Origin of the sequence: Sphingobium cupriresistens LL01 (assembly GCF_001046645.1) — a bacterium.
Classification (GTDB): Bacteria; Pseudomonadota; Alphaproteobacteria; order Sphingomonadales; family Sphingomonadaceae; genus Sphingobium; species Sphingobium cupriresistens.
The window spans coordinates 116,434-174,104 of record NZ_KQ130436.1; the positions used below are offsets into that span (position 1 = coordinate 116,434).

The following is a 57,671-nucleotide window of genomic DNA, read 5'->3' on the forward strand; positions in this document are numbered from 1 at the left end:
GCCTCTCCGTCTTTTTTGAATGGTGCAGCCTAACTGGCTGGCGGGTGCACGCCACCGGGGGCTGTGCCGTCGATGGGCCAGATCATGTCGCATATGGGCCATGGTCCTACCTACCCGAAGATAGAGGCCGAGCAGCGATGATCGGCTAGTGAAGGGGAAAGACAGAATAGAAACGGACGGAGGAAACCATGTTTCGACCGGAGAGCGACTGGACCGACCAGCAAAGGTTCGGCGTCAACAACTTCTATATCGAGGCGATGGCGACGATGGGTGACGCACGGGTGGACGTGCGCCACTTCAACTGGGTCTTGCCGTGCACCGGCGTGTTCAGCCCGGAAAAACATTATCTCGACTATTCGCTCGACAGCCAGCCGCGCCGCAGCATCGTCAGCATGGGCGGGCCGAACCGGCGCGCGGCGGCGGGCGACATCCTCTATATGCCGCCGCACCGCCAATATGTCGGCGAACCCGCCTTGCAGGAACGACATCTGGTCTGCGTCGCGCTGGGCGACATGTTTCTGGAGGAATTGTTCGAGGGCCGGCGCCCGCTTCAGGGGCTGGACCCGTGCGCGGATGTGCAGAATATCGCGATGCGCCGGATGTTCGAGGGGCTGGCGGCGGAACTGCGTTCGCCCGGCTTTGCCAGCCAGACGCTGATCGAATCCATGATGATGGGTCTGGCGGTCGAACTGGTGCGGCATATGGGACCGCAGGATCTGGGCGGCGGCGCGTCGCGGTGCGGGCGGCAGGTGCGCCATATCGTCGATTATGTGATGGACAATCTGTCCGGTCCGCTGGGCGTGGCCGACATCGCGCGCGGATGCAATATGAGCGTGCGCCATGTCGCGCGCGTGTTCAAGGACGGCACCGGCGTCAGCCTGGGCGAATTCGTCGCGCGCAGCCGCATCGCGCTGGCCAAGGAATTGCTGCGCGGCGACAGCAGCCGGATCAAGGAAGTCAGCTGGCGCTGCGGTTTCAGCAGCACGTCCGCCTTTTCCGCCGCATTTCGCGCGGCGACCGGCCAGACGCCCAAAGATTATCGCTGCCAGCCCACGCAGGTGCACTGACAGGCAAAATATCGGACGGCGGCCAAAATCTGTCGCCGCACAGTCAATCAGGATGCGGTCCCTGTCAGGCCAAACCGCACCCCGTTAAACCGCTGCTCGCAACACCAGACTGCACAAGCATCGCTCGACAAAAAATAATCAGGGAGGATTTATGAAGAAATCTGTCACTTTGGGAACCGTCGCCACCGGCGCGCTGATCGCCGCACTGGCGCAGCCCGCGCTGGCGCAGGCGCCGCAGACCGGCGCCGTCAGCGGCATCCAGGACATCGTCGTCACCGCGCGCCGGACCGAGGAAAGCCTTCAGACCACGCCGATCGCGGTCACGGCGCTCAACCCCGAAGCGCTGACCACCGCAAAAGTCGAGACGGTCGTCGATCTTCAGCGCACCGCGCCGGGCCTGGTTATCGGGCGCGGTTCTGCAGGCGGCGACGGCATCGTGTTCGTCGCCATTCGCGGTCAGGGCAATCTCCAGCCGATTTTGGCCAATGATCCGGCAGTCGCCACCTATATCGACGGCATCTATATTCCCCGTCCGTCGACTGGCATGACCGATCTTCAGGATATTCAGCGACTGGAAGTGCTGCGCGGGCCGCAGGGCACATTGTTCGGCCGCAACACGACCGGCGGCGCGATCAACATCATCACCAGCGATCCCGACGATCAGCTGAGCGGCATGTTCAAGGCCGAATATGGCAATTACAACAATCTGGGCGTGTCGGCGAGCGTCAACGTGCCCTTGGCGCAGGATCTGGCGATCCGCGTGAGCGGCGCGATCAACGACCGCGAAGGCTATGGCACCAACCCGCTCAACAACCGCGATTTTTCGGACAACAAATCGAAATTCCTGCGCGGCAAGCTGAAATATGACGGCAATGGCTGGGATGTGACGCTGTCGGCCGACTGGAATCGCCAGACCAACCAGGGTCAGCAGACGGCGCTGTGGACTTTCAACCCCGCGATCGTTCCGGCGCCGTTCCAGCCCGGCCTGACCGCCGGGCTGCTCAAGAAGGCGAACTGGTGGGACAATACCGCGACCGGCACGTCGATCGCGGCGGGGATCGGCGCGCTGACCCCCGAAGCGCAGGCGCTTTACGGAGTGCAGCCGTTCAACACGCTGGAAGTCTATGGCTTTTCCGGGACGATCAATGTCGAACTGGGTGGGCTGAACCTCAAATCCATCACCGGCTATCGCCATTCGATGAATTATGGCCTGAGCGATACCGACGGCACGGCCGTGCCGCTGCTGGGCACCTTCGCCGGTTCGGGTTCCTATTATGTGTCGCAGGAATTGCAGATTTCCGGCAATATCACCGACAGCCTTAGCTTCATCACCGGCGCCTATGCGGGCAAGGAAAGCGGCTATGAGTTCAGCCGGTCGCAGATTTTCGGCGGTCTGATCCGCGATTCCAACGCGGACGTCACCAACAAGACGTTCGGCCTGTTCGCCCAGGCCTATTATGAGCTGACACCGACGCTGCGTGCGGTCGGCGGTTTCCGTTATACCTGGGACACGCGCGACAGCGTGCTGCACAATGCGCAGGTTCTGGGTCGCCCCTATGATGTCCCGGTCGCGGGCACGCCCACCGGCATCAATTGCACCGTGACGCCGTCTGAGCCAGTGACCGCCACGACCTGTAACCAGGTGCAGAACGCCAAGTTCAACTATCCCGCCTGGAATCTGGGCATCGACTGGCAGGCGGCGGACAATATCTTCCTCTATGCCGCCACCCGTGGTGCGGCCAAGGCGGGCGGATGGAATTTGCGCGCCGGCGGTCTGCCCGCCTTCGCCCCGGAAAAGGTCAAGGACGTGGAAGCCGGTTTGAAAATCGACCTGTTTGACCGGCGGGTGCGGTTCAATACCGCCATCTTCCATACGTGGAAGGACGACAATCAGGCGATCGTCAACAGTTTCGTCCCTGGCATCGGCGTGACCCAATATATCCAGAATAACGGCAAGGTCCGAATCTGGGGCATCGAAAACGAACTGACCGTCGTGCCATGGGAAGGCATGACGCTGAGCGTCAATGGCAGCTTGCAGGACGGCAAATATGTCAAGGGGACATTCAGCGAGACTCAGGTCATTGCGGGCAGCGGCTGCACCAATCCCGAAGGCGTGGTCAATGGCTGCGTCGTCGATCTGAGCGGCCTGCCGTTGCTCCAGACGCCCAAGAAGCAGCTGAACATCAGCGCGACGCAGAAAATCCCGCTGGGCGGCGGCACGCTGGCCGTGACGGGTGCCTATGCCTATATCGGCGCACAGCATTTCGACGCGGTGAAGGCGGCGGATCAGGCTTCGGCGGCGACCAAGGCGGCCTATGATGTCGAAAACCGGTTGGGTCGGGTGCCAGGCTACGGCATCTTCAATGGCCGTATCGCCTTCCAGCTGGAAAATCCCAATGTCGAAATCGCGGTTTATGGCCGCAATATCGGCGACAAGAAATATCTGCTGCGCCGCTTCCCCGATCTCTATCGGACGCTGGGCATCGCGGCCGCCTATGTCGGGCAGCCGGGCACCTATGGCGTGGAAACGACGTTCAGATTCTGATCGGCCACGGCTGATCGGATAAAAGGGGGCTATGGGAGAAGGCTTTGACGCAATCGCCTTCTCCCGGACGCTCGCACACGGAGATTGTCGGTATATGAAGCGGTTGGAAAACAGGGTCGCGATCGTAACGGGCGGGGGCGGCGGCATCGGCGCGGCGGTGGCCATGCGGATGGTCGCGGAAGGCGCGCGCGTGGTGATCGCCGACCTGTTCGAGGATGCCGCTACCCGCGCCGCGCAGCCGCTGGGCGACAAGGCGCTGGCGGTGCAGTTCGACGCCGCCGACCCGGCGTCGGTCAAGGCGATGGTGGACCGTTGCGTCGATCATTTCGGGCGGCTGGACATATTGCACAATAATGCGGCGATGACCGACCCGGCCAAAAGCCCGCAGGACACCACCGCCGTCGACATTCCCATCGGCATCTGGCGCGAAATATTGGACGTCAACCTGACCGGCTATCTGCTGGGGTGCAAATATGCGATTCCCCATATGGTTGCGGGCGGTGGCGGATCGATCATCAACACCGCGTCCAATTCGGGCACGGCGGGCGACCTGGCGCGCATCGCCTATGGATCGTCCAAGGCCGCGATCATCGGCCTGACCAAATATGTCGCCACCCAGCATGGACGGCAGAATATCCGGTGCAACAGCATTGCGCCGGGCGTGGTGTTGACCCCGGCGCTGGAAAAGACGGTGCCGGGCCTGAAGGACATCATCAAGCGGCACATATTGACGCCCGAATTCGGCACGCCGGAAGATATAGCCGCGCTGGTCGCTTTCCTGGCGTCGGACGAAGCGCGCTACATCACGGGAGAGAATATCTCGATTTCCGGCGGCGGGCTGGTGCATCAGCCCCATTATGCCGACCTGCTGGCTTTCATGCAGGCGGCGGACTGACCATGGCCGCCGCCTGCCGATCCCTAATGCGCGGTCCGGTGGAAATAGCGGATGGTCAGCCGCCCGCCATCGACCTTGTAGGTTTCCAGGCTCGGCAGGGTGACGATGCCGTCCGGCGTCTGGAGCCGGTTGAGCACATAGGCCGCGCCTTCCGACCCGTTGACGATCACCTCGACCGGATCGGTCGTGCACTGGCCGCCATATTGCGTCCACATATCGGTCATGGCGGCCGGTCCGTCCACCGCGGGGGCGCCGACATATTCTATGGTGAAGCCATCCGGTCCGAGCGCTGCGAACAGCCGGTCCAGTTCGTCCCGCTTGCCCTCGTTCCACAATCGGTAATTGTCGCGGATCGCCTGTTCCAGATCCAGCGTCGCTGCCTCGTTCATGTCCATCGCCTCCTGTCGTCGCGGTCCATCCGCGTCGCGGCTAGATTGGGGCAGGCGGCATGTGCCGCACCTGTCTTTGGCAAGGACATTTTTCATCCCGTTCCCGTTCGGAGATTTATATGACCGCACTCGCACAAAAGCCCCTGCCGGACCATGTGCCCGCGCATCTGGCGATGGCCCTGCCGCTGTTCGCGCGCAAGGTGACCTACGACAATCCGCAGGACGTGCTGATCCCGCAAATGCACGCGGAATTGCCGCCGATCACCTATGTCACCAATATCTTCCCCGGCGATCAGCCCGGATGGCTGCTGAAAAATGCCGACGACGTGCAGGCGATGCTGCGCGACGCGGATAATTTCACCAAGAACGGCATGGGCAAATGGGCGCAGAATATCGGTGAAAACTGGCTGGTGATCCCGACCGAGGCCGATCCGCCGGTCCATACCGGCTATCGCAAGGCGCTCAATAGCCATTTCGCTCCGCAAAAGATGTTCGCCATGAAGGAACAGGTGCGTGAACGCGCCCGCGCCTTGATCGAGGAATTCAAGGACAAGGGCGAATGCGATTTCATCGCCGATTTTTCCGAGAAATTCCCGATCTTCATCGTGCTGGACCTGCTGGGCCTGCCGCAGGAGCGGATGGCAGAATTCCTGAAATGGGAAAAGGAACTGCTCCACAGCAATGACTGGGAAGTGCGCGGCAATGCGGTGCGCAGCGTCAAAAATTACCTGATGGAGGAAATCGAGGCGCGCCGGGTCGCGCCGCGCGACGATTATATCAGCAAGATCTTGACGTTCGAGGTGGACGGCCGCCTGTGGAACGACGACGAGGTGCTGGGCCATTGCTTCAACCTCTATATCGGCGGGCTGGACACGGTCACGTCGCTGCTGGGCAATATCTTCAACTATCTGGCCGCAAACCCCGACAAGCAGGATGAATTGCGCGCCAACCCGTCGCTGATCGTGCTGGCTGTGGAGGAGTTTCTGCGCGCCTTCGCGCCGGTCACGGCGTTCCGCATCGCCACCAAGGTGATCGAAATTCACGGGCAGACGATCATGCCGGGCGATTATGTCGCCTTCTGTTCGCCGGTCATCGGCCGCGACCCGGCCTATTATGAAGATCCGCAGGCGATCCGGTTCGACCGCAAGGCGCCGCATATGTCATTGGGCAGCGGCATTCACAAATGCCTGGGGATGCATCTGGCGCGACTGGAATTGCAGATCGCGGTAGAGGAATTTGTCGGCATGTTGCCGCAATTCCGGGTCAAGGACGGGTTCAAAGTGCCCTATTTCGTCGGCAACATCCTGCACGTCCCCGACCTGCACCTGCAATGGGGGTGAGTCCCGTCATCGTCGAGGTTGACGAAGAGGCCGTGGCGTCGCACGAGAAGGCGTGACGCCGAAGGATAGCCGCGCATGATAGAAATCACCCCCTTGACGGGGATTGGAGAGGTTCGTCCGGGCGATGATCTGGCGGCTTTGCTGTTGGCCGCGATGCAGCGGTGCGGCATGGAGTGCCATCATGACGATGTGCTGGTCGTCACGCAGAAGATCGTTTCGAAGGCGCAGGGGCGTTTCGTCGTTCTGGATGACGTCGTGCCGGGGCAAGAGGCGCAGCGACTGGCGGCGATCACCCGCAAGGATGCGCGACTGGTCCAGCTGGTGCTGGACGAATCCACGGCTATCTTGCGGGCCGTGCCACATGTTCTGATCGCCCGCCACCGGTTGGGCCATGTCATGGCGAACGCAGGCATCGACCGGTCCAATATCGGCGCAGGGAACGGCGATCGCGCGCTGCTCCTGCCGGTCGACCCGGATGGAACGGCGGCCCTGTTGCACCGGCAACTGGACATGCCGGTGGTCATATCGGACAGTTTTGGCCGACCATGGCGCATGGGTGTGGTCGCGGTCGCCATCGGCGCGGCGGGACTGCCCGCGCTCGACGACCGCCGGGGTGAAATGGATCGCGACGGTCGCACGCTGGAAGTCACCCAGATCGCGCTGGGCGATATTATCGCGACCGCCGCTTGCCTGGCGACGGGCGAGGGGGCGGAGGGTATTCCCGCTGCGGTGATCCGGGGCTATCCGCTGCGGGGCATGGCCCGACCTGCCGCCGATCTGGTCCGCCCGGTGCACGAGGATCTGTTTGCATGACACAGATCGTGGTTCTGACGGGCGGGGTAGGCGGAGCCAAGCTGGCCCTGGGCCTGTCCCATATCCTGCCCGACGGCGCCTTGACCGCGATCGTCAATACAGGCGATGATTTTCGTCATCTGGGCCTCCATGTGTCGCCCGACGTTGATACTTTGCTCTACACGCTGGCGGGCAAGGCCAATGCGGCGCAGGGTTGGGGGCGGGAAGGGGAAAGCTGGGCTTTCATGGCGGCCGTTCGGGAATTGGACGGGCCGGACTGGTTCGCGCTGGGCGACGGCGACATGGCGTTGCATGTGTTGCGCACGCATAGGATGGCGCAGGGCGAATCCCTGTCCCAGGTCACGGCCAGCTTCGCCGCCCGATGGAATATTGCGAGCCGCATCATGCCGATGAGCGACGATCCCGTTGCGACGATGCTGGCCACCGATGACGGCCTGATGGAATTTCAGCGCTACTTTGTCGAACAGCGGTGCGCGCCGGTCGTCCGCGCCATCCTGTTCGAGGGCGCTGAAAAGGCGAGGCCCGCTCCCGGCGTCGTGGACGCGATCCTGTCCGCCGACGCGGTGCTCATCGCGCCCTCCAATCCTTTTTTGAGCGTTGACCCCTTGCTGGCGGTGCCGGGCGTGCGTTCGGCGTTGGCGCGGACGTCTGCGCCGGTCGTCGCCGTCTCCCCGCTGATCAATGGTAAAGCGGTGAAGGGGCCGACGGCGAAACTGATGGGCGAACTGCACATGCCTGTCGATAATGACAGCATTGCGCAGCATTATGCCGGATTGATCGACGCCATGCTGATCGACAGCGGCGATCCGTGCGATGGGACGGACATCGCCATTGCGCGGTGCGCCACATTGATGACGACGCTTGCCGATAAAATGCGGGTGGCGCAGGCGGCGTTGGACCTGGCGACCCGGCTGCGCGCCTGATGCAATGGAATGTGATCATCCCCTGGAAGCAAGGGCCCGACACCAAGTCGCGGTTGGGCGGTGTGCTAGATGCGCGACAGAGGATGATGTTGGCGGCGGATATGGCCCGGCGCGTGGTTGATTGCGTGGCGGAAGTCGAAGCGGTGGGGATGGTGCGCCTTCTGGCGCCGGCCGCTCCCCTTGACTGGCCATGCGCCTGGGTGCGGGATGAAGGAAGGGGATTGAACCGCGAACTGACTGCGGCGCGCCTTCGGTTCGGGACATCTCGTTTCGTCGTGGTTCATGCCGACCTGCCCAAATTGGTCGCTGGCGACATCGCGCGTCTTTTGGCGGCCGCGGAAGATGCCGGCGCGGCTTTCGCGCCGGATCGCCATGGCCAGGGGACCAATGCTGTAGCTTTGGCCGATGTCGATCCGTTTGCGTTCGCCTTTGGTCCGAACAGTCTTGCCCGTCATCGGAGCCAGCGATTGCAGGCGGCGATCGTTGAGACTGAGGGCCTTGGTTTCGACATTGATGTGCCCGAAGACCTCAGGGGCATATCTGCGGGGCGAATTTTGTCATAGTGGGGACGAAGCCGACTGTCGGCTCCCCTCTCAATCAACATAAACTTCGGTGCCTCCCCCGCAGGATTCGGGCGGTGGAGGGCGGACGGGGCCACTGAACGACCGTTGAATTTAAGAGGGTGTGGCCGGGTCGATTGCGTTTCATCGCCAAGATAGATTATGGCGGCAGACCATGAACCAAAGAGGGAAATAATGGCTGCGTCAATTTCCGAGGATGAACAACGTGAGCATTTCGCTTATTGCGTTCAACTATTTGGTGGCGTCACCGCTTTTTCGCGGCGCCTTGGGATAGACGAGAGGGCCATTCGCCGCTTCATAAATGGCGAGCGACCTATTGGCGCCGGTCTTCTGGACGACACGGCAAAGGCCTTGCGCCTGCTCGTCGCTGAAGCAACCGCGGCCGAAGAACAGATCGCGGCCATGTTGAATATTCGGGCCTTATAATCGAATTATTGACGATTGAGCCGTGGAAAAAGCCAGCGTGCGGTAACCGGATATGACATAATGCCCGGACCTTCGACTATGTCGGTGCGCTGGCGGCGTGTCCTGACCCGCCTGTTCAGCCAGACCGGCTTGCAGCCCGCGCTGATCGCCGAATCGCATATGTCGATCCACAGCTGGCCCAAACATGGCTATGCCGCCATCGACATTTTTCTAAGCGGCGCGCGCCATGATTCGGCGGCGGCGCTTGCGACTTTGGCGGATCATCTGGCGCCAGAGCGCATAACCTGGACCATGGTGCGTAGGGGGTGACCCCGCGGATGGCGCGATCCTGATGAAGGCGTCCAGGGAATATGCCGAAACCATCGACATATTCCCTGACAGGCGCGTTCAGGCCAGTTTGCCGAGCAGGCTGTCCACCGCGACCTTGGCGTCGCCGTAGAACATCCTTGTATTGTCCTTGTAGAAAAGCGGGTTTTCGATGCCGGAATAGCCGGTGCCCTGACCACGCTTCGACACGAAAACCTGCTTGGCCTTCCACACTTCCAGCACCGGCATACCCGCGATCGGCGAGTTGGGATCATCCTGCGCCGCCGGATTGACGATGTCGTTCGATCCGATGACGATCACGACGTCGGTCGAAGGGAAGTCGTCGTTGATCTCGTCCATTTCCAGCACGATGTCATAGGGCACCTTGGCTTCGGCCAGCAGCACGTTCATGTGGCCCGGCAAGCGGCCCGCAACGGGATGGATGGCGAAACGGACATTCTTGCCCGCGGCCCGCAGCTTGCGGGTGAGTTCGCTCACGCTCTGCTGCGCCTGCGCCACCGCCATGCCATAGCCCGGCACGATGATGATGCTGTCCGCATCGTTGAGCGCGGAGGCCACGCCATCGGCGTCGATCGCGATCTGCTCGCCCTCGATTTCCGCGGCCGGGCCGGTCGTGCCGCCGAAGCCCCCCAGGATCACCGATACGAAGGACCGGTTCATCGCCTTGCACATGATATAGCTCAGGATCGCGCCCGAAGACCCGACCAGCGCGCCGGTGACGATCAGCAGGTCGTTGCCCAGGGTGAAGCCGATTGCGGCCGCAGCCCAGCCGGAATAGCTGTTGAGCATCGAGACGACGACCGGCATGTCCGCCCCGCCGATGCCCATGACGAGGTGGAAGCCGATGAACAGCGCCAGCGCCGCCATGGCGAGCAGCACGGTCAGTTCGCGGCCTTCCACGCCGATATCGCCGACATACATCACCATCAGAACCAACGACGCCAGCAGGGCGGAAGCGTTGAGGACATGGCCGCCGGGCAGCTTCTTCGCCTTGCCGTCCAGCTTGCCCGCGAGCTTGCCGAACGCGACGATCGATCCGGTGAAGGTGACCGCACCGATGAAGATGCCGAGAAACGCCTCGACCTTGAGGATGTTGATCTCCACCGGCGTCTTGTGCGCGAGCAGGCCGGCAAAGCCGGTGAGCGCTTCACGCGCGGCCGGATCGAGCGCATTCACCGTTTCCAGTTCGAAATGCGCGTTAAAGCCGATGAAGACCGCCGCAAGCCCCACGAAGCTGTGCAGCGCAGCGACAAGCTGAGGCATTTCGGTCATCTGGACTCGCATCGCCACGATCCAGCCGATGACTGCTGCGACGGCGAAGGTGCCGGCCACGATCGGCAGATTGGCGGCTCCAGGGCCAAAGAGGGTCGCCAACACGGCCAGGGCCATGCCGGCAATGCCGTACCATACGGCGCGCTTGGCGCTTTCCTGATTGGAAAGGCCGCCCAGCGACAGAATGAAAAGGACCGCGGCCGAGAGATAGGCTGCGGACACCACACCGGTATCGAACATGAAATCTACCCCCTTAGGACCGCTGGAACATGGCCAGCATCCGGCGCGTGACCAGGAAGCCGCCAACGATATTGATCGACGCGATCAGGATCGAAATCGTCGCCAGAACCAGAATGATGGTGCTGGATGACCCGACCTGGAGCATGGCCCCCACCACGACGATGCCCGAAATCGCGTTCGTCACCGCCATCAGTGGCGTATGCAGCGCATGGCTGACATTCCAGATCACCTGAAAGCCGACGAAGCAGGCCAGCACGAAGACCGTGAAATGGGCCATGAAGCTGGCGGGCGCCACGGCGCCGACCGCGATCAGCACGATCGCGGCGACGATCAAAGTCGTGACCTGCGACCGAGTCTGCGCCTTGAAGGCGGCGACGTCCTTCGCCCGTTTCTGTTCGGGCGTCAGTTCCTCCGCCTTGGGTTTGGGCTTCTGGGCCGCGATCGCCTTGATCTTGGGCGGTGGCGGCGGGAAGCTGACCTCGCCTTCAAAGGCGATGGTCGCGCCCCGGATTACGTCATCCTCCATATTATGGACGATCACGCCATCCTTGCCCGGCGTCAGGTCGAACAGCATGTGGCGGATATTGCTGGCGTAGAGCGAACTGGACTGCGCCGCCATCCGGCTGGGGAAATCGGTATAGCCGATGATCGTAACGCCATTTGGCGAAACGATCTTCTCGTCCGTGACCGTCAGCTCGCAATTGCCGCCGCGTTCCGCCGCCAGATCGACAATGACCGATCCAGGGCGCATGGCCTCGACCATGTCCTTGGTCCAAAGGACCGGGGCATCGCGCCCCGGAATGAGCGCGGTGGAAATGACGATATCGACGTTCGGGGCCAGTTCGCGAAATTTCTTGAGCTGCGCTTCGCGAAATTCCGGGCTGGACGGGGCGGCATAGCCACCGGTCGCCGCGCCATCCTGCTGTTCCTCCGAAAAGTCGAGATAGACGAACTGCGCGCCCATCGATTCAATCTGTTCGGCGACTTCCGGCCGGACATCGAAGGCCAGCGTGATCGCCCCAAGCGACGTCGCCGCGCCGATCGCGGCCAGGCCGGCGACGCCCGCGCCGATCACCAGCACCCTGGCCGGCGGCACCTTGCCCGCTGCGGTCACTTGGCCCGTGAAGAAGCGTCCGAAATTGGCGCCCGCTTCGATCACGGCGCGATAGCCCGCAATGTTCGCCATCGAGGACAGCGCATCCATCTTCTGCGCGCGCGAGATGCGGGGCACCATGTCCATGGCCAGCACATTGGCGCCAGTCGCGCTGATCGCGGCCAGCTCGTCGCTGCGCTGTCCAGGATAAAAGAAGGAAATGAGGGACTTGCCCGGTTGAAGGCGCGCGGCCTCTTCTGTTTCGGGCGGACGCACCTTGACGATGACGTCAGATGCCGCCCACAATTCGCCAGCGGTTGCAACCACCTGCACGTCGGCAGCGCGATAACTGTCGTCGTCGAAGCCGGCTGCTTGGCCCGCGCCGCTTTCGACAAGGCATATATGGCCCAGTTTCTGCAATTGCAGAGCGCTGTCGGGCGTCAGCGCGACGCGCGCCTCGCCTTGCGCCACTTCTTTGGGTGCACCTATTCTCACTCTGGCTTCCTCCCCCTCTTTTTTTAGCGCGGATGTGATCCAGCCGATGCGCTAATGGTCGATCGATCGCCATAGCGCTATAGTGAAAGACTTGAGGGCATAGAAGGTGAAGTTTAGCGCTTCGGCCGATGCATCATGCGCTGTCGGGCGAAAATGCGCGTCGGCTCGATTGGCGCTCTGCGCTCCTGCCAGAGAGCTTCCCGGCATTCTCATGGACCGGCCCGTCCGCGCGCCAGGACGGCGGATTTCCGGACACCGAGAAAGGGGGCAGGATCGAAATCCCATTCCCGCCTTCGTTCGGTCCACGCTGATCAGTAGCGGTAGCCGAGTGGGAAGCCATAGTCTTGAAATCGCGGTAGTCGGCGACGTTGGTGATGGAAAAGGCGTCGCTCAATTCCCAGTTGAAGGTCGCCGTGTATGACTGGCTCTTGCTATTGACCGACGGCGGTTCATCGCTGCCCAGGTCGCGGGGTTTGGTCGCGATACCGGCCGGACCAAGCGGCGCAAGGCGCGCGACGCCGGTGCTGCTGCCGGTGGTGGACGTATTTGCGCCCACGGCGCGGATAAAGACCTTCGCCTGGTCGAAGTCGTTGCCGAAGGTGACGGACGGCGCTCACCGCCGATACCGCGACGCTGACATCCTGCAACGACTGCGCGCGGTCACGATGATTTCGTCATAGCCGATGTCGGCCGGCGACAGTGTCTTGCGCCATGGCCAGCGCCATCGCAGACGCCGAAATAGACATATGCTTTCGCAGTTTCGACATCATCTCTCTCCCTGTTTTATCACCGTATCGCCCGGCGTCATCGTCTTTTACCCCCGACATCGCCGTGCATCCACAAAATGTCTGCCAAGGGATACAAATCGCTATTTTACATGGGATTTGGTATATCGAACGATGTGCGGGACGGGGCTTCGACGCCACGAAAAGTTATGCTAGCGCGTCCTGATGAAGAAGCATGATCCAGCGAGCGGTTCGAACGACGAGGGATCGGGGCGCCGTCGCCAGATATTGGAGATCGCGGCGCAACTGTTCGCGAAAAAGGGATATCGCGGGACATCCATGCGCGACATCGGCGAGCAGGCCGGCGTGTTGGGCGGGTCGCTTTATCACCATATCAAATCGAAGGACGCGCTGTTCGTCGAACTGCACAATGCCGCGCTGGACGCCGCCGAGAGCAGCATCGCCCAGGCTGTCCGCGCGCAGGACGATCCATGGGCCAGGCTGGCGGCGGCCTGCGCGGCCTTGCTGGAAATCCAGCTGGCGCCGGATTCGCTGACGATGCCGATGATGAACGATTTTCGCGAAGTGCCCGATGCGGTGCGCCAACAGCTGATTGCGCGGCGTGATCGGTTCGAAGAGGTTTTCCGATCGCTGGTCGCGGGCCTGCCGCTGCCGTCGCATATCGACCGGTCCGTCTACCGCAATCTATTGTTGTCACAGCTTAATTCAGCGTCGAATTGGTATTGCGCAGGACGTCTGGCGCCCGACGAGATCGCCGCCCAGATCGTGTCGATCTTCCGGCACGAATAGGGTGTTCGCTGTAAACCCGCCATCCTGTCCGGCCCATTGGAATTGACTGTAACACATGTTTGGTGTAGTTGCGGCGCTGCGCTTTGAGGAGAGGCCCGATGTTCAGTTATGTTCCGCCGATCGACGATTACCGCTTCCTGCTGACGCAGGTGCTGCGCTTTGACGCGGCGATGGCGGAGACGGGTCAGGCGGTCGACGCCGACCTGGCGGTCGCGGTGCTGGAGGAAGCGGGGCGGATGTGCGCCGATCGGCTACACCCGCTCAACCGCCATGGCGATGAAGAAGGTAGCCGCCTGGTCGATGGAAGCGTTATCACTCCCGCCGGCTTCGCTGACGCATGGCGCGATTTCGTGGCGGCGGGATGGGCATCCATGTCGGCCGATCCGGCCCATGGCGGGCAGGGCCTGCCGTTCATCCTCCAGCTCTGGCTGGACGAGATGCTGTCGGCGACGAACCTGTCCTTCGGCCTGTTTCCCGGCCTGACCCGCGGGGCCTGCGAAGCGATTGCGGCCCATGCTGACGATGCGCTGAAATCGGTCTATCTGCCGCGAATGGTGAACGGCGAATGGACCGGCGCCATGGCGCTGACCGAAAGCGGCGCAGGCACCGACCTCGCCCTGCTCAAGACCAGGGCCGTTCCGCAGGGCGATGGCAGCTTTGCCGTGACCGGACAGAAAATCTTCATTTCGTCGGGCGACCATGATTTTGGCGGCAACATCGTCCATCTCGTGCTGGCGCGCCTGCCCGATGCACCGGCCGGGGTGAAGGGAATCAGCCTGTTTCTGGTGCCCAAATATCTGCCCGACGCGGACGGCGAATTCACGATGCGCAACGGCATGTCGGTCGGCGCGCTGGAAAAGAAGATGGGCATCCATGCCCAGCCGACCTGCGTGATGAATTATGACGAAGCGACCGGCTGGCTGGTCGGCGCGCCGAACAGGGGGCTGGCCGCCATGTTCACGATGATGAACGCGGAGCGGCTGATGGTCGGCATCCAGGGACTCGGCGTCGCCGGCGCGGCCTATCAGCAGGCCGCGGGTTACGCCAAGGAGCGGCTCCAGGGACGCAGCGCCGATGGTGCGCGTGGGCCGGTGGCGATCATCGACCATGCCGATGTGCGGCGGATGCTGCTCAACATCCGCGCCTTTGTCGAGGCCGGGCGGGCATTGGGCGGCTGGACCGCGCTCCAACTCGATCGGGCGCATCATCATCCCGACGCCGCCGAGCGGGCGAAGGCCGACGCGCTGGTCGCGCTGTTGACGCCGGTCGTGAAGGCCGCCTTCACGGATTTCGGTTTCGACAGCGCGGTGCAGGCGCAGCAGGTGTTCGGCGGCCATGGCTACATCCGCGAATGGGGCATGGAGCAATATGTGCGCGATGCGCGCATCGCGCAAATCTATGAAGGCACCAATGGCGTGCAGGCGATGGATTTGGTCGGGCGCAAGCTGGCGATGGCGGGCGGCGCCGTGGTTGACGGCTATTTCGACCTTATCGCGGCGGATGTGGACGCGGCCGGCGCTATTGATATCGCGATCAAGACGCGCGCGGCGTTGGCTTTGTTGCGCACCACCACGGCATCGCTGCAAGGCGCGCATGGGGATGCTGCGGGCGCTGCGGCGGTCGATTATCTGCGCCTTTTCGCGCTGGTTTCGATGGGATGGATGTGGACGCGCATGGCCGTGGCGGCGCAGGGCGACGATGTGTTGCACGCCGGCAAGCGTATCGTCGCCGACTTCTTCGCCCAGCGGATGCTGCCGCAGGCGCAGAGCCTGGCGGTCAGCATCGCGGCTGGCGAAGCGTCGATCATGGCGCTGGGCGCAGACTGCTTTTAAGCACGGCTTGATCGATCCGAAACCGCTTAGCAGCCAGGGGGAGGGCGCTGCGCGGTGCCGCTTGACCGGCTTGGGGCAATATCGTGGATCGGCACGATCGGCCTGGGGCGTCACGACTGCGCGCAAAATGCCACCAAAGCAGATCGCCATCGGCTAGGGCTATCGCTGCGCAGAGCGGGGGAATGCTGTCTCCATGGCCGGCGTCCGCCTCGTCTCGTCGCATCGATAGGGAACTGTTAACTTTCCTGTCGAAGAAAGGCGCCATGGAGAGAAGGCAGGAGATTGACGGCGGACGACCGGTGCGGACCTGGTTCAACCGCGCCGCCGCGCCTGCCTTGCCCGATGCGGTCTATCGCGACCTCGTCTCCACCCTCTTCACCATGACTGCGCCGATCGCGGGATTTGGCATCCTCTATGCGCTGGTCGGATCGCTCATCTACATCAAGTGGCACGATGGCTGGATCGCCGCCCTGACCCGCATTGCGATTGCGGTGACGATCGGGCGCGTCCTGTTGATCCGCGCCTATCATCGCGCCGGCGGCGCGGATCAGGACGTTGCGCGCCTGGGGCGTTGGGAAGGGCGCTACGCCATCCTCACTTATGCCTTCGCGCTGCTGATCGCCGCGCTGAACCTGTGCGTCCTGATGGCGCACGAACCACTCGTCCATCTGGCGACGGTCAGCCTGGTCTTCACCTTTGGCGCAGGCATCGTGTCGCGCAACGCCGGTCGGCCGACATTATGCGCGATCAGCGTGTCGTTGGCGGTGCTGCCCGTCGCGTTCGCGATGTTCGTTCATGCCGCAAGCGATGATGGCGAGAGGCTGCACACCGAATTTTTCACGCTCGAAGCCCTGCTCCTCATCACGGTGGGGTTGATGAGCCTGGCGTCGGCGCGGCATCTCTATGGCGCATCCGTCGAACATCTCACCGCCAAACATGATCTGGGCAAGCTCGCCCGCTTCGATCCGTTGACCGGCCTGCCCAATCGACTGCTCCTGCGCGAATCCTTTCAGGCCAAGCTCAAATCCGCCCATGCGACCAGCCAGCTGGCGATTCATTATCTGGACCTGGACGGATTCAAGGCGATCAACGATCAATATGGCCACCCCGTCGGCGACAGGATGCTGGTGGAGGTCGCGGATCGGTTGGCGTCGGCGATTCGAACGCAGGATGTCGCGGCGCGGCTGGGCGGCGATGAATTCCTCCTGATCCAATCCCATGTGCACCATGCCGATCAGGCCGAACTGCTCGCGCGCAGGGTGATCCGGCAATTGAGCGAACCCTATGTCATTGACGGCGTCGCCATGCGCATTTCGGTCAGCATCGGCATCGCCCTGACGCCCGAACATGGCCTCGACATGGAAAGGCTGATGGGATGTGCGGACGCGGCCCTCTATCGGTCCAAGGCCAAGGGAAAGGCGCAGGTGCAATTTTGCGGTCCCGAAGATGTGCAGGATGAGGGCCGGGCGGTCGCCTGACGGCCAAAATGCCGCAATCCATGCAATATTCCCGAATGGTTGATGAAAAATCCCAATAAGCGGGATTATTTATCGGCGACAATCCCGCGCGCGGCCGGGATAGGGTTGGATTTCAGCACTTTCCGCAAACTGGCACGCTCTCTGCAATATGGCGGACAGAGCCTGCGAGCAGGTTTCGGCCAGACGCTCAGGGCCAGACGCTCATGGCCAGATACTCAGGGCCACATACTCAGGGCCACATACTCAGGGAAGGACATCATCATGAAGACCATTGCTTTCATCGCCGCCATTGCCGTCGCCACCGTCGCCGTTTCGGCCGCCAGCACGCCCGCCTTCGCTCAGGCCCAGGGCAATTTCGGCGCCGCCAAGGTGCGCTATGACGTCAAGACCGACCGTTATTGTTTCAAGCAGGTGGTGACCGGATCGCTGATCCCCGTGACCCAGTGCCGCAGCAAGAGCGAATGGGCGCAGGCGGGGCTGACCATCAGCCACAAGCCCGCGGTGCGCTTCGCGCAGCGTTGATCGCGCCGGGTCAAGCCAGGGGCGCGGGCCGTCAATGGGACGTTTCAGCCCTTGGGCGTGACCCATATCTCGACCGGTGCGACGAATTTGCCGGGCGCGGGCTTGCCGACATGAATGCGGTCGGCGGTGACCCGCTCACCGGTTTCCAGGTGGAATGTCGCCCACGGCTTGGGCATCCGGCCAAAGCTCATCTTCTGGATGGCCTGGCCGGTGGCGCTGTTCATGATCGTTGCAATGATGGTCATCGACGCGCTCTAGCGCCGACCGCCCCGGCCCGTAAACACCGGAAGCGCCCCGATGGACGAACGGTCCATATCCTGCCCGCCCATCGGTGCGATGCGCCCGGTTACTGGAGATAGGCGCGCTTCAATGCCGCGATATCGACGGCGGTGACGCCGATCTCCTGCTTCAGATAATTGTCGACCGAACCCCAGCGGGCGTCGATTTCCTCGAACGCGCTGGCCAGGAACGCCTTGCCGTCGGCATCCTTGAGCGGTTGCGCCTTGGCATAGGCGGGATTGCTCTGATAGCGGGCGAACATCTGGGCGACCGGATTGTCCGGGTAGAGCGCCGCATTGATCGGGGGCACCTCATATTGCGGCTGCCGATAGCTGGTCGACAGATGATAATCCGCCAGGATGACGTCGCGGGGCACGCCAAGGGCGGACAGGATCATCGCGCTCGCAAAGCCGGTGCGGTCCTGCCCGGCGGAGCAATTATATTCCACCGGCCCTTCGTTGCGCTTCAATATGTCGAACAGGATGCGCAGTTGCGGCGCGAGCTGTTCAGGGAAGTTCCGATAGAGCGCACCGCCATTGCGCAGGTCGCCCTTGATCATCGCCGCCATTGAATAGCCTATCGTGGAATAGGGGACGCCGTCGATCTGCGACGGTGCGAACTGCCGTTCCTCGTCCGATCGCAGATCGACCATGTTGCGCAGGCCCAGCGCCTGGACCCGCGCCTTGTCGTCGGCGGTCAGCATGGCCGATCCGCCCGACCGATAGAGCAGGCCCCATTTGACCTGCTTGCCATCCTTGGTCCGATACCCGCCCAGATCGCGGAAGTTGGACCCCTGCGCCAAGGGCACCAATCGTTCGGACAGGATCGTGACCTTGTTGTCGGCCCGGTCGCGCAGCAGGAAATAGGGCCGCTTGACTGCATCGACCGGAACGATCTCGCCGCCGTCGACATCGGCGGCCGACAGCAGTCGCGCCGACGCGATGTCCGCATCCGCCCGATCGGCGGCATAGACGTCGACTTTGGCGGCGCCCGACCAGCGCAATTGCATCTTGTCGCCGGCCAGCCGCTCCGCCGTCGCATCGGCGACGCGGGCTGATGCAGGCATGGCGGCGAAAGACAGGACGATCAGGGACGGGCCGGCCAGGGCCAGAATGATTTTCTTCATAGCTCTATCCTCTCGTTCAGAACTGGACGTTCACTTCGCCGCCGAATGTGCGCGGCTCGTTATAGATGGCGTATGTGCCCAGCGCGGCGCTGTAGTTGCGCAGGAACACGAACTGGTTGTCGAGCAGGTTGCGCGCCCATAGCGACACGCGCAGCTTCGCATTGTCCCGGCCCAGATCGATGTCGGCCAGCGACAGTCGGCCATTGACCAGGAAGGTGCGGTCGTTGAGCGTGGGATCGCTGGCGCTGCTATATTGGCGGCTGGCGAAATTGGCGTCGAGATGCGCGAGGATCTTCGCGTCCCCGGCGACCGGCAGGCTGTAATCGATCGCGCCGCTGGACGAGTGTTTGGGCACATAGACCGGATAGACGGTGACCAGCGGATTGCCGGCAATGAAGGGGTTATGCGCCTGGGGCAGGCGGATGTCGGTCAGGGCGTAGCTGGCGGTCAGCGTCAGGCCGGTCGCTGGCGCCACCGTCAAGTCCGCTTCGAACCCCTTGATCCGGCCCGACCCGTCGACATTGACCGTTTCCAATGTGGTGCGGTTGACACCCGGCGTCACCGCGTTGAAATCGATCTGCACATTCTTATACTTGGTCGTATAGGCCGCAAGGTTGAGGCGGACCATATTGTCCAGCAGGTCCATCTTCGACCCGATTTCGAAACTGGACACCGATTCCGGCCCGAAGCTGCGATAGGTGAGCGAGCGCGAATTGGCGCCGCCCGCCTTGTAGCCGGTGCTCCACTTGCCATAGACATTGATATGGCGGCTCACATCATAGGCAAGCGTGACCAGCGGATCGAAACGATCGGACTTGAATGCCATCGGCACGTCGCCGGTGACGCCGTTGACGGTCGGCGTCGCGCCATTGACCTTGGTCAACTCGCCCTTCTTCTTGTCATGACTGTACCGTCCGCCCATCGTCAGGTGGAAACGATTGTCCAGCGCGGCCGGGGACCAGGTGAACTGTCCGAAAGCGGACAGATTGTCGGTGGTCGCGGTGCTGGCGCGATCGGGGAAGATGGTCGAGGCGGTCGGCGACGGCAGCACGGTGTAGGCTGTGCCGTCGGCATTGAACTTCAGCGTATTGGGCGACCAGGCGTCGTCGCTGACATGTTCATGATAATAGAATAGGCCAGCGACATAAGTGATGTCGGCCAATTCGCCGATCGCCTGGAACTCTTGGCTATATTGATATTGATCGAAATTGGCCAGGCTGTAGCGGCTGAAATTGGCGTTGGGCGAGAAGACCGACAGCACGGTGGCGCCATTGTCATATTGGCTCTGCGTCAGGTCGCGATAGGAACTGATCGATCGCAGCGTCAGATTGTCGGCGACCTCCCAGTCCAGGTTGAGCTGATGGCCCCAGGTCTTGCCGACGCTTTCCTGCAACGGCACGCCGACATTGGCGGTCTTGGCGCGATCGGGCTGCAATTTTAGGATCGGCGCCAGCGCCAGCGATCCTTTGGACAGCAATTGCAGATAATAGGGCGTGGTCGCGTCATAGCTTGTGTCGAAACTGTAGAGCGCCGTGAAGGTGGACGTCGGCTCCCATTTGACCGCGACATGCAGGCCGCGCCGGTCATAGCTGTTGAAATCGGCCTCGCCCGACATGGGATTGTCCACCGTCCCGCCGCGGCGCTGCACCAGTCCGTCCAGTTTGACGCTGATATTGTGGAAACTGGGCAGATCGAGATGGACGACGCCTTCATAGCCGCCATAATTGCTGACGCCGGCGGTGGCGTTCATATGGGACGCGCCGCTCGGCTTGCGAGTGACGATGCTGACGGCGCCGCCTTCGGTATTGCGGCCGAACAACGTGCCTTGCGGTCCCTTCAGCACTTCGATCTGCTCGACGTCGAACAGCGCGGCGCCAAGGCCCTGGGCGCGGCCCATATAGACGCCGTCGACATAGACGCCCACGCCCTGGTCGCGCGCCGGTTGATTGGCGTCGCCCAGCGCGCCGACGCCGCGTATGCCCAGCGTCAACGCCGACTTGCGCGAAAAGAAGGGAGCGATGCGGAGCGAGGGGATCGACCCGTCGCCCAGATCCTCCAGCGACAGGATGTGGCGGTTGCGCAGATCGTCGGCGTTCATCACCGCAATGGCGATCGGCGTGTCCTGCAGATCGGTCTGCCGCTTTTCCGCCGTGACCACGATCGCGGCCAATCCTGCGTCCCCCATGGCGTCGGCCGCCGGGGCCGCCGCTATAGCGGATGTATCGGCCAAGGCCATGCCGGGAACCAGCGCTGCGGACAGCGCGCTTCCGGCCAATGCCGAGGCGTAAAATAGTTTTCCAACCGACTTTTTCATATGCTGTCCCCTCATAAGTCGGCGGCCAATTAGAACGGCTGTATGTCTTTCATGTTACATCTGTATCGGGTATTTTTTACCTCCTCTCCTGGTCGGGGTCTTGCTATGCTGCGCCAGGGAGATCCTGATGCACGACCGGTTGGCGCCCTCCATGGAGGCGCAATATTCCTCGAAAGATCGAATTATAGACGCAGTTCTGGGACTGTGGGAGGATGTGGGAGGGACCGGCCTTTCGGTGCGCACCATCGCCCGCGCGGCGGATGTGCCGGTGTCGTCGCTCTACTACCACTTCGGCTCTCTGGAACAGTTGTTCGTCATCGCGCAGGATCATGCCCGCCTGTCCGCCGCCGCCTGGCGCGATCGCCATTTGCACGGTTTGCAGGGCGCGCGGCTGGACGCGATGGCCTTCGCCCCTGTTTTTGCGGCGCTGGTCGACGATTGGGCCTGCGCGCAGCGACGGCTGGCCTTTGCCTGGCGTGAAGGACAGCAACTGGCGGTGCGCGATCCCGGTTTTCAGGAGGGCGCCATGCGCTGGACCCATATGTGGGTCGATATGTGGCGCGAAATCGGCGCGCATTTCGGACTGGAGGACAGCGGCGCCCTGACGGCGCGGCTGTTCGACAGCGAAAGCTTTCTCCATATGATCAACTGGCGCCGGATGGTGGACCGCGCCGGGCTGGACGAGTTCGCCCGCGGCTGGACGGCCTGGCTGTGCGGGCGGGCGATCCCCGATGCGCCGTTCCGCGATTTCGCGCGGGCGCAGGCGCAGCGCGAATTCCCCGCCTTGCCGGAACGGGACGAAACCGCCGGCCGGATCGCCGCGGCCGCAGCCGCGATCGTGTCGCGCAAAGGGGCCGGCAGCATGACCCATCGCGCCGTCGCAGCCGAAGCGGGTCTGACCCTGGGCGTCGTATCGCATAAATTCCGCACCAGCGCCGACCTGATGCGGGCGGCGTTCGATTCGCTCTATCTGGGCAATGTGCCTGCAACCGGATCGGCCGTCGCGCCAGTCGTCGACGATCATTGGTCACTGGGCGATCTTGTCCAGCTGCTCCAGCGCAGCGCCGCCAGCGCCGGGCCGGAGGAACTGACGATCGTCGTGGCGCGCGATCCGTCCTATCGCCATTTCGCCGCGCAACTCCGCTATCTGCGCGGCCGCACGTCGGGCCGCTATCTCCAGGCTTTTCTGGGGCCGGATCACCCGATCAGCGAACTGGAAGCGGCGCTCTTCTCAGGATTTCTGGCAGGCCAGATTCGGGCGCAACTCGCCGCGCCGGGATATCAATCCCCCGATCGCGTGCATCAGGAACTGGAACAGCTGCTGGCGCTGATCGCGCGCCGCGTCGTGTCACCATAACGTCATCAACGCGCACTAGCGGCAATGCCACCTCTTCAGGACGGCAGCTGCCATGGACCAATCCGATCGAATGGGCGCCGGACGCATCGCCCTTTTCTCGCTGCCGGTGGTGCTGTTCCAGGCCATCGAACTGGCCTGGCGCGCCTATCTGCCGCAACATCTGATCGCGACCGTGGGGCTTTCACTGGGCGTGACCGGGCTTTTGATGGTGGCCATGCGCGGCATGGACGCGATCGCCGACCCGATCATGGGGTGGATGAGCGACCATGTCGATACGCGCTATGGACGGCGGAAACCCTGGATCATGCTGGGTGTGCCGCTCGTCGCCATCGGCGCGCTCGGCCTGTTCCTGTCCGGTGCGGGTACGACCCTCATGACCATCATGCTGGCCAGCGTCCTGCTGCATCTTGGCTATTCGCTGATGGTTACGCCCCATGGCGGCTGGGGGCTGGAGATCGGACGGGACGCCGACGAGCGCACGCGGCTGATGAGCGCGAAAATCTGGTACGCCTCTGCTGGCGCCATCGCGCTGCTGCTGGTGATCGCCGGACTGGAGCGGGGGCTGGGCGTCGGCAAGGCGGGTGTCGCAGCAACGCTCGGCATGATGATTGCGCTGCTCGCGCCGCTGACGGTTTTTCCTGTCATCCGTTTCTTCAAGGAACGGCCGCAACCCTGCCCGCAACCCCAGCACGGCCATCAACCGATCACAGGGTCCGTCCGCGCCGTCTTCGCCAATCCGCTGCTGCGCAAGCCGTTGGCGCTCTATCTTTTGCTCGGCCTGGCCGATGCCGCCAGCGCCACCTGCTTCCTGTTTCTGAGCGACAATGTGCTGCAATTGCACGGTTGGGGCGCGACGCTGTTACTGATCCAGCCCGCGCTGGCGCTGGTCACGCTGCCACTATGGAGCAGGATGAGCCGACGGCATGGGCGCGAGCGGGTGCTCATCCTCGCTTATGGCTGGCAGCTGATCGTCACCCCGTTCGCGCTCCTGCTGCCTGTCGGCAATCTGCCGACCATGATCGGCTATATGATCGCCCGCAACCTGATCTGGGGCGTCGATTACGCCCTGTTGCGCGCCATGGTCGCCGATGCGGCGGATCGCGACATCGTGCAGGGCGCGAATCGGTCTGGCCTCTATTACGGCCTGTCCAGCATCGTCCTGAAACTGGCCATGGGATTGGGGGCGGGCGGCGCGATCTGGCTGATGTCGCTCGCCCGTTTCGACGCAAAGGCGACCCTGTTGTCGCAAGGCGCGGAACAGGCGGTCCGCCTCGCTTGCGCCATGCCCGGTCTGCTGGGCGCGCTGGCGGCCCTCATCATCCTGACGCCACGTCCCACGCCCGGCCTGGGAACCCGCGCCGCATCGACCTGAAGCGAAAGGCGCGCCGTCATGGGGATTGCGACGGGCGTGGTCGCGCCGCTCAACTGCCGTCGGACATCAGCGTGCCGCCGTCCACCACCAGATTGTGGCCGGTGGCAAAGGCGCCGGCGGGCGCGGCGAGGAACAGCGCCGCGTCCGCGATCAGCGGCGCCGACAATGCGGTGCGGATGAAGCCGGGGAGACGGCGTTGACCCGGACTTGGCGCGGCCCTCATTCGACCGCCAGCTTACGGGCGAAAATTCATGCTCGGCGCCAACATCAAGGACGCCAGGGGCTGGAAGAACCAGACAATGAACAGCAGCGGCGGCATTTCCCGCCATCGCATCTCATCGGCCATCTATCATTATTGCGACATGCCGGGGCAGGCTGGGGAGGCGGAATATCAAGCCGACACCGATTATTTGGCCGATCATTGGGTGCCGCGCATGGGATTTCCGTTTCGGCGCCTTGCTCTGGTCGAACAACACCCCGCCGATCGTTCGCGGCGACAATATACCTTGGGACATGGCCTTCGACGCGGACCGCGCCAGTTTCGAACCTTTTCGCAAGACCAGCCCTGGTCGGTTGCCGGTCAGCGGCAAGCTCGCCGAATCAGCGCGGCGGGCGGACATGCGCTGTGAGGCTGGCGCGCGCGGCCCGATCTTGCTGTCGCATTCTGCCAGCCGTCGGCTGTTCCGGTCGACGGCGGAATGGTCTAGGCATCCGCCATGCGCAACGACCCACCCTATCGCCGGATCGGCATCATCGGCACGGGCCGCGTCGCTCAGGCCATGGCCCTCGCCCTGCACGCCCAGGCGGCCGATCCGCTGCTGGTGTGGGGCCGCGACCCGGCCCGGCGCGACGCCATGGTCGCTAGGATCGGCCACGCCCAGGCAGCGCATGACCTGACGGCGATCGCCTCCACCTGCGACCTGATCCTGATCGCCGTGTCGGACGACGCCATCCCCGATCTGGTCGCCGCACTGGCGCAGCAACTGCCCGCAAGCGCCACGCCCTTCATCCTCCATCTCAGCGGCCGCAGCGGTGCGGCGGTCCTCGCCCCATTGGCGCAGCGCGGGGCCCTGACCGCGGCCGTGCATCCGGCCATGACCTTCACCGGCGATCCCTTGCAGGAGGTCGCCCGCATGGTCGGGGCCCGCTTCGTCGTCACCGCCGACACACAAGCGGCGATCGCGGCCGCGCAAGCGCTTGTCGCCCTGCTCGGTGGCGGCATGGAGCAGGTGGCGGAGGCGCAGCGCGCGCTCTATCACGCCGCCCTTTGCCACGCCGCCAATCATCTGGTGACATTGATCGCCGGCGCGCGCGATGCGTTGGCGGCCGCCGGCGTCGCCGAACCGGGCGCACTGCTGCGCCCACTCGTCCGCGCCGCGCTCGACAACAGCCTCGACCGGGGCATGGCGGCCCTGTCGGGACCGCTGCTGCGGGGCGATGGAGACACTATCGCCGACCATTTGGCTGCGCTCTCCACGACAAGCCCGCACCTGCTCCCCGCCTATCGCGCCATGGCGATCGCGACGCTCGACGCCCTGGAACGCTCCGGCCCACAACCGGCCGCGGGATTGCGGGAGGCGCTGGCGTCCATCGCATAACTATCCAGTTCCTTCATCCTCTCTTGTCGGACGCGCCGCTGCCAAGCTATGCCTGTCGCAGGCAGAAAAGGATGGATGCGTGGCCAAATCGCCGATGAATATGCAGGGCAAGGCGACCGGACGGGCTGGCGAAGCGGAAGAGACGCGGCTCAATATATTGGATGTCGCCACGCTGGAGTTCGCCGACAAGGGGCTGAGCGGCGCGCGCATCGACGAGATCGCCGATCGGACCGACGCATCCAAGCGGATGATCTATTATTATTTTGGCAGCAAGGAAGGCTTGTATCGCGCCGTGCTGGAACGCGCCTATACTGCGGTGCGAGAGATTGACGCGGACAATACGCGCAGCGACCTGGCGCCCGACGCCGCTCTGCGCGACGTGGTCGGCGCCACCTTCGATTATCATCACCAGCATCCCGAATTCGTCCGGCTGGTGATGAACGAGAATATCCTGCGTGGCGCGCATATCGGCGAAATTCCCGGCATCCGCGAACGCAATCGCAAAGTGGTGGAGCAACTGCGCGCCATCTTGGCGCGTGGCGTGGAAAGCGGCCATTTCCGCGAAGGCATCGACCCGCTGGAATTGCATATGACGATCAGCGCGCTCTGCTTCTACAATGTCTCGAACCGCTATACCGTCTCCTACGGTTTCGAACGCGACGTCACCGCGCCCAAAGTGCTGGCGCGCCGGCGCACCAATGTCATCGACATCGTCGAAAGCTGGTGCCGGGCCTGAACCTCGGCGTCTGATCTTCATCTAGCATCATCATGCTGAACATGGTTCGTGGCGCTGGCCTATGCCTCAGCATCCCTCGCGCCTGCATGTCCATTGGCCCGCGAGAAGAGACGGATGCTGAGCCGCAGCAGCGCCGTTGCGCAGTTCGGCGTCCTGTCTGATCAGCAGGCGATGTCCGGTCCTGGCGCTCCTTCGAAGAGAACAGCCTGGCTTCATCGTGCATTATCATCAGGCTTGCCTTCGCACCAGCCGATGATATTGATGTACGAAATAGTTAGCACAAGAATCGGAATGGAGAGGATCATGCAAAGGCGTATCGCGCTGTCATTGGGCTTGGTATTGGGTCTGGCGCTGCTGGCGGCGCACGGGCAGGTTCACGCACAGTCGCCATCTCCCGCTACCGCGCCCGAACCGGCGCTGGGCGATCCGATGCCCGACCGCATCCTGACCCTGGCCAATGGCGTCACCGTCAACGCGGACATCGCCTATTCCGTCATTCCCGGCTACCGGCCGATCATTCTGGATTTGTACCGCCCCGCGGCTCAGGCCGGCCCGCTGCCGCTCATCCTCTACATCCATGGCGGCGGCTGGGCGAACGGCCATACGCGCCAGTCCGGCGCGTTCAGCGATTTCCCCGCAGTCCTGGCCGACCTGTCGGCGCGCGGCTATGTCGTCGCCTCGCTCGAATATCGCCTGTCGAAGGAAGCGCCGTTCCCCGCCGCGATCGACGATGTCCGCACCGCCATTCGCTTTCTGCGCGCCAATGCCGCGCGCTTCGGGCTGGACGGGGGCAAGGTGGCCGTCTGGGGCGGATCGGCCGGCGGCCAGCTCGCGGCGCTTGCTGCGCTCCAGTGCGGCGGCGCGCCGACCGGCGAGGACAAGAGCAACCCCGGCCAGAGCGACTGCGTGCAAGCCGGGGCGGGCTGGTACGGCGTCTATGATTTCGCCACTATGCCGCAGGCGATCGCCGGCGCGGAAAACGCCTATCTCGACTGCGTGAAGCCCGATTGCCCGGCCGATCGCGTCAGGGCCGCCAGTCCCGCGGCCCATGTCGACGCCAAAGACCCGCCGATGCTGCTGATCCACGGCACCGACGACAAGGTCGTGCCCGCCGCCCAGTCGCAGCAGCTCGCCGCGACGCTGAAGGCGGCCCATGTCCCCGTCACGCTGGAGATCATCCCCGGCGTCGGCCATAGCTGGATCGGCGCGGATGCGGCGGCGACCCGCGCCGCCTCGCTGCGCGCGCTCGACCTCACCTTCCGCTTCTTCGACACGCAACTGAAGGGCAGGAAATAATGCGCCGCTTGCTGCTGGCCCTGGGGCTCCTGCTTTCCGCGCCCGCTTCGGCCCAGATCGTCGATCGGCCCGCCGGCGATCCCGTCCGCACGACCGACGGTCTGGTCGCGGGCAAGACGTTGGCGTCGGGCGTGCGCGCCTGGCTTGGCGTGCCGTTCGCCGCGCCGCCGGTGCGCGACCTGCGCTGGCGTGCGCCGCAACCCCATGCCCGCTGGAGCGGCGTCTGGAACGCCGATCGCTTCGCGCCGGAATGCATCCAGCCGCTGCGCGCCCGCAACATCAACCATTATTTCGGGGAGGAAGCGACCAGCGAGGATTGCCTCTACCTCAACATCTGGGCGCCGCCCGGTCCCGCGCCCGCTGGCGGCTATCCGGTCGTCGCCTGGATCTATGGCGGCGGTTTCAACATCGGTTCGGCCTCCATGGCCAATTATGCGGGCGATGCGCTCGCCGCCAAGGGCGTGGTCTATGTCGCCATTGCCTATCGCGTCGGGCCATTGGGCTTTCTCGCACACCCGGAACTCAGCGCCGAAAATGGCGGCAAGTCGGGCAATTACGGCCTGAAGGATCAGGTCGCCGCGCTCCAGTGGATCAAGGCCAATATCGCCGGTTTCGGCGGCGATCCGGGCAATGTGACGATCGCGGGCCAGTCCGCCGGATCGATGTCGGTCTCGTTGTTGCAAGCCAGCCCGGCGACCAAAGGCCTGTTCCAGCGCGCCGTCGGCATGAGTGGCGGCGCATTTGGTGGCATCGGCACGCCCGTCCCGCTCAAGGACGCCGAAGCCGAAGGCCTGGCGCTGCAACAGGCGCTGGGCGCGCAGTCGATCGAACAGATGCGCGACCTGCCCGCCGACCAGTTGATCGCCCGCGCCGCGCCGGTGCGCCGCCGTCCGATCGTGATCGACGGCGATGTGGTGGCGGAAACCCCCGCCAGCGCCTTCGCCGCCGGGCGTCAGAATGACGTGCCGCTGCTGCTTGGCTTCACCCGCGACGAAAGCTTCCGCTCGCTGGGGCCGGTCGCCACCGTAGCAGACTATGAATCCGCCGTCCGCCGCGCCTTCCCCGCCAACGCCGCGACGATCCTGCAACGCTATCCCGCGCGCACGCCGGACGAAGCGCGAAGGCAGGCCCGCGACATCGAACGCGATTCCACCCTCAACGCGCAAATGGCGCAATGGGCGCTGGCGCAGTCGGCCACCGGCAAGGCCCCGGTCCACGCCTATGTCTTCACGCGCGTCCAACCCTATCGCCCCGGCGTTCCCTTCGCCGACCATGATCCTGCGACCGTGGGCGCCTATCATTCGGCCGACATCCCCTATTGGCTGGGCACGCTGGACAGCCTCAACCGCTTCCGCATCACCCGCGACTGGACCGCGGTGGACCAGAGCCTGTCCACCGAGATGATGGATCGCCTGATCACCTTCGCCCGCACGGGCGACCCCGGCCCCAACTGGCCCGCCTTCACGCGCGCCAGGCCCAAGGCGCTGGAACTGGGCGACACGCGCGCCGTCATCCCCTGGCCGCATTTCGCCGACTGGCCGTTGTTCGGCGACGCCCCGCCGCCGGCCGATCGTCCGCGGATCAGGGACTGATGGCGATGATCGACCGACGGCATGTGCTCACCGGCCTAGGCGGGGTGATCGCCGCATCCGCTCTGCCGGCGAGGGCATGGGCGGCGACCGACGCGCCGGGCCTGGATTTCGTCTATGAAGCCATCGTCACGCTGGAACCCACGCAGGAGTTCGGCCCGACTCCGCTCGGCACCCGCAGGCGCATCCCCATCACCGGCGGCACTTTCGCCGGTCCGCGCATCCGCGGCGCCGTGCTGGCGGGCGGCGCGGACTGGCAATTGCAGCGCGCCGACAACTGGATGGTCATAGAAGCCGATTACATGATGCGCACGGATGACGGCACGCCGATCCATGTCCGCAATGTCGGCCTGACCAACAGCCGCGTTTCCGGCGCCCCCAGCCGTTATCTGCGCACCGTCCCCAGTTTCGAAGCGCCCACCGGCCCGCACGACTGGCTCAATCAGGCGATCTTCATCGGCACGCTCGGCCCGCCGCCCGACGATGCCCCCAAGCCATCCGTGCGCATCCGCGTCTATCGCGTCACATGAAACGGCGTTCGATCCTCGTCGGCGCGGCGCTGCTGGCGCTGGCGGGCTGCGCGACGACATCGCCCGCGCCATCATCCGCCACCGCCTGCGCCCCAACCGCGCAGTTCGCCTTCGTCTGCGGCGCAAACAAGCCCGAAGACCTTGCCCATATCCCGGCAACCCCCTGGGTGATCGCCAGCGGCTTTGCGACCGGATCGGGGCTGAAACTGATCGACAGCCGCACCCGCCGCGCCAGCCTCTGGTTCACCGCCTCTGCCGATCAGGTCATGCCCGACCCCGGCTATCCCGATTGCGCCACGCCGCCCGATCCGGCGCTGTTCACCGCCCGCGGCCTCAGTCTGCGCATGACTGAAGCGGGGCAGGGGCGGCTGCTGGTCGTCAATCATGGCGGCCGCGAAGCGATCGAGCTTTTCGCGATCGACGCGCGCGGGCTGGCTGCGCCGACCCTGCGCTGGCAGGGTTGCCTCGCCATGCCGCCGGGCCATGTCGCCAATGCCGTCGCCTCCTATGCCGACGGCACGGTCATCGCCACGGTGCTGACGCGCCCCGGCGCCAGTATCACCGATTTCGTGCTCGGCCGCATCACCGGCGGCGTCTACGAACGCGGCCCGCAGGACAGCGCCTTCCGCCTGCTGCCCGGCACGCAGTTGCCCGGCAATAACGGGCTGGAAACGGCGCGTGACGATAGCGGCTTCTACGTCATCGCCTTCGGCCTGCGCGATGTGGTCGCCTATGCGCGCCACGATACGCGCCAGCCGCTCTGGCGCGCGCAGGCGCCCGAATTCATGCCCGACAATATCCATTGGGACGGCGACCGGCTGCTGCTCGCCGGCATGGTGCGCGACGAACCGGCCTGCGGCGGCCTGCGTAAAATCGTCAATGGCGTCGCCGATGGCTTGTTGTGCCATCGCGGCTATGCCGTGGCGCAGCTCGACCCGGAAACCCGCCGCTTTTCTCTGGTCGCCTATGGTCCGCCCGACCCGGTCTTCAACGGCGTATCGGCGGCGGTGATCGTGGATGACGATCTGTGGCTCGGCTCCTATCAGGCGGACCGGATCGGGGTCCGGCCGCTACCCCACATGCTACCGTAAATTTGTATGAACTAGTTCGTACATTTTTCTTGCCGAAATAGACGATCTGGCATAGAAGCGAATCTGCAAGATCGGGAAACATATCTCGACTGATGGGAGGATCGGCCATTGACGGCCCAGTGCAGCATCTATCGTCCGAACGCCCCCCGCCCAGACCTTTCGGGCATGGGTCGCCCTGCGACGCGCACGCCCCGTTTGCGGCGGACCGCGGCGTGAACGCGCCCATCGCGCCGTCCGGGCCGCTCCGTCCCACCCGCGCGCGCATCGGCGTGCTGGCGCTCATCAGCGTCGCCACCCTGCTCAATTATATGGACCGCGCCGTCATGGGCGTCGCCGCCCCCTCGCTGACCGCGGAACTCCATATCTCGCCGGAAATGATGGGCTTCATCTTCTCGGCCTTCTCCTGGACCTATGCCGCGTCGCAAATCCCCGGCGGGCTGCTGCTCGATCGCCTGGGCACGCGCATCACCTATGCCGGATCGCTGATCCTCTGGTCCTTCTTCACTTTGCTCCACGGCCTGGCCGGTAATGTGGCGATGTTGTTCGGCTTCCGTCTTGCGCTGGGCATGGCGGAGGCGCCTTGCTACCCGTGCAACAGCCGCATTCTCAGCAGTTGGTTCCCGCAGGATGAACGGGCGCGGGCCAATTCCGTCTATGCCGTGGGGCAATATGCAGGGCTCGCCTTTTTCAGCCCCGTCCTCTTCTGGGTGGTGGGCAGCTTGGGCTGGCGCGCGCTCTTCGTCATCGCCGGCGTGCTCGGCATGGCCTTTGGCCTGCTCATGTATGCCCGTTATCGCGATCCAGGCGAGAGCCGCCGCGTCAACGCCGCCGAACTCGCCTATATCGAGGCGGGCGGGGGCGTGGCCATCGCCGGCAAGGACGAAAAAATCCCCTTCTCCTGGGCGAATGTCCGCAAACTGATGGGCAAGCGCCAGATATTGGGCGCGTCGATCGGCCAGTTTTGCGGCAACTCCACTCTGGTCTTCTTCCTGACCTGGTTCCCGACCTATCTGGCGACCGAGCGCGGCATGGACTGGCTCAAATCCGGCACCTTCGCCGTCCTGCCCTATATCGCCGCCTCGGCCGGCGTCCTGCTGGGCGGGCAGGTGTCCGACATGCTGATCCGCCGCACCGGCTCCGCCAATATCGGGCGCAAGCTGCCGATCGTCGCGGGTCTGCTGCTGGCCTCCACCATCGTCGCGGCCAATTTCGTTCAGAGCAACACGCTGGTCATCGCCATCATGTCGATCGCCTTTTTCGGGCAGGGCATGGTCAATCTGGGCTGGACCCTGATTTCCGACGTAGCCCCGCGTCAATATATCGGCCTGACCGGCGGCGTCTTCAATCTTTGCGCCAATCTGGCCGGCATCATCACGCCGATCGTGGTCGGGCTGATCGTGGGGCAGACCGGCTCCTTCTACTTCGCGCTCGCCTTCATCGGCATACTCGCGCTGGTCGGGGCCGCCGCTTATGTCTTCATCGTGGGGGATGTGCGCCGGGTGGATATGGACTGACCAACATAGGGCCGTCTCGCACGGCCATATGGAATAGCCAAAAGGGCCAATAGAGCTTTGGGCCGCATCAGTTTATGTACGAACTAGTTAGTAATAAAAAGGGAGGATAGCATGACATCAGGTTTCCATAAGCAGCTTCGCCTCGGCGGATCGCTGGCCGCCATGGCGCTGTGCGCCTGCGTGTCGCCGCTCTGGGCGCAGGATCAGGCCGCACCGGCCGAGCAGGCGAGTGACGCCGCAGCCGAGCCGGCCACCGCCGACATCGTCGTCACCGGATCGCTGATCGCCCGCCCGAACAATGTCGCGGTCAGCCCGATCGTCACCGTCTCGGATGAACTGGTGCAGCAAAGCGGCCAGATCACGCTCGAAGATTCGCTCAACCAGCTCCCCGGCTTCACCCCATCGGGCAATGCCGGCACCGGCGGCCAGGGATCGGGCGGCCGCGCTACGCTCAACCTGCGCGCACTCGGTTCCAACCGTAACCTCATCCTGCTCGACGGCCGCCGCCTGCCGCTGTCGGACATCAACGGCAATGTCGACATCAACATCCTGCCGGAATCGATCATCGGGTCGGTGGACGTCATCACCGGCGGCGCGTCGGCCATCTATGGCTCTGACGCTATGTCCGGCGTCGTCAATTTCAAGACCGACAAATATTTTGACGGCATCCGCGGCGATATCCAGAACGGCAACAGCTTCCGCGGCGACTATGGCAAATTCAACGCCTCGCTCGCGCTGGGCACCAAATTCGCCGACGATCGTGGCCGCCTGATGCTGGCCTTGAGCTATGGCCAGCGCGATCCGCTCTCCGGTTCGCAGCGCAGCTTCTTCAACGACAAGGTGCCATCGTCCTTCATTGGCACCGGCACCTTCGTCCCCAATGCGCTGAACCTGCCGAATGCGGCCGTGCTCAACGGCCTGTTCGCCGGCTATGGCGCGGCCACGCCGATCAACCCGACGCTCAATCTCGGCTTCAACAATGACGGCTCGCTGTTCGTCCAGACCGGCGCTGTCAATTATAAGGGGCCGACGACCGGCGCCTATGCCGTGGTGGGCGGCAATGTCCGTATGCCGGTCGGCCCGCAGCTTCAGATCCTCAACGCCTTCGAACGCAAATCCGCCTTCGCCAAGGGGGAATTCGACCTCACCGAATCGCTGACCGCCTATGGCCAGTTCCTCTATGTCGACTCCACTGTCACCACCGAAAGCGGCGGCAGCCTGACGCAGTTCGCGCCCTTCACCACCATTCCGGTCACCAATCCCTTCATCCCGACCGACCTGTCCACCCTGCTGGCGTCGCGCCCCAATCCGGCCGCGCCCTTCCGCTGGAGTGCCCGCTATGTCGGCATCGGCGACAAGGGCTGGGACGAAAATTACCGGGTGCAGCAATATCTGGGCGGGCTGAAGGGCACGCTGGCCGGGTCGTGGAAGTTCGACGCTTTCGCCTCCTATGACGAGACTGTCCACAACCAGTCGATGTTCAACGCGGTGCTGAAATCACGGGTGCAGACGTTGCTCAACGCTGCCGATGGCGGCGCTTCGCTGTGCGCGGGCGGCTTCAACCCCTTCGGCATCACCAATGCGACCAGCCTGTCGCGCGAATGCCAGCAATATATGACCGCCACGATCAACAGCCGCGAACGGCTGACCCAGACCCAGGTCCAGGGTCAGGTCAACGGCCCGCTGTTCGACCTGCCGGCCGGCCCGGTCCAGTTGGCGCTGCTCGGCGGCTATCGCAAGAACACCTATAAATATGATCCCAGTTCCGATCTGGTGACCAACAATGTTGAGGGCGTCGTCGGCTCCAATCCGGCGCGCGGCGAAATCAGCGTCAAGGAATTTGCGGCGCAGATCGACATACCCTTGCTGTCCGAAACGCCCTTCTTCCACGAACTGGGCGTCGGCGCGGCCTTCCGCTATTCGGACTATAAGCCCAGCGGCAGCGTCAAAAGCTATGAATTCGACGCCCGCTGGCAGCCGGTTCAGTCGCTGCTGATCCGCGGCAGCTACCAACGTGCCGTCCGCGCGCCCAATATCGGCGAACTCTTCTCGCCCGTCACCGGCTCGCAACTCGCCATCGGCACCCCGCCGCTCGCGGTCGGCGATCCTTGCGACGTCCGTTCGGCGGCGCGCACCGGCGCCAATGGCGCGCAGGTCCGCGACCTCTGCCTGGCGCAGGGCATCCCCGCTGCGGCGATCGACGCCTATCAATTCGCCACCACCGCGACCGGCGGCAATATCCAGGGCAACAGCGCCCTGACCCCGGAAAAGGCGAACACCTTCAACGTCGGCTTCGTCTATAATCCCAAATTCTCGTCGCCCTGGCTGTCGGGCTTCTCCTTCTCGGTCGACTATTACAACATCAAGATCCGCAACGTCATCTCCACCATCAATGGTCTGACGGTTCTCGCCAAATGCTATAATCTCGATGGATCGAACAGCAGCTATTCGAACAGCAACGAATTCTGCCAACTGGTTCAGCGTGACCCGACCGGCCAGCTCGTCGCCATCGCCCAGCCCTATCTCAACCTGGGTGCGCTCGACACCGACGGCGTCGACATGCAGGTCAACTGGTCGCTGCGTCTGTCGGAAGCCGGCATCGGCGATGGATCGGGCAAGATCTACGCCTCATCCGCCATCGGCTGGCTGAACCATTATAAGGTCCAGACCCTGCCGGGTTCGGCGTCGCAGGATTTCGTCGGCACCAGCACGCCAGGCCGTCCGCTGCCCAAATGGAAGGCGCTGACGACGCTCGGCTACAGCTCCGACATGTTCGGCTTCGGCGTCCGCTGGCGCTATCAGGGCAAGCTGCGCGACATCAGCGCGATCACCTCGCCCGCGTCGGAACAGGTGGGGGTAAAGCCCTATAATCTGTTCGATATCTTCTCGACCGTCGACATCAACGATAATTTCCAGCTGCGCGGCGGCGTCACCAACCTGTTCGACAAGGCCATCCCCTTCGTCGCCAGTTCGCAGAACGGCACCGATGCGGGCACCTACGACATGGTCGGCCGGTCCTTCTACGTCGGCGCGAAGTTCAAATTCTGATCTCTCCCCCTGTCGTTCCCGCTTGCGCTCGTTTCGGCGCGGCGGGAACGGCTCCTTCTAATCGGATCGCCACTCTTGACCCAATCCCGCTCCGTTCCGCGCTATCTCACCGGCCTGATCGGCCGGGACATCCAGGCGTCGCTGACGCCGCGCCTGCACGAAAGCGAAGCGGATGCGCAGGGCATCCGCCTCATCTACCGCCTGTTCGATTTCGCGGCCGACGGCATGGACGGGTCGGACCTGCCGCGCCTGCTGGACGCGCTGCACCTCGCCGGCTTCGCGGGCGTCAACGTCACCCATCCCTATAAGCAGGCGGTCATCGCCCATCTCGACGAGCTATCGCCCCAGGCGGCGCAGATCGGTTCCGTCAACACCGTCGTCTTCCGCGATGGCCGCCGCATCGGCTACAACACCGACGTCACGGGCTTCGCGCAAAATCTCCGCTCCGGCCTGCCGCAGGGCGCCGCCATGACCCGCGTCGTCCAGATGGGCGCCGGTGGGGCAGGGGCGGCGACTGCCCATGCGCTGATGGACCTGGGCGTGGCGCAACTCACCCTGTTCGATTCCGACGCTACCCGCGCCACCGCGCTCTGCGATGCGCTCTGCGCCGTGCATGGCGCCGGCCGCGCGATAGTGGGCGACGATCTCGCCGCATCGGTCGCCCAGGCCGACGGCATCGTCAACGCCACGCCCATGGGCATGGCCGTGCATCCCGGCTCGGCGATCCCGCGCGCCCTGCTCGAACCCCGGCTGTGGGTCACCGACATCGTCTATTTCCCGCTGGAAACCCAGTTGCTGCGCGAAGCCCGCGCGGCGGGCTGCACCACCCTCGACGGCAGCGGCATGACCATCTTCCAGGCGGTCGGCGCCTTCCATCATTTCACCGGGCGCACCGCCGATCCTGTTCGCATGGGCGCCAATTTCCGCGCCGCGCTACAGGGCTGACCGACAGGGAGGAACGCACGTCATGAGCCTGCAATTCGGCATCGCCACCGTCTCCCTCAGCGGCACGCTGGAGGAAAAGCTGCGCGCCGCATCCGCCGCGGGCTTTGACGGCGTCGAAATCTTCGAAAACGATCTGATCGCCTCGCCGCTGCGCCCGCGCGACGTCCGCGCGATGCTCGATGATCTTGGCCTGACCTGTATGCTCTACCAGCCCTTCCGCGATTTCGAAGGGATGCCCGGCGCCATGCGCCAGCGCGCCTTCGACCGCGCAAAGGCCAAATTCGACCTGATGGGCGAATTGGGCACACGCCACATCCTCCTTTGCTCCAATTGCTCGCCCCACGCGCTGGGCGAACGCAACCGCATCGTCGCCGACTTCCAGCAACTGGGCGATCTCGCCGCCAGTCACGACATCATCGTGGGCTATGAAGCACTCGCCTGGGGCCGCCATGTCTTCGACCATCGCGACGCCTGGGCGATCGTGGAGGCGGTCGATCACCCCCATGTCGGCATCATCCTCGACAGTTTCCATTCCTTGTCGCGCGGCATCCCCAGCGACAGCATCCGCGCCATCCCCGGCGACAAAATCGCCTTCGTCCAACTCGCCGACGCGCCTAAACTGGACATGGACCTGCTCTATTGGAGCCGCCATTTCCGCAACTTCCCCGGCCAAGGGGGCTTGCCGGTCGAAGCCTATGTCGCCGAAATATTGGCGACCGGCTATACTGGTCCCTTGTCGCTCGAAATCTTCAACGACCGTTTCCGCGGCTGGTCCGCAGACCTGATCGCCGCCGACGGCCTGCGATCGCTATGCCATGTCGAAGATGCCGCGCTGCGCCTGCTTGATCGCCCCACCGCTGCGCCGCCGCCGCCACCCCATGTCCGCCCCGAATTTGTCGAGTTCGCCGTCAGCGACGCGGACGTCCCGGCGCTCGAAGCGATGTTCGGCTCGCTAGGCTTCATCCGCACCGGCATCCACCCGGCCAAGGCGGTCAGCCGCTGGCAGGCCGGTTCGGTCAACCTCGTCATCAATGCCGAACCTCATGGCTTCGGCCATGATTTCCGCCTGGCCCATGGTCCCTCCATTTGCGCCGTCGGCCTCGTCGTGCCGGATCGCGACGCCGTCGCCGCGCGCGCCGCGCATCTGGGCATCCGCACGGTGGACGATAGCGACGCGCCGGGCAATCTCGCCTTCCCGGCGCTGCGCGGCATCGGCGGCAGCCTCGTCTATCTGATCGGGGAAGGGGAGGCCGCCGCCATGTGGGACGGCGAATTTACGCCCACCGGCGCGCCCTATGACGCATCCCCGCTCGCCATCGATCATCTCGCCGCGGTAGTGCGGATCGAGCAATATCTGTCCTGGCAACTCTACTGGCGCTCGCTCTTCGGCTTGCAACAAAGTTTCCAGGCCGATGTCATCGACCCGTCCGGGCTGGTATTGAGCCAGCCGCTCCAGTCGCCGGACGGCGCGCTGCGTGTGACGCTCAATGCCTCCGAGGCGCTCGGCACCTTGTCGTCGCGCTTCGTCGAACATAATTTGGGCGGCGGCTATCAGCATATTGCCCTGTCCACGCCGGATCTGGTGGCGACCGCCGGCGACATGGCGGGCAAAGACGCCGACATCCTGCCGATACCGCCCAATTATCATGAGGACATCGCCGCCCGTTTTGGTCTCGACGACCAGCGCATTGCGGCCCTGGCGCAAGCGAACATTCTTTACGATGCCGACGGCGTTGGCGAATATTTGCAACTCTACAGTCGCGCCTTCCGCAAGCGCTTCTTCTTCGAATTTGTCGAGCGCGACCATTATCAGGGCTATGGCGCACCCAACGCCAGCATCCGACTCGCCTCGCAGGAACGCTATAAAAACGCCGCTAACGACCCGGAATGATTGCGCGAATTAGAAGATGATGACTTTAACGCGAAGCGTTCGTCCTGAGTAGCCATTGAGCGAAGCCGGAGTCGGAGGCGACCGAAGGGCAAATGGCGTATCGAAGGATGCGCATGGGCGCGATGCTTCGATACGAGCCTTCGGCAAGCTCAGTCTCTACTCAGCACGAACGGATGGTGCGCAACCTAAAGTTATCACGCTCTAGCCGCACCCTGATCGCAACGCGCCGCCGGTCAGGACGGCGCGTGGCGCATTTTTCAGGACGCTGCGTCGGCGGTCTCGGCCTTGCCCGCCTTGATGCCCAGCTTCTTGCGCGGGCTTTTCGCCTTCACCGGCGTCGCCGCCGCGGGCGTTTCGACCGCAGGAGTCGGTGCCGCCGCCGTCGCCGCCTTGGGCTTGCGACCGGGCTTCTTGGCCGCGGGCTTCGGCGCTGCCTCTGCCTTCACCGCCTCTACGGCCGGAACGTCGGCGGGCTTCGCCGCCGCCACGACGCTCGGCTGCTTGCGGCTCGCCTTGGGCTTGGGCGCTGCTGCCTCGACCTTCGGCGCTGGCGCAACCGGCGGCGCTTCCGCAGCGGCCGCTGCTGCGGCCCGCGCCTGCGTGCCACGCTGGCCCAGCCCCAGCTTCTGCGCGACGGCGCGGCGCTGTTCGGAATAGGCCTGCGCCACCATCGGATAGGTCGCGGGCAAGCCATAGCGTTCGCGATACTCAGCCGGGGTCAGGCCATGCGTGGCCAGATGCCGCTTCAGCGTCTTGTACGGACGCCCGTCGATCAGGCTCAAAATATGCTCGCGCGAAGCAATGCTTTTGCGCACGCTCACCGCCGGCACATGCTCGACCGTCTCCACTGGTTCAGGCGCAGTCTCCGCGATCAACGCGGCCCGCGTCGACTGGATCAGCGCCGCCAGATCCTCGCTGGCGACTATATTATTGGCGACATAAGCGCTCAACAACTGGACGGTCAGGCTCGTATAATCGGGCTGTTCGGTGTCGGCCATGGAAACATCCTATCCAGATAAGGTCGGGTCGCAGGCTTGACGGTCGGCTGGCCCGATGGACCTTGTGCCCTCGTCCGGCGCTTTTGTCAAAAATGCAGGGGCTGGCATAGTGTATCGGGCATCAAGTCACGGATGAAGACTGATCCACATCATCCTTGGCACAGTCCCCAACCCGACTTTGTCGATCCGATCAGACTTGGTTGCCGACATAATCGATCATCAGGCCGCGCTCGGCGATCCACCCAGCGCCTTGACCAATGCGATACTCGCCCGCATCCGCTCGATCTCTGCGCTCAGCAACGCGCTCTGCGCATCCAGCGCGTCGGTCTGGGCGGTGACCACCTCCAGATAGTCGGATGCGCCATCGCGATAGCGGGTGAAGGCCAGGTCGCTGGTGCGCTGCGCCGCCTGCGCCGCATCGCGCTGGTCGACCAGTTGCACCGACAGATGGCGCAGCGCGGCGATGCCGTCCTCTACTTGCCGGAACGCGCCCAGCACCGTGTCGCGATACAGCGCCGCCTGCTCTTCATATTCCGCGCGCGACAATCTGACCTGCGCCCGCCGCTTGCCGCCGTCGAACAATGTCAGCGCCGCGGCCAGCGGTCCTAGGCCCCACACGCTGTTGGACGCATTCAGCAACGACCCGTGCGTGGCCTGCCAACCACCGCTCAGCCCCAGCGTGACCGAAGGGAAGAACGCCGCCCGCGCCACACCGATCCGGGCATTATTGGCGAACATCCGCCGCTCGGCCGCCGCGACATCGGGCCGCCGCTGCAACAGGGTGGACGGCGCGCCGGTCGGAATGGCGGGCGCGCTCAGCGTCTGCACCCGCGTAGGAATCGAAAAGTCGGAAGCGACCGCCCCGGTCAGCGCCGCCAGTTCATGCTCGGTCGCGGCGCGATCATTCGCCACCGCCGAAATCCGCGCCTTGGCGTTGCTCAACGTCGTGCGCGCGCGATTGACGTCGATGCCCGACGCGATCCCGCCCTCATGCCGCGTATCGGTCAATTGATAGGCGCGCTCGAAAGCCGCCACCGATCGGTGGAGCAGGTCCGCCTGCGCATCCAGACCGCGCAGCCGCGCATAGGCGTCCGCCACCGCCGCCTGCAAACTCAGCCGCGCCGCCGCCAGGTCGGCCTCGCTCGCCTGCGCGTCCGCGCGCGCGGCCTTCACGCTGTTGCGGATGCGGCCCCACAGGTCCAGCTCATAGTCGATCGCCGCGCCGACCGAAAAATCATTATAAGTCCGCGCATCGCCATTGCCCTGGAATCGGTTGCCCGACACGCGCTGGCGCGCGGCATCGCCGCCCACGCTGATGGTCGGGATCAGGTCCGACCCCTCGACCCGCGCCACCGCGCGCGCCTGGTCGTACCGCGCCAGCGCCGCCGCCAGCGTCGGGCTGGCCGCCTCCGCCCGCACCTCCAGGTCGTTCAGCACCGGGTCGCCGAACGCTTCCCACCACGCCCCGCGCGGAGCCGTGTCCATCGGCGTGGCCTGGGTCCACCCCGCCATCTCCTTATAGGCTTGCGGCGCGGCGATCTGCGGCGGCTGATAGGCCGGCGCCATCGAACAGCCGCCCAGCAGCGCCAGCCCCACACTGGCCCCCGCGCGCCATATGGCCCTAACTGGCATGGGCCGCACCCTTGCCGCCGCTCTGCACGCTCACCTTGTCGCCCGACTGGATCGAATCCGGCGGGGAATCGATCACCCGCTCGCCGGGCCTGATCCCGCTCGCCACCAGCACCGTCGCGCCTTCGTCGCGGGCGATGCTGATCGGCCGCACGGTCACGCGGCTGTCGCGGCCGACCACGGCGACGGTCGGACCGTCATTGCCGTAGAGGATAGCACTACCTGGCAAACTCAATCCATTGCCGCTCCCTTGCCCGACATCGAAGCGGACCTGGGCGAACGCGCCCGGCTTCAACGCCCGGTCGGGATTGGCCGCCTGCAATTCGACCAGCACCGCGCCCGACTGCGCATCGACTGCGCCGGCGCTGCGCGTCATCGTCGCGGTAAAGCTGCGGCCGGGAAATTCGGGCAGGGTCAGCGCGGCCGGCATCCCGACCTTCACCTGCGACGAATAGCCCTGCGGCACGCGCACATAGATGCGCATCCGGTGGATGTCGGACACGGTGAACAAAGGCTGCGACGCGGCATTGCCCGCCACCACCAGCGCGCCGATCTGCGCCGACCGGCTCGTCACCACCCCGTCGAAGGGCGCGGCGAGGCGGGTGAAGCCCTGCAGCGCGCGCAGCCGCTTCACATTGGCCAGCGCCGCATTGGTCACCGCCGATCGCGCGGCCAGATCGCCATTTTTCTCGTCCGATTCCTGCTTCGACACCGCATCCTTGGCCAGCATCACGGCCCAGCGCTTGGCGGTCGTGTCGGCCAGGCGCTGCTGCGCCAGCGCCGTCTGGTAATCGGCCTGCGCGGCGGCGAGTTGCTGATCGATCTCCGGCGCATCGAGCACCGCGAGCGACTGGCCCGCCCGCACATTGTCGCCGATATCGGCCAGCCAGCGGCTGACATAACCGTTGGTCCGCGCATAGATGGCGGCGCTGTTATAGGCCTGGACATTGCCCGGCAGCACCAGCGCCCCGCCCTTGGCGTCGCTTTGCGGCGACACGATCGCGACCGACGGGATCGCCGCCTTTTGCGCCGTATCGCGCAAATCATTGGTCGCGCCAATCCGGGTCGTCGCGCCGATCGCCACGACCGCCAGGGCGATCACGCCCGCGCCGATCCCTACGCGCTTCAGCGTCCGGCTGTCGGGACCGCTGGCGGTCAAATCTTGGGGGGGCTGGCTATCCTGCATGGCTGGGCTGCATTTCCATCTGGGGGTCGGTGGCCTTGTGGCGGCGGTGGACGAAGGCGAAGATGACGGGGACGAAGAACAAGGTGGCGATGGTGGCGCAGACCAGCCCGCCGATCACGGCGCGGCCCAGCGGCGCATTCTGCTCGCCGCCTTCGCCCAGGCCCAGCGCCATCGGCCCCATGCCGATGATCATGGCCAGCGCGGTCATCAACACCGGGCGGAATCGCACCAGCCCCGCCTCCATCGCCGCCTTGGTCGCGTCGCCCAGTTCGGCCAGCTTCTCCCGCGCGAAACTCACGACCAGGATCGAATTGGCGGTGGCGACACCCATGCACATGATCGCGCCGGTCAGCGCCGGGACCGACAGGGTGGTGCCGGTCACGAATAGCATCCACACGATTCCGGCCAATGCGGCGGGCAGGGCGGTGATGATGACGAAGGGATCGACCCAGCTCTGGAAATTGACGACGATCAGCAGGTAGATCAGCACGATCGCCCCCGCCAGGCCCCAACCCAGCCCCGAAAAGGCGGTGTTCATCGTCGCATATTGGCCGCGCATGGTGACGGTCGCGCCCTTGGGCACTTCGTTCTCCAGCGACTTGATCGCGGCGTTGATGTCGCCCGCCACCGCGCCCAGGTCGCGACCCTGCACCGTCGCATAAATGTCCAGCACCGGCGCGATATTATAGTGCGACACCACCGGCACGGTGCTCGACCGCGCGATCGTGGCGAGGCCACCCAGAGGCTGCACCGCGCCATTGCTCCCCGCGGCGGCCGACACGGGCACATTGGACAGGTCGCTGATCGATCCCACCAGATATTCGGGCGTCTGCGCGACGACGGGATAGGACACCCCGCTTTTGGGATCGACGAAGAAGACGGGCGCGGTCTGCGCCGTGCCTGCCAGCGAACTGGCCAGGCTGGTCGTCACGTCCCGCTCGGTCAGCCCATATTGGCTCGCGCGCGACCGGTCCACATCGACGTTCAACTGCGGCGACCGGCCCGGCTGCTGGATGCGCGCATCGGCCAGGCCGGGGATGGTCGCGATCTTGGCCAACAGCTTCCGCGCATAGGCGCGGTTGGCCGCCGCATTCTTGCCCGCGATCTGGATATCGATCGGCGCAGGCGCGCCGAAATTCAGGATCTGGCTGGTGATGTCGGCGGGCAGGAAGGAAAAGCTGGTGCCGGGGAAACGGCGCGGCAATTGCTCGCGCAGCAGGCCGACGATCGCGTCGGTCGGGCGATGGCCGTGCTTGAGCGCGATCATCATGTCGCCATCCTGCGGGCCGATCGTGCCGCTATTATTATAGACGGTGTTGATGGAGCTGACCGGCAGGCCGATATTGTCGGTGATGGCGTCCAGTTCGCGCGCGGGCACCATCTCCTTCACCGCGGCGGCGATCCGCTCGAACCGCGCGGCCGTATCCTCGATCCGGCTGCCCACCGGCACGCGGACATGCATGGCGATCTGGCCCGAATCCACCGCCGGGAAGAAGTTGCTGCCCAGCATGGGCAGCAACCCGAAGGAGAGGAGGACGATGCCCATAAAGCCCAGCAGGAAGGGCCTGCGCGCATTCAGCGCCCGGCGCAGCAAACCCATATAGCTATGGCGGATCGCCTCGAACCGCCTCTCGAACGCGCGCTGGAACCGCACGAAGATGTTCCGCGATGTCGCATCGCCCGCCATATGGGCGTCGCCATGGTCGACATGGGGTTTGAGCAGATACATCGCCATTGTCGGCACCAATGTCCGCGACAGGATGAAGGACGCGATCATCGCGAACACCACCGCCAGCGCCATCGGCACGAACAGGAAACCCGCGACGCCGGGCAGGAAGAACATCGGCACGAACACGATACAGATGCACAGCAGGGATACGAAAGCCGGCGTCACGATCTGCGCCGCGCCGTCCAATATGGACTCCACGACCCCCTTGCCCTGTTCCAGATGCCAGTTGATATTCTCGATCGTCACCGTGGCGTCGTCCACCAATATGCCGACCGCCAGCGCCAGCCCGCCCAGCGTCATGACGTTCAGCGTCTGGCCGAACATCGCCAGCGCCGCGACCGCCGCCAGGATGGCGAGCGGAATAGACAAAGCGATAATGACCGTCGATCGCCACGATCCCAGGAACAGCAGGATCATCAGCGACGTCAGCGCCGCGGCCAGCGCGCCTTCATGGATCACGCCCTCGACCGCCGCCTTGACGAAGATCGACTGGTCGCCGATCATCAATATCTTCAGGCTTTCGGGCAGCGTCGCGCTGATCTTGGGCAGCGCTTCCTTCACCCCGTCTACGATCGCCAGCGTGGACGTCGCGCCATTCTTCAGCGCGGTCAGCAGCACCGACCGCCGCCCTTCGACATGCACCACATTGGTTTGCGGCCCGTTGCCGTCGCGGACATAGGCGATGTCGCGCATATAGATGGTCGCGCCGTTCACCACCTTGACCGGCAGGTCGTTCAGCGCCTCGATCGTGCCGGGCGCATTGTTCAGCCGCACGCTATATTGGGTCGCGCCGATCTTGACGAAACCAGCCGGGTTGATCTGGTTCTGCGCGGCGATCGCGGCGCCGACATCCTGCGCGGTCAACCCCTTGGACTGCAGCGCCACGGGATTGAGGTCGATCTGGATCTGCCGCTGCTTGCCGCCCGACGGATAGGGCATGGCCAGGCCGGGAATGGTGACCAGGGGCGGACGGATCTGGTTCTGGCCCAGGTCGAACAATTGCTGTTCGGACAATCCCTTGCCCGACAGCGCCAGTTGCAGGATCGGCACGGTCGACGCGCTATAGTTCAGGATCAGCGGCGGCGTGATCCCCGGCGGCATCTGGCGCAACACCGTCTGCGACACCGACGTCACCTGCGCTGTGGCGGTGCGAATGTCGGCGCCGGGCTGGAAATAGATTTTTACGATGCCGATGCCCTGCATCGACTGGCTCTCGATATGCTCGATATCGTTGACGGTCGTGGTCAACACCCGCTCATAAGGGCCGATGATCCGGTTGCTCATATCTTCGGGCGGCAAGCCGGAATATTGCCAGGCCACCGCGATCACCGGAATGCGGATATTGGGGAAGATGTCGACCGGGGTGCGGATCGCCGCCGTGATCCCGACGATCGCGATCAATATCGCCATGACAATGAAGGTCAGCGGTCGATGCAGCGCAACCTTGACGATACCGATCAAACCAGAACTCCCGCCTTCATCGCGCCGACGCCTGTCGCCGGATGCTTGATGCCGCGCCTCTCCGCCCGAAATCGCCTGCAAGGCACAACGGGAACCGGCGGCCAAACCGCCATGCCGTCCCTGTCCTGTTCTGCGGAGCGGCCGGATTTAGTTTCGAAACGCTACCCTTGGTCCGGCCTATGCGCAGTTGTTTCTTTCCTGTCCAATATCTAAACAGGCTTGATTGATATCTACAAAGACTTGATCCAATGGACCTGAGACATTTACGCTATTTTCTCTGCGTCGCCGAAGAGATGCATTTTGGCCGCGCCGCCCAGCGCTTGCGCATGTCGCAACCGCCGCTCAGCCAGCAAATCCGCGCGCTGGAGCAGAAACTGGGCGTCCGCCTGTTCGACCGCACCAGCCGCCGCGTCGCCCTGACCGAAGCGGGCCAACTTTTCATGCCCGAAGCGCGCAAGACGCTGGTGCAGGCGGATCATGCCGCGCAGGTCGCCCGGCGCGCCCAAAGCGGCCATCTGGGCCGGCTCGCTCTGGGCTTCACCGCCTCGGCGCCCTTCGTGCCGCAGATCGCCGATGCGCTCTATGATTTCCGGCGGCGTTTCCCGCAGGTCGATCTGCGCGTGCAGGAACAGGGGCGGGACCATCAGGTCGCGCTGATCGAACGCGGGGATCTCGACATCGGCATTATCCGCGGCGTCGCGCCGCCCTCCCTGCCGGCCGGCCTCAGCGCCACCTGCTTGCTGGAGGAGGATATGCTGCTCGCGCTGCGGCAGGATCATGCGCTGGCCCGGCGCGACGCCGATCCGTCCATCGCCGACCTCGCCGGCGTCCCCTTCGTTCTCTACGCCAACACCAGCAGCGCCGATTTCAACGATCATTTCTTCGCGCTGTGCGACCAGGCGGGGTTCAAGCCCAGCATCGCCCTGGAAGTCGGCAGTTTCGCCACCCTGCTCGGACTGATCGCCGCCGGTTTCGGCGCGACCATCTTATCCCGCTCGCTTTCGCGCCTGCATGTCGACAAGGTGATCCTGCGCCCGCTCTTCCCCCCTGTCCGCACGCGCCTGTGGATGATCCATCGCGACGACCCGCCACCCACCGCCCGCGCCTTTCACGACGCCATCCTTCGCGCAGCAAATGGACAAAATGGGGACAATGATGACATCATGCAAGCTATTGAAAATAAAGAAAAATAGGAGATTTCCTGATCGACGCGCTTTGAGCGTTCGAAAATATATCACTTATATTCAATAACTTAGACCGAAAATCCGATGTGAAATCGCGCTACAGCTGTCGCACTCGCTGTCGCATCAGCGCCAACTGGCATCCGCCAAAGCATCCATCGCCAGCGCCACCGCGCCCAGCGGCCCGGCCTGATCGCCCAGCGCCGGCGGTCGCACGATCGCGCCGATCGTGTCCTCCGTGACGAAGGGCAAATAACCCGCCAATTGCGCCACCACCTTGGCCCGCACCCGGTCCAGCAAGTCGGCCCGACCCACGCCCACGCCCCCGCCGATCAGCACCTGCCGCGCCGCCATGGTCAATAATATCGTGCCGACCATCTGCGCCATATCATGGGCGACATTGTCCCAGCGCGGATCGTCGGCGGCGATCAGATCGCCTGGCACGCCGAACCGCTCCGCCAGCGCCGGCCCGGACACCAGCCCCTCAATACAGTCGCCATGAAAGGGGCAGACGCCCGCAAAAGCATCGCCCGGCGCCCGGCGGGTCAAGATATGTCCCAGTTCCGGGTGCATCGCGCCATGCAACGGCTCGCCATGCAACGCGAAACCCGCGCCCAGCCCGGTGCCGATGGTGATATAGCACAGACAATCGGATGGCCCCCCGCCTTCCGCTTCCTCGCCTTCCGCTCCAGCCCCCCAGCGCATTTCGGCCAGCGCCGCGCCGTTCACGTCGGTATCGATCGTCGCGGGGCAGGGCAGCACCCCCGCCAGCGCCCCATAAATATCCGCGCCCGTCCAGCCCGGTTTGGGCGTCGGCAGCATATGCCCGAAATCCGCCGCCGCCCGGTCCAGCCGCAGCGGCCCGAACGACGCGATGCCCAGCGCCTCGAAAGGCGCCGCCTCATGCCAACGCCGCAGCAACGCCGCGCCGGCGCCCAGCGTCTCGGCGGGCGTCGTGGTGGGGATCATCACCCGCTCGACAATCTCCCGCCCCCGCGCCCGCAGCACGAACATCTTGGTCCCGCCCAGTTCGACACCGGCCAGATCGGGCGCGGCGCTCATGCGGTGACGCTTTGGAGGGTGGGAAAGGAAAACATGATGCGCCACGCCCCGAAAAGAAAAATCCCGCCCCTCATAGGCAAGCGCGTCTGGTCCTTCCAGTTCCCGCTCGAAGATGACTCATCAAACTGCCGATCGGCAAAGCCCTTCACCCCCGTTCCCCGAACGCCGCCGCCAGCGCGCGCAGCAGCCCATGGTCCGCCACGCCCTCGTCCGCCAGGACGAAGCCCAGTGTCCGCCGATGGTCGAACCCGGCCAGCGGCACATGCGCCACATCGGCGCTGCGATAGGAGTCGGGCATCACCGTCACCCCCATGCCCGCGCCCACCATCTGCAACGCCCGCTCGTCATTGGTCGTGCGCAGCGAAAAATGCGGCCGCACCCCGCGCTCCAGAAAATGGCGGCTGGTCTGCGACAGCAATTCGCAATGCCGCCGCACGATCATCGTCTCGTCGCGCAGATCTTCGGCATCGACCTGCGCCCGGCCGGCCAGGGGATGGTCGGTCGCCATGACCATCGCATAGCCTTCCTCTCCCACCACCTGCTGCGCCAGCGCCTGCGCGCCCGGTCGCAGGATGGTGAGTGCCGCGTCCAGTCGATCGCGCGCCAGCATTGCCGACAATTCGCGCTCGCTGGCGAAGGCGATCTCCACCGGCCCGCCGCCGCCCGCCCGATAGGCGCGCGCCGCCCGCGCCACCAGGGCGCCAGATATGCTGCTCAGCACGCCGACCCGCACCGGCCGCGCCTGCGCGGTATCGGCCATCGCCCCCAGCGCGACATTGAACTCCCGTTCGATCCGCCGGGCATGGGTCAGGAAGCGGGTGCCGGACTCGGTCAATTGCACCCGCTGGTTCGTCCGGCTGAACAGTTGTCGCTGCAGCGCGTTCTCCAGCTTGGCGATCCCGGCCGACAGCGTGGGCTGCGACACGTTGCAATGGATCGCCGCGCGGGAGAAATTGCCCTGGTCCACCACCGCCAGGAAATAGCGGAGAAGATAGCGTTCGATCATAGCTTCCATCTATACACTGATATGCAACTGTCAATTTTCCAGCCGCACCGGCCCGCGCTATGATCGAACCAACAGGAGAGAGACGCCGATGACCGATTTCGATTTTGCGCTGGGCGACAATGCCGACATGATCCGCGACAGCGCCGCCCGCTTCTCGGCCGACCGCATCGCCCCGCTCGCCGCCGAAATCGACGCGAAGGACTGGTTTCCGCGCGAATTATGGCCGGCTATGGGCGAACTCGGCCTGCACGGCATCACCGTGTCGGAAGAAGATGGCGGCCTGGGCCTGGGTTATCTGGAGCATGTCGTCGCGCAGGAAGAGGTCGCCCGCGCCTCCGCCTCCATAGGTCTCAGCTATGGTGCCCACTCCAATCTCTGCGTCAACCAGATCCGCCGCTGGGGCAATGCCGAACAAAAGGCGAAATATCTCCCCAAGCTCATCTCCGGCGATCATGTCGGCTCGCTCGCCATGTCGGAGGCGGGCGCCGGCTCCGACGTCGTCTCGATGAAGCTGAAGGCGGAAAAGAAGGGCGACCGCTACATCCTCAACGGCACGAAGTTCTGGATCACCAACGCGCCTTACGCCGACACGCTCGTCGTCTACGCCAAGACTGGTGAAGGCTCGAAGGGCATCACCACCTTCCTGATCGAAAAGGACATGAAGGGCTTCTCCATCGGCCAGAAGATCGACAAGATGGGGATGCGCGGCTCCCCCACCGCCGAACTGGTGTTCGACGATTGCGAGGTGCCGGAGGAGAATATCATGGGGCCGCTCAACGGCGGCGTCGGCATATTGATGTCGGGCCTCGACTATGAACGCACCGTGCTGGCGGGCATCCAGCTCGGCATCATGCAGGCCTGCCTCGACACCGTCCTGCCCTATGTCCGCGAACGCCAGCAGTTTGGGCGTCCCATTGGCGCCTTCCAGTTGATGCAGGCCAAGGTCGCCGACATGTATGTCGCGCTCAACTCGGCCCGCGCCTATGTCTATGCCGTCGCCCGCGCCTGCGATTCCGGCAAGACGACCCGCTTCGACGCCGCCGGCGCGATCCTGCTGGCGTCCGAAAATGCGATGAAGGTGGCGCTGGAAGCCGTGCAGGCGCTGGGCGGCGCGGGCTATACCAAGGACTGGCCGGTCGAACGCTATATGCGCGACGCCAAGCTGCTGGACATTGGCGCGGGCACCAACGAAATCCGCCGGATGCTCATCGGTCGCGAGTTGATCGGCGCATGACCGCCCCCGTCCTCGACACGAGGCTCGCCGCCGATAGCGAGGCCTTCCGCGCCAACGCCGCGCACAACCGCGCGCTCGCCGAAGAGCTACGCGCCAAGGTCGCCGCCGTCGCCCAGGGCGGCTCCGCCACCGCCCGCGACAAACATGTCGCGCGCGGTAAACTCCTCCCCCGCGATCGCGTCGAACGTCTGCTCGATCCCGGCTCGCCCTTCCTCGAAATCGGCCAGCTCGCCGCCAATGGTCTTTATGGCGACGAAGTCCCCGGCGCGGGCCTCATCGCCGGCATCGGCCGGGTGTCGGGCCGTCAGGTGATGATCGGCTGCAACGACGCCACGGTGAAGGGCGGCACCTACTACCCCCTCACCGTCAAGAAGCATCTGCGCGCGCAGGAAATCGCGCTCGAAAACAACCTCCCCTGCATCTATCTGGTCGACAGCGGCGGCGCGAACCTGCCCAACCAGGCGGAGGTCTTCCCCGATCGCGATCATTTCGGCCGCATCTTTTACAATCAGGCGAACCTGTCCGCGCGCGGCATCCCGCAAATCGCCTGCGTCATGGGCAGTTGCACCGCGGGCGGCGCCTATGTCCCCGCCATGTCCGACGAAACCGTCATCGTCCGCAACCAGGGCACCATCTTCCTCGCCGGCCCGCCGCTGGTGCAGGCCGCGACGGGCGAAGTCATCAGCGCCGAAGATCTGGGCGGCGGCGACCTGCACGGCCGCAAGTCGGGCGTGGTCGATCATGTCGCGCAAAGCGACGATCATGCGCTGACCATCGTCCGCGACATCGTCTCGACGCTCCAGCCCGATCGCCAGCCCGACCTCAACCTGCGCGACCCCCGCCCGCCGAAATATGACGCCGCCGACCTTTACGGCATCATCCCCAACGACGTCCGCGCGCCTTATGACGTGCGCGAAATCATCGCGCGCCTCGTCGACGGTAGCGAGTTCCACGAGTTCAAGGCGCTCTACGGCACGACGCTCGTCTGCGGCTTCGCCCATATCTGGGGGATGCCGGTCGCGATCCTGGCGAATAACGGCGTCCTCTTCAGCGAAAGCGCCCTGAAAGGCGCGCATTTCATCGAACTCGCCTGCCAGCGCCGTATTCCCTTGCTGTTCCTTCAGAATATCTCCGGCTTCATGGTCGGCGGCAAATATGAGGCGGAGGGCATCGCCAAGAACGGCGCGAAACTCGTCACCGCCGTCGCCGCCGCGCAGGTGCCCAAGATCACCGTCCTGATCGGCGGCAGTTTCGGCGCAGGCAATTACGGCATGTGCGGCCGCGCCTATGGCCCGCGCTTCCTCTTCACCTGGCCCAATGCGCGGATTTCCGTGATGGGCGGCGAACAGGCCGCCAGCGTCCTCGCCACCGTCCACCGCGACGCGGGTCAATGGAACGCAGAGCAGGCAGAAGCCTTCAAAGCCCCGATCCGCCAGCGTTTCGAGGATGAAGGCAACCCCTATTACGCTACCGCCCGCCTGTGGGACGACGGCGTCATCGACCCCGCCCAGACCCGCGACGTCCTCGGCCTCGCCTTCGCCGCCACGCTGAACGCGCCAGTCCCCGACCGCGCGCAGTTCGGCATTTTCAGGATGTAATGCGGAATGATCCAGTCCCTCCTCATCGCCAATCGCGGCGAAATCGCCTGCCGCATCATCCGCACCGCACGGGCGATGGGCATCCGCACGGTCGCGGTCTATTCGGACGCCGACGCCAACGCACTCCACCTCCGCGACGCCGACGAAGCCGTCCATATCGGCCCATCCCCGGCGCGCGACTCCTATCTGGTCGGTGAAAAGATCATCGCCGCCGCCAAAGCCACCGGCGCGCAGGCGATCCATCCGGGCTATGGCTTCCTGTCCGAAAACGCCGCCTTCGCCCAGTCGGTGATCGACGCGGGCCTCATCTGGGTCGGCCCCAACCCGTCCAGCATCACCGCCATGGGCCTGAAAGACGCCGCCAAGAAGCTGATGCAGGATGCCGGCGTCCCGACTACGCCGGGCTATCTGGGCGACGACCAGAGCCTCGAACGCCTCACCGCCGAAGCCGACGCCATCGGCTATCCCGTCCTCATCAAAGCGGTCGCCGGCGGCGGCGGCAAGGGGATGCGCAAGGTCGACAACCCCGCCGACTTCGCCGACGCGCTCGCCTCCTGCCGGAGGGAGGCCGCGTCCAGCTTCGGCAACGACTCCGTCCTCCTCGAAAAATGGATCACCAACCCGCGCCATATCGAAGTGCAGGTCTTCGGCGACAGCCACGGCAATGTCGTGCATCTGTTCGAACGCGACTGCTCGCTCCAGCGCCGCCACCAGAAGGTGATCGAGGAAGCCCCCGCGCCGGGCATGACCGACTTCACCCGCGCCGCCATCTGCGATGCCGCCGTGCGCGCGGCCAAGGCGGTCGACTATGTCGGCGCCGGCACGATCGAGTTCATCGCCGACGGATCGGCGGGCTATATCAAGCCCGACCGCGTGTGGTTTATGGAAATGAACACGAGGCTTCAGGTCGAACATCCGGTGACGGAGGAAATTACCGGCCAGGATCTGGTCGAATGGCAACTCCGCGTCGCATCGGGCGAACCGCTGCCGAAGAAGCAGCATGAACTCTCCATCAACGGCCACGCCATAGAAGCGCGCCTCTATGCCGAGGACCCGGCCAAGGGCTTCCTGCCCTCCACCGGGACATTGGAGCAATTTGAACTCGACGCCAATGTGCGTATCGACAAAGGCGTCTATCAGGGCGCGCATATTTCGCCCTATTATGATCCGATGATCGCCAAGATGATTGCGCATGGACGGGATCGTGAAGAGGCACGGGAAACGCTGGCCTATGCGCTGGGCCGCAGCGTCATATGGCCGCTTCGCACGAATGCCGCTTTTCTCATCAATGCGCTGGATCATCCGGACTTCATCGCTGGAACGATGGACACCGGCGTCATCGAGCGGGCAGGCGACAGCCTGATCCCGCCCGCCATGCCGTCCGACGATGCCTTGTCCAACGCCGCGCAACATTATGGGCGTCAGTCCCTGGCCGGATTCCGGCTGAACGCAGCGCGGCGGCAGCAGGTCGTATTGACGGTGAACGGACAATCATTGTCGACCCATATGCCTATCCTCGATTATGCGGATCAGCTCCCGCTCGCTGGTCCGATGGAGCCGCCCACTATCTCTTTCACGACTGATGCGGGCCAAACATGGCGCGTCGAGCCGATGCGCGTGTCGGGCAACGCCGCCGCCGCGGCTTCCGACGGCGCGATCCTCTCCCCCATGCCTGGCCGCATCATTGCGGTCGCGGTGGCGGCGGGCGACAGCGTGACCAAGGGGCAGAAGCTGCTGACATTGGAAGCCATGAAGATGGAACACAGCCTCGTCGCTCCATTCGACGGCGTCGTCGCGGAACTCAACGCGGCCGAAGGCGGGCAGGTCAGCGAAGGCGCGCTGCTCGCGAAAATCGACAAGGAACAATAGGGTGGCAGGCAGATATTTCGACCAGTGGCGCATCGGCGATAGGATCGTCCACGACATCCGCCGCACCGTGACGGAGACGGACAATCTCCTCTTCACGACGATGACCCATAACCCGCAGCCCCTGCATCTCGACGCCGAAGCCGCCAAAGCCAGCGAATTTGGCCAGATTCTCGTCAACGGCACCTTCACCTTCGCGCTGATGGTCGGCCTGTCGGTGGGGGACACGACGCTCGGCACGCTGGTCGCCAATCTGGGCTATGACAAGCTCGTCATGCCCCATCCGGTCTTCATCGGCGACACGATGCGCTGCGAAACGGAAGTGACCGATCTCAAGCCCAGCCGTTCCCGCCCCGGCGCAGGCATCGTCACCTTCACCCACCGCCTGCGCAACCAGCGCGACGAAATCGTCTGCCAATGCCTGCGCATGGCCCTGCTCAAACGATCCGACGCATGACGCTGCGCTCGCTGCTTTTCGTGCCCGGCGACCGGCCCGATCGCTTCGCCAAGGCCGCCGCCTGCGGCGCCGACGCGCTGATCCTCGACCTGGAGGATTCGGTCGCACCGGAACGCAAGGCGCAGGCGCGCGCCGCCGTCGCCGACTGGCTGGCGGGCGATCGGACGATCCCCGGCTTCGTGCGCGTCAATCCGCTCGACGGCGACCAGACCGTTGCCGATCTCGCGGCGGTCCTGCCGGGTCGTCCCGACGGCCTGGTCCTGCCTAAGGCGGAGGGCGCGGCCAGCGTCAGGGCCTTGCTGGCGCTGATCGGCGATAACCCGCCGCCGATCCTGCCGATCGCGACCGAAACGCCCGCCGCGATCTTCCAACTGGGCAGCTACGCCGCGACGACCACGCATCTCGCCGGCCTGACATGGGGCGCCGAAGACCTGCCCGCCGCGATCGGGGCAGCGACCTCGCGCGAAGCCGACGGCCGCTACACGCCGCCTTATGAAATGGTCCGCGCGCTCACCCTGTTCGCCGCCCATGCCGCCCATGTGCCCGCGATCGAAACCGTCTTCCCGCGCATCGATGCGCCCGATGCCCTGGCCGATTATGTCGCCCGCGCACGACGCGACGGCTTCACCGGCATGATGGCGATCCACCCGGCCCAGGTCGCGACGATCAACACGGGCTTCACCCCGACAGCCGACGAACTGACCCATGCGCGCGCAATCGTCGCCGCCTTCGCCGCCAATCCCGGCGCGGGCGCGTTGCAATTGGGGGGAAAGATGATCGACCGGCCGCACCTCAAACAGGCGCAGCAAATAATCAGTCGCGGCGGACGATAACCTCGACCCCCGCCAAACCCCGCGTCAGGGCGAAGGGCTTGTCGACATTGACGCAGGCCTCCACCACGCCCGGCCAGCCCAGGCATTCCTCACCCAGTCGGTGGGCGAATGTCTCGATCAGCGGGATATGCACTTCTGACAGCGCCTCGGCCGCGCGCACGATCCGCCGATAATCGATCGTCTCGCTTATCCCCTCGACTGCGCCGCCCGACAGCAGCAACTGGACGGTGATGACCAGTGGCTGGCGACGGCCGATCTCGTCGGGATTGATGCCGATGTCCGCCAGCAGCGGCAGGTCCTTGACCCGGACCTTGGTGGCGACGGATGTCATATCAGGCTATGCTCCTCTGTGCGGCCAGCACCGTATTGCTCAACAGGCAGGCGATGGTCATCGGCCCGACCCCGCCCGGCACCGGCGTCACCGCCCTGGCATGGTCCAGTTCATGGGTGGCGCAATCGCCCACGATCCGGCTGGCGCCATCATGGTCCACCACCCGCGTAATGCCGACGTCGATGACGACAGCGCCGGGCTTGACCCAATATCCGCGCACCAGATGCGGCGCGCCCGCCGCCGCCACGATCACATCGGCGGCGCGCGCGATATCGGGCAGGTTGCGCGTTTCGATATGCGTGACCGTCACCGTCGCCTCCCGCTCCAGCAACAGCATCGCCACCGGCTTGCCGACGATGTTGGACTTGCCGATCACCACCACGTTCAATCCGCGATAATCGTCGATCACGCTGTCGAGCAGCATCATGATGCCGAGCGGCGTGCAGGGCACCAGACCCTGCGACCCGGTCGACAGCCGACCGACATTAACGGGGTGGAAGCCATCGACATCCTTCGCCGGTGCGATGCGATCCAGCACCCGCCCGGCATCGATGCCCGAAGGCAACGGCAACTGCACCAATATGCCATGTACCGCCGGATCGCCGTTCAGCGCGTCGATCATGTCAAGCAGCGCCTGTTCGCCGCAATCGGCGGCCATGCGCTGCTCGATCGATCCCATGCCGACCTTGCGGCATTCGCTGATCTTGCGCCGGACATAGATGTCGCTGGCCGGATCGCCGCCGACCAGCACGACCGCTAGCGTCGGGTCGATCCCGTCCGCCTTCAACTGCGCGACCTCTTGGGATGTCCGTTCCGATAGCACGCGCGCCATCGCCCGCCCGTCGATGATGTCGCGCACGGATCAGCCCCGGAAGACGACGGTGCGCGCCTTGTTCATGAACACCCGGTCCTGCAAATGCAGCCGCACCGCTTCGGCCAGCACCCGCCGTTCGATGTCGCGGCCGCGGCGCACCAGTTCGTCGGGCACGTCGGCATGGCCGATCATCTCGACATCCTGATGAATGATCGGGCCTTCGTCGAGATCGGCGGTCACATAATGGGCGGTCGCGCCGATCATCTTGACGCCGCGCTCATAGGCCTGGTGATAGGGCTTGGCCCCCTTGAAGCCGGGCAGGAAACTGTGATGGATGTTGATGCAACGCCCCGACAGGAAACAGGCCAAATCGTCGCTCAGTATCTGCATATAGCGGGCCAGCACCACCAGGTCCGCGCCGGTGTCGGTCACGACCTGCTTGATCTGCGCTTCCTGGGCGGATTTGGTGTCCTTGGTCACCGGGAAGTGGAAAAAGGGCATGTCGCCGATCAGCGAGGTGTGCAGCACGTCGCGCGGATGGTTGGAGATGATCCCCACCACGTCCATCGGCAGTTCGCCGATCCGCTGGCGATAGAGCAGGTCGCCCAGGCAATGGTCCCATTTCGACACCATCAGCACGACTTTCTTGGGCGTGGCCTGGTCCGCCATCGACCAGTCCATGCCAGCTTCGGCGGCGATCGGGGTGAAACCCTCGCGCAGCGCGTCGAGCGTCTCGCCCGCGCCGGGCTTGAACGCGACCCGCATGAAGAAAGTGTTGTTCATCGCGTCGTCAAACTGCTGCGCGTCCACGATATTGCAGCCATGGGCGGCCAGATAGCCAGCGACCTTCGCCACCAGGCCGGGCTTGTCGTCACATTGCAATCGCAGCGTATAGATAGTCGTCACGTCAATCCTCCCACTTGTCCGTCTGCGTCAATGCGCGCGGGCATAGTCGTTAATCCAGGCGACCGTCTTTTCCAGGCCGCCAAAGGGGTAAAAATGCAGTCTTATGCGCCCATGCTCCTCGCCCAGCGACCGTTCGAACGTCTCGACCAATTTGTCGGGACCAGCGGTGCCGAGCAGCTTCGTAATGGAAATACCATATTTTGCGAGCACGGAAGCGGACGCGCCGACGCCGCAGCGCGCGGCGAAGCGCATCAGCGTCTTGATGCCCGCCGGCCCCGGCACGCCGATACGCACCGGCGCTTCGATCCCACGCGCGCGCAACTCCGTCAGCCAGACCAGAACCGCGTCGGCATCGAAGACAAATTGCGTCACGATCAGCGGCGCCATGCCGCGGCGCTCGATCTCGGTGCATTTGTCGAGCAAGACCGACCAGCATTGGTCCGGCGTCATGTTGGGATGGCCTTCAGGATGGCCGCCGATGCCGATGGCGCGGATGCCCGCCCGTTCGAACGCGCCGCTGCCGATCAAGGCGCTGCTGTCGGCATAGGGGCCTTCGGGTTGCGAAGGGTCGCCCGCGATCACGAAACAGCGCCGCACATCCGCTTCGGCCACGGCCGCCGCCAGATAATTCTCGAACTCGCCGGTCGATGTGATCCGTCGCGCCGAAAAATGCGGCATGGGTTCAAAGCCCAGACTGCGGACCAGCTTCGTTGCGGCGATCCGGGCGGCGAAATCCTCGCCCGGCAGGAAAGTGACTGCAACGGGCGTTTCCGCCGCGATGGACGGCGCTGCTTCGCGCAGCGATTCCACGTCCTTCGCCGTCATTTCCAGCGAATAGCCATCGACCATGTTGACGGGTGGCCGTTCCCAGTTCGGATGAATGACCGGCATATCCTATCCCCTTCAACCTTGCCTCTCGCG

At 64.5% G+C, this 57,671-nt stretch carries 50 protein-coding genes; 33 read left to right on the forward strand and 17 right to left on the reverse strand.

Annotated elements, in window-relative coordinates; translation table 11 throughout:
• Positions 1–188 precede the first annotated feature (188 nt).
• From V473_RS17190 to V473_RS17200, 3 genes are all read left to right on the forward strand, one after another.
• Positions 189–1,067, forward strand: coding sequence for a helix-turn-helix domain-containing protein (locus V473_RS17190; protein WP_066607864.1), 879 nt, complete (start codon positions 189–191; stop codon positions 1,065–1,067).
• Positions 1,068–1,218: 151 nt separating this feature from the next.
• On the forward strand, positions 1,219–3,612 hold the full coding sequence (locus tag V473_RS17195; RefSeq protein ID WP_066607868.1) for a TonB-dependent receptor: 2,394 nt from the start codon (positions 1,219–1,221) through the stop codon (positions 3,610–3,612).
• Between the two features lie 94 nt (positions 3,613–3,706).
• A complete protein-coding gene (locus V473_RS17200; RefSeq protein WP_066607871.1) occupies positions 3,707–4,507 on the forward strand; it encodes an SDR family NAD(P)-dependent oxidoreductase in 801 nt (266 codons plus the stop codon).
• Between the two features lie 23 nt (positions 4,508–4,530).
• Here V473_RS17200 and V473_RS17205 read toward each other — a convergent pair whose 3' ends face one another.
• Entirely contained in the window at positions 4,531–4,896 is a 366-nt protein-coding gene (locus V473_RS17205; protein ID WP_066608714.1) for a nuclear transport factor 2 family protein, read from the reverse strand.
• A 119-nt stretch (positions 4,897–5,015) separates the two neighbouring features.
• On the opposite strand from V473_RS17205, the gene V473_RS17210 reads away from it, so the two are divergent.
• The 6 genes from V473_RS17210 (at position 5,016) to V473_RS17235 (ending at position 9,288) form a co-directional block, all read left to right on the forward strand.
• Positions 5,016–6,236 carry a cytochrome P450 gene (locus V473_RS17210; RefSeq protein ID WP_066607874.1) on the forward strand — a complete coding sequence of 407 codons (1,221 nt, stop codon included), beginning with the start codon at positions 5,016–5,018 and terminating at the stop codon, positions 6,234–6,236.
• A 75-nt stretch (positions 6,237–6,311) separates the two neighbouring features.
• Positions 6,312–7,049, forward strand: coding sequence for a coenzyme F420-0:L-glutamate ligase (cofE, locus tag V473_RS17215; protein ID WP_066607877.1), 738 nt, complete (start codon positions 6,312–6,314; stop codon positions 7,047–7,049).
• The gene (gene cofD / locus V473_RS17220) at positions 7,046–7,972 is read left to right on the forward strand and encodes a 2-phospho-L-lactate transferase (protein WP_066607879.1); all 927 of its coding nucleotides are present in this window, start codon (positions 7,046–7,048) and stop codon (positions 7,970–7,972) included. Before cofE ends, cofD begins: the two co-directional genes overlap by 4 nt.
• Positions 7,972–8,535 carry a 2-phospho-L-lactate guanylyltransferase gene (gene cofC / locus V473_RS23045; protein ID WP_082679185.1) on the forward strand — a complete coding sequence of 188 codons (564 nt, stop codon included), beginning with the start codon at positions 7,972–7,974 and terminating at the stop codon, positions 8,533–8,535. The genes cofD and cofC overlap by 1 nt, the downstream gene beginning before the upstream one ends.
• Positions 8,536–8,727: 192 nt before the next feature.
• Positions 8,728–8,979 carry a hypothetical protein gene (locus V473_RS17230; RefSeq protein WP_066608717.1) on the forward strand — a complete coding sequence of 84 codons (252 nt, stop codon included), beginning with the start codon at positions 8,728–8,730 and terminating at the stop codon, positions 8,977–8,979.
• 60 nt (positions 8,980–9,039) lie between these two features.
• Positions 9,040–9,288 (forward strand): S-adenosylmethionine decarboxylase family protein, encoded by a 249-nt coding sequence (locus V473_RS17235; RefSeq protein ID WP_082679186.1) that lies wholly within the window; start codon positions 9,040–9,042, stop codon positions 9,286–9,288.
• A gap of 78 nt (positions 9,289–9,366) precedes the next feature.
• On the opposite strand, the gene V473_RS17240 is transcribed toward V473_RS17235, so the two are convergent.
• Positions 9,367–10,818 carry an NAD(P)(+) transhydrogenase (Re/Si-specific) subunit beta gene (locus V473_RS17240; RefSeq protein ID WP_066607887.1) on the reverse strand — a complete coding sequence of 484 codons (1,452 nt, stop codon included), beginning with the start codon at positions 10,816–10,818 and terminating at the stop codon, positions 9,367–9,369.
• 13 nt (positions 10,819–10,831) lie between these two features.
• Positions 10,832–12,406 carry a Re/Si-specific NAD(P)(+) transhydrogenase subunit alpha gene (locus V473_RS17245; RefSeq protein ID WP_066607890.1) on the reverse strand — a complete coding sequence of 525 codons (1,575 nt, stop codon included), beginning with the start codon at positions 12,404–12,406 and terminating at the stop codon, positions 10,832–10,834.
• Positions 12,407–12,780: 374 nt separating this feature from the next.
• On the opposite strand from V473_RS17245, the gene V473_RS24265 reads away from it, so the two are divergent.
• The 5 genes from V473_RS24265 (at position 12,781) to V473_RS17275 (ending at position 17,773) form a co-directional block, all read left to right on the forward strand.
• Positions 12,781–13,086: a hypothetical protein gene (locus tag V473_RS24265; protein WP_066607895.1), complete on the forward strand. Its 306-nt coding sequence runs from the start codon at positions 12,781–12,783 to the stop codon at positions 13,084–13,086.
• Between the two features lie 270 nt (positions 13,087–13,356).
• The gene (locus V473_RS17260) at positions 13,357–13,941 is read left to right on the forward strand and encodes a TetR/AcrR family transcriptional regulator (RefSeq protein WP_066607898.1); all 585 of its coding nucleotides are present in this window, start codon (positions 13,357–13,359) and stop codon (positions 13,939–13,941) included.
• 98 nt (positions 13,942–14,039) lie between these two features.
• Positions 14,040–15,773: an acyl-CoA dehydrogenase family protein gene (locus tag V473_RS17265; RefSeq protein WP_066607900.1), complete on the forward strand. Its 1,734-nt coding sequence runs from the start codon at positions 14,040–14,042 to the stop codon at positions 15,771–15,773.
• Between the two features lie 263 nt (positions 15,774–16,036).
• A complete protein-coding gene (locus V473_RS17270) occupies positions 16,037–17,251 on the forward strand; it encodes a GGDEF domain-containing protein (RefSeq protein ID WP_244884468.1) in 1,215 nt (404 codons plus the stop codon).
• Positions 17,252–17,512: 261 nt separating this feature from the next.
• Entirely contained in the window at positions 17,513–17,773 is a 261-nt protein-coding gene (locus tag V473_RS17275) for a hypothetical protein (RefSeq protein WP_066607902.1), read from the forward strand.
• A 44-nt stretch (positions 17,774–17,817) separates the two neighbouring features.
• On the opposite strand, the gene V473_RS17280 is transcribed toward V473_RS17275, so the two are convergent.
• From V473_RS17280 to V473_RS17290, 3 genes are all read right to left on the reverse strand, one after another.
• The gene (locus tag V473_RS17280) at positions 17,818–18,018 is read right to left on the reverse strand and encodes a hypothetical protein (protein WP_082679187.1); all 201 of its coding nucleotides are present in this window, start codon (positions 18,016–18,018) and stop codon (positions 17,818–17,820) included.
• Positions 18,019–18,119: 101 nt separating this feature from the next.
• Entirely contained in the window at positions 18,120–19,178 is a 1,059-nt protein-coding gene (locus tag V473_RS17285) for a tyrosine-protein phosphatase (protein ID WP_066607905.1), read from the reverse strand.
• 16 nt (positions 19,179–19,194) lie between these two features.
• The gene (locus V473_RS17290) at positions 19,195–21,492 is read right to left on the reverse strand and encodes a TonB-dependent receptor (RefSeq protein WP_066607909.1); all 2,298 of its coding nucleotides are present in this window, start codon (positions 21,490–21,492) and stop codon (positions 19,195–19,197) included.
• 127 nt (positions 21,493–21,619) lie between these two features.
• On the opposite strand from V473_RS17290, the gene V473_RS17295 reads away from it, so the two are divergent.
• Together V473_RS17295 and V473_RS17300 are read left to right on the forward strand one after the other, a co-directional pair.
• A complete protein-coding gene (locus V473_RS17295) occupies positions 21,620–22,849 on the forward strand; it encodes a TetR/AcrR family transcriptional regulator (RefSeq protein ID WP_082679188.1) in 1,230 nt (409 codons plus the stop codon).
• 52 nt (positions 22,850–22,901) lie between these two features.
• A complete protein-coding gene (locus V473_RS17300; RefSeq protein ID WP_066607914.1) occupies positions 22,902–24,221 on the forward strand; it encodes an MFS transporter in 1,320 nt (439 codons plus the stop codon).
• Positions 24,222–24,270: 49 nt separating this feature from the next.
• On the opposite strand, the gene V473_RS23055 is transcribed toward V473_RS17300, so the two are convergent.
• On the reverse strand, positions 24,271–24,444 hold the full coding sequence (locus V473_RS23055; RefSeq protein ID WP_244884470.1) for a hypothetical protein: 174 nt from the start codon (positions 24,442–24,444) through the stop codon (positions 24,271–24,273).
• A 28-nt stretch (positions 24,445–24,472) separates the two neighbouring features.
• On the opposite strand from V473_RS23055, the gene V473_RS17305 reads away from it, so the two are divergent.
• The 11 genes from V473_RS17305 to V473_RS17355 all read left to right on the forward strand — a co-directional run bounded on the left by V473_RS17305 (position 24,473) and on the right by V473_RS17355 (position 38,459).
• Positions 24,473–24,850: a hypothetical protein gene (locus tag V473_RS17305; RefSeq protein ID WP_066607916.1), complete on the forward strand. Its 378-nt coding sequence runs from the start codon at positions 24,473–24,475 to the stop codon at positions 24,848–24,850.
• 87 nt (positions 24,851–24,937) lie between these two features.
• Positions 24,938–25,819, forward strand: a complete 882-nt coding sequence (locus V473_RS17310; protein ID WP_066607921.1) for a Rossmann-like and DUF2520 domain-containing protein — start codon at positions 24,938–24,940, stop codon at positions 25,817–25,819.
• A 79-nt stretch (positions 25,820–25,898) separates the two neighbouring features.
• On the forward strand, positions 25,899–26,555 hold the full coding sequence (locus tag V473_RS17315; protein WP_242495942.1) for a TetR/AcrR family transcriptional regulator: 657 nt from the start codon (positions 25,899–25,901) through the stop codon (positions 26,553–26,555).
• Positions 26,556–26,858: 303 nt separating this feature from the next.
• Positions 26,859–27,851, forward strand: coding sequence for an alpha/beta hydrolase (locus V473_RS17320; RefSeq protein ID WP_082679221.1), 993 nt, complete (start codon positions 26,859–26,861; stop codon positions 27,849–27,851).
• Positions 27,851–29,443 carry a carboxylesterase/lipase family protein gene (locus V473_RS17325; RefSeq protein ID WP_066607926.1) on the forward strand — a complete coding sequence of 531 codons (1,593 nt, stop codon included), beginning with the start codon at positions 27,851–27,853 and terminating at the stop codon, positions 29,441–29,443. Before V473_RS17320 ends, V473_RS17325 begins: the two co-directional genes overlap by 1 nt.
• On the forward strand, positions 29,443–29,970 hold the full coding sequence (locus V473_RS17330) for a DUF3237 domain-containing protein (RefSeq protein ID WP_066607929.1): 528 nt from the start codon (positions 29,443–29,445) through the stop codon (positions 29,968–29,970). The genes V473_RS17325 and V473_RS17330 overlap by 1 nt, the downstream gene beginning before the upstream one ends.
• A complete protein-coding gene (locus tag V473_RS17335; RefSeq protein WP_066607932.1) occupies positions 29,967–31,061 on the forward strand; it encodes a hypothetical protein in 1,095 nt (364 codons plus the stop codon). Before V473_RS17330 ends, V473_RS17335 begins: the two co-directional genes overlap by 4 nt.
• A 212-nt stretch (positions 31,062–31,273) precedes the next feature.
• Positions 31,274–32,575: an MFS transporter gene (locus tag V473_RS17340; protein ID WP_066607934.1), complete on the forward strand. Its 1,302-nt coding sequence runs from the start codon at positions 31,274–31,276 to the stop codon at positions 32,573–32,575.
• Between the two features lie 111 nt (positions 32,576–32,686).
• Positions 32,687–35,623 (forward strand): TonB-dependent receptor domain-containing protein, encoded by a 2,937-nt coding sequence (locus V473_RS17345; protein WP_066607936.1) that lies wholly within the window; start codon positions 32,687–32,689, stop codon positions 35,621–35,623.
• A 75-nt stretch (positions 35,624–35,698) separates the two neighbouring features.
• The gene (locus V473_RS17350; protein ID WP_066607939.1) at positions 35,699–36,568 is read left to right on the forward strand and encodes a shikimate dehydrogenase; all 870 of its coding nucleotides are present in this window, start codon (positions 35,699–35,701) and stop codon (positions 36,566–36,568) included.
• 22 nt (positions 36,569–36,590) lie between these two features.
• Entirely contained in the window at positions 36,591–38,459 is a 1,869-nt protein-coding gene (locus V473_RS17355; protein ID WP_066607940.1) for a bifunctional sugar phosphate isomerase/epimerase/4-hydroxyphenylpyruvate dioxygenase family protein, read from the forward strand.
• A gap of 257 nt (positions 38,460–38,716) precedes the next feature.
• Here V473_RS17355 and V473_RS17360 read toward each other — a convergent pair whose 3' ends face one another.
• The 4 genes from V473_RS17360 to V473_RS17375 all read right to left on the reverse strand — a co-directional run bounded on the left by V473_RS17360 (position 38,717) and on the right by V473_RS17375 (position 45,462).
• Positions 38,717–39,457 carry a Ros/MucR family transcriptional regulator gene (locus tag V473_RS17360; protein ID WP_066607942.1) on the reverse strand — a complete coding sequence of 247 codons (741 nt, stop codon included), beginning with the start codon at positions 39,455–39,457 and terminating at the stop codon, positions 38,717–38,719.
• A gap of 219 nt (positions 39,458–39,676) precedes the next feature.
• On the reverse strand, positions 39,677–41,089 hold the full coding sequence (locus V473_RS17365; protein WP_066607943.1) for an efflux transporter outer membrane subunit: 1,413 nt from the start codon (positions 41,087–41,089) through the stop codon (positions 39,677–39,679).
• Positions 41,079–42,272 (reverse strand): efflux RND transporter periplasmic adaptor subunit, encoded by a 1,194-nt coding sequence (locus tag V473_RS17370; RefSeq protein WP_066607945.1) that lies wholly within the window; start codon positions 42,270–42,272, stop codon positions 41,079–41,081. The genes V473_RS17365 and V473_RS17370 overlap by 11 nt, the downstream gene beginning before the upstream one ends.
• The gene (locus V473_RS17375) at positions 42,262–45,462 is read right to left on the reverse strand and encodes an efflux RND transporter permease subunit (RefSeq protein ID WP_066607947.1); all 3,201 of its coding nucleotides are present in this window, start codon (positions 45,460–45,462) and stop codon (positions 42,262–42,264) included. The genes V473_RS17370 and V473_RS17375 overlap by 11 nt, the downstream gene beginning before the upstream one ends.
• 248 nt (positions 45,463–45,710) lie before the next feature.
• Here V473_RS17375 and V473_RS17380 point away from each other — a divergent pair, with 248 nt between their 5' ends.
• On the forward strand, positions 45,711–46,655 hold the full coding sequence (locus V473_RS17380; RefSeq protein ID WP_066607948.1) for a LysR substrate-binding domain-containing protein: 945 nt from the start codon (positions 45,711–45,713) through the stop codon (positions 46,653–46,655).
• Positions 46,656–46,769: 114 nt separating this feature from the next.
• Here V473_RS17380 and V473_RS17385 read toward each other — a convergent pair whose 3' ends face one another.
• Entirely contained in the window at positions 46,770–47,705 is a 936-nt protein-coding gene (locus V473_RS17385) for an ROK family protein (RefSeq protein ID WP_066607949.1), read from the reverse strand.
• 145 nt (positions 47,706–47,850) lie between these two features.
• On the reverse strand, positions 47,851–48,711 hold the full coding sequence (locus V473_RS17390) for a LysR family transcriptional regulator (RefSeq protein ID WP_066608726.1): 861 nt from the start codon (positions 48,709–48,711) through the stop codon (positions 47,851–47,853).
• Between the two features lie 88 nt (positions 48,712–48,799).
• Here V473_RS17390 and V473_RS17395 point away from each other — a divergent pair, with 88 nt between their 5' ends.
• From V473_RS17395 to V473_RS17415, 5 genes are read left to right on the forward strand one after another with little or no spacing between them, the layout of a single operon-like run.
• Entirely contained in the window at positions 48,800–49,945 is a 1,146-nt protein-coding gene (locus V473_RS17395; RefSeq protein WP_066607952.1) for an isovaleryl-CoA dehydrogenase, read from the forward strand.
• On the forward strand, positions 49,942–51,543 hold the full coding sequence (locus tag V473_RS17400) for a carboxyl transferase domain-containing protein (protein WP_066607955.1): 1,602 nt from the start codon (positions 49,942–49,944) through the stop codon (positions 51,541–51,543). The genes V473_RS17395 and V473_RS17400 overlap by 4 nt, the downstream gene beginning before the upstream one ends.
• Positions 51,544–51,549: 6 nt before the next feature.
• Positions 51,550–53,412: an acetyl/propionyl/methylcrotonyl-CoA carboxylase subunit alpha gene (locus tag V473_RS17405; protein ID WP_066607958.1), complete on the forward strand. Its 1,863-nt coding sequence runs from the start codon at positions 51,550–51,552 to the stop codon at positions 53,410–53,412.
• Position 53,413: 1 nt separating this feature from the next.
• Complete coding sequence (locus V473_RS17410; protein ID WP_066607961.1) at positions 53,414–53,866, forward strand: MaoC family dehydratase; 453 nt, start codon at positions 53,414–53,416, stop codon at positions 53,864–53,866.
• Complete coding sequence (locus V473_RS17415; RefSeq protein ID WP_066607963.1) at positions 53,863–54,699, forward strand: HpcH/HpaI aldolase/citrate lyase family protein; 837 nt, start codon at positions 53,863–53,865, stop codon at positions 54,697–54,699. Before V473_RS17410 ends, V473_RS17415 begins: the two co-directional genes overlap by 4 nt.
• Here the strand turns inward: V473_RS17415 and V473_RS17420 are convergent.
• From V473_RS17420 to V473_RS17435, 4 genes are read right to left on the reverse strand one after another with little or no spacing between them, the layout of a single operon-like run.
• Positions 54,680–55,030, reverse strand: coding sequence for a dihydroneopterin aldolase (locus tag V473_RS17420; RefSeq protein ID WP_066607966.1), 351 nt, complete (start codon positions 55,028–55,030; stop codon positions 54,680–54,682). The two genes, V473_RS17415 and V473_RS17420, sit on opposite strands and share 20 nt — an antisense overlap.
• A gap of 1 nt (position 55,031) precedes the next feature.
• A complete protein-coding gene (locus V473_RS17425) occupies positions 55,032–55,889 on the reverse strand; it encodes a bifunctional 5,10-methylenetetrahydrofolate dehydrogenase/5,10-methenyltetrahydrofolate cyclohydrolase (protein ID WP_082679190.1) in 858 nt (285 codons plus the stop codon).
• A 3-nt stretch (positions 55,890–55,892) separates the two neighbouring features.
• A complete protein-coding gene (purU, locus tag V473_RS17430) occupies positions 55,893–56,750 on the reverse strand; it encodes a formyltetrahydrofolate deformylase (protein WP_066607970.1) in 858 nt (285 codons plus the stop codon).
• A 27-nt stretch (positions 56,751–56,777) separates the two neighbouring features.
• Positions 56,778–57,641: a methylenetetrahydrofolate reductase gene (locus tag V473_RS17435; protein ID WP_066607975.1), complete on the reverse strand. Its 864-nt coding sequence runs from the start codon at positions 57,639–57,641 to the stop codon at positions 56,778–56,780.
• Positions 57,642–57,671: the final 30 nt, after the last annotated feature.

Coding starts and splice junctions, on each gene's coding strand:
- V473_RS17190 (WP_066607864.1), top strand. CDS start 189: ATGTTTCGACCGGAGAGCGACTGGACCGACCAGCAAAGGTTCGGCGTC.
- V473_RS17195 (WP_066607868.1), top strand. CDS start 1,219: ATGAAGAAATCTGTCACTTTGGGAACCGTCGCCACCGGCGCGCTGATC.
- V473_RS17200 (WP_066607871.1), top strand. CDS start 3,707: ATGAAGCGGTTGGAAAACAGGGTCGCGATCGTAACGGGCGGGGGCGGC.
- V473_RS17205 (WP_066608714.1), bottom strand. CDS start 4,896: ATGAACGAGGCAGCGACGCTGGATCTGGAACAGGCGATCCGCGACAAT.
- V473_RS17210 (WP_066607874.1), top strand. CDS start 5,016: ATGACCGCACTCGCACAAAAGCCCCTGCCGGACCATGTGCCCGCGCAT.
- cofE (WP_066607877.1), top strand. CDS start 6,312: ATGATAGAAATCACCCCCTTGACGGGGATTGGAGAGGTTCGTCCGGGC.
- cofD (WP_066607879.1), top strand. CDS start 7,046: ATGACACAGATCGTGGTTCTGACGGGCGGGGTAGGCGGAGCCAAGCTG.
- cofC (WP_082679185.1), top strand. CDS start 7,972: ATGCAATGGAATGTGATCATCCCCTGGAAGCAAGGGCCCGACACCAAG.
- V473_RS17230 (WP_066608717.1), top strand. CDS start 8,728: ATGGCTGCGTCAATTTCCGAGGATGAACAACGTGAGCATTTCGCTTAT.
- V473_RS17235 (WP_082679186.1), top strand. CDS start 9,040: ATGCCCGGACCTTCGACTATGTCGGTGCGCTGGCGGCGTGTCCTGACC.
- V473_RS17240 (WP_066607887.1), bottom strand. CDS start 10,818: ATGTTCGATACCGGTGTGGTGTCCGCAGCCTATCTCTCGGCCGCGGTC.
- V473_RS24265 (WP_066607895.1), top strand. CDS start 12,781: ATGGAAAAGGCGTCGCTCAATTCCCAGTTGAAGGTCGCCGTGTATGAC.
- V473_RS17260 (WP_066607898.1), top strand. CDS start 13,357: ATGAAGAAGCATGATCCAGCGAGCGGTTCGAACGACGAGGGATCGGGG.
- V473_RS17265 (WP_066607900.1), top strand. CDS start 14,040: ATGTTCAGTTATGTTCCGCCGATCGACGATTACCGCTTCCTGCTGACG.
- V473_RS17270 (WP_244884468.1), top strand. CDS start 16,037: ATGGAGAGAAGGCAGGAGATTGACGGCGGACGACCGGTGCGGACCTGG.
- V473_RS17275 (WP_066607902.1), top strand. CDS start 17,513: ATGAAGACCATTGCTTTCATCGCCGCCATTGCCGTCGCCACCGTCGCC.
- V473_RS17280 (WP_082679187.1), bottom strand. CDS start 18,018: ATGACCATCATTGCAACGATCATGAACAGCGCCACCGGCCAGGCCATC.
- V473_RS17285 (WP_066607905.1), bottom strand. CDS start 19,178: ATGAAGAAAATCATTCTGGCCCTGGCCGGCCCGTCCCTGATCGTCCTG.
- V473_RS17290 (WP_066607909.1), bottom strand. CDS start 21,492: ATGAAAAAGTCGGTTGGAAAACTATTTTACGCCTCGGCATTGGCCGGA.
- V473_RS17295 (WP_082679188.1), top strand. CDS start 21,620: ATGCACGACCGGTTGGCGCCCTCCATGGAGGCGCAATATTCCTCGAAA.
- V473_RS17300 (WP_066607914.1), top strand. CDS start 22,902: ATGGACCAATCCGATCGAATGGGCGCCGGACGCATCGCCCTTTTCTCG.
- V473_RS23055 (WP_244884470.1), bottom strand. CDS start 24,444: ATGAGGGCCGCGCCAAGTCCGGGTCAACGCCGTCTCCCCGGCTTCATC.
- V473_RS17305 (WP_066607916.1), top strand. CDS start 24,473: ATGCTCGGCGCCAACATCAAGGACGCCAGGGGCTGGAAGAACCAGACA.
- V473_RS17310 (WP_066607921.1), top strand. CDS start 24,938: ATGCGCAACGACCCACCCTATCGCCGGATCGGCATCATCGGCACGGGC.
- V473_RS17320 (WP_082679221.1), top strand. CDS start 26,859: ATGCAAAGGCGTATCGCGCTGTCATTGGGCTTGGTATTGGGTCTGGCG.
- V473_RS17325 (WP_066607926.1), top strand. CDS start 27,851: ATGCGCCGCTTGCTGCTGGCCCTGGGGCTCCTGCTTTCCGCGCCCGCT.
- V473_RS17330 (WP_066607929.1), top strand. CDS start 29,443: ATGGCGATGATCGACCGACGGCATGTGCTCACCGGCCTAGGCGGGGTG.
- V473_RS17335 (WP_066607932.1), top strand. CDS start 29,967: ATGAAACGGCGTTCGATCCTCGTCGGCGCGGCGCTGCTGGCGCTGGCG.
- V473_RS17345 (WP_066607936.1), top strand. CDS start 32,687: ATGACATCAGGTTTCCATAAGCAGCTTCGCCTCGGCGGATCGCTGGCC.
- V473_RS17355 (WP_066607940.1), top strand. CDS start 36,591: ATGAGCCTGCAATTCGGCATCGCCACCGTCTCCCTCAGCGGCACGCTG.
- V473_RS17360 (WP_066607942.1), bottom strand. CDS start 39,457: ATGGCCGACACCGAACAGCCCGATTATACGAGCCTGACCGTCCAGTTG.
- V473_RS17365 (WP_066607943.1), bottom strand. CDS start 41,089: ATGCCAGTTAGGGCCATATGGCGCGCGGGGGCCAGTGTGGGGCTGGCG.
- V473_RS17370 (WP_066607945.1), bottom strand. CDS start 42,272: ATGCAGGATAGCCAGCCCCCCCAAGATTTGACCGCCAGCGGTCCCGAC.
- V473_RS17380 (WP_066607948.1), top strand. CDS start 45,711: ATGGACCTGAGACATTTACGCTATTTTCTCTGCGTCGCCGAAGAGATG.
- V473_RS17385 (WP_066607949.1), bottom strand. CDS start 47,705: ATGAGCGCCGCGCCCGATCTGGCCGGTGTCGAACTGGGCGGGACCAAG.
- V473_RS17390 (WP_066608726.1), bottom strand. CDS start 48,711: ATGATCGAACGCTATCTTCTCCGCTATTTCCTGGCGGTGGTGGACCAG.
- V473_RS17395 (WP_066607952.1), top strand. CDS start 48,800: ATGACCGATTTCGATTTTGCGCTGGGCGACAATGCCGACATGATCCGC.
- V473_RS17400 (WP_066607955.1), top strand. CDS start 49,942: ATGACCGCCCCCGTCCTCGACACGAGGCTCGCCGCCGATAGCGAGGCC.
- V473_RS17405 (WP_066607958.1), top strand. CDS start 51,550: ATGATCCAGTCCCTCCTCATCGCCAATCGCGGCGAAATCGCCTGCCGC.
- V473_RS17415 (WP_066607963.1), top strand. CDS start 53,863: ATGACGCTGCGCTCGCTGCTTTTCGTGCCCGGCGACCGGCCCGATCGC.
- V473_RS17420 (WP_066607966.1), bottom strand. CDS start 55,030: ATGACATCCGTCGCCACCAAGGTCCGGGTCAAGGACCTGCCGCTGCTG.
- V473_RS17435 (WP_066607975.1), bottom strand. CDS start 57,641: ATGCCGGTCATTCATCCGAACTGGGAACGGCCACCCGTCAACATGGTC.